This is a genomic window from Burkholderia sp. SIMBA_062 (assembly GCF_046534765.1).
Taxonomy (GTDB): Bacteria; Pseudomonadota; Gammaproteobacteria; order Burkholderiales; family Burkholderiaceae; genus Burkholderia; species Burkholderia ambifaria.
On record NZ_JAWRYD010000026.1, the window covers coordinates 1 to 55197 of the forward strand.

55 protein-coding genes and 4 pseudogenes (1 of these 59 only partly in view) are annotated in these 55197 nt (G+C 69.0%); 39 read left to right on the forward strand and 20 right to left on the reverse strand.

Annotated elements, in window-relative coordinates:
* The 7 genes and pseudogenes from glyA to SB786_RS25090 all read left to right on the forward strand — a co-directional run.
* Positions 1-213 (forward strand): annotated as a pseudogene (gene glyA / locus SB786_RS25060) (serine hydroxymethyltransferase); the annotation flags it as partial.
* A gap of 6 nt (positions 214-219) precedes the next feature.
* Positions 220-699, forward strand: a complete 480-nt coding sequence (nrdR, locus tag SB786_RS25065; protein ID WP_006760615.1) for a transcriptional regulator NrdR — start codon at positions 220-222, stop codon at positions 697-699.
* A gap of 153 nt (positions 700-852) precedes the next feature.
* The gene (locus SB786_RS25070) at positions 853-1413 is read left to right on the forward strand and encodes a GspH/FimT family pseudopilin (RefSeq protein ID WP_410729832.1); all 561 of its coding nucleotides are present in this window, start codon (positions 853-855) and stop codon (positions 1411-1413) included.
* Complete coding sequence (locus SB786_RS25075; protein WP_410729833.1) at positions 1410-1826, forward strand: hypothetical protein; 417 nt, start codon at positions 1410-1412, stop codon at positions 1824-1826. The genes SB786_RS25070 and SB786_RS25075 overlap by 4 nt, the downstream gene beginning before the upstream one ends.
* Positions 1810-2649 carry a PilW family protein gene (locus SB786_RS25080; RefSeq protein WP_410729834.1) on the forward strand — a complete coding sequence of 280 codons (840 nt, stop codon included), beginning with the start codon at positions 1810-1812 and terminating at the stop codon, positions 2647-2649. The genes SB786_RS25075 and SB786_RS25080 overlap by 17 nt, the downstream gene beginning before the upstream one ends.
* A 106-nt stretch (positions 2650-2755) precedes the next feature.
* Positions 2756-3304 (forward strand): hypothetical protein, encoded by a 549-nt coding sequence (locus tag SB786_RS25085; protein WP_410729835.1) that lies wholly within the window; start codon positions 2756-2758, stop codon positions 3302-3304.
* Positions 3301-3756: a type IV pilin protein gene (locus SB786_RS25090; protein WP_410729836.1), complete on the forward strand. Its 456-nt coding sequence runs from the start codon at positions 3301-3303 to the stop codon at positions 3754-3756. The genes SB786_RS25085 and SB786_RS25090 overlap by 4 nt, the downstream gene beginning before the upstream one ends.
* Before the next feature lie 73 nt (positions 3757-3829).
* Here the strand turns inward: SB786_RS25090 and SB786_RS25095 are convergent, their stop codons facing one another.
* The 4 genes from SB786_RS25095 to SB786_RS25110 all read right to left on the reverse strand — a co-directional run bounded on the left by SB786_RS25095 (position 3830) and on the right by SB786_RS25110 (position 5431).
* The gene (locus tag SB786_RS25095; RefSeq protein WP_410729837.1) at positions 3830-4273 is read right to left on the reverse strand and encodes a DUF3318 domain-containing protein; all 444 of its coding nucleotides are present in this window, start codon (positions 4271-4273) and stop codon (positions 3830-3832) included.
* Positions 4274-4316: 43 nt separating this feature from the next.
* Complete coding sequence (locus SB786_RS25100) at positions 4317-4706, reverse strand: phage holin family protein (protein ID WP_410729838.1); 390 nt, start codon at positions 4704-4706, stop codon at positions 4317-4319.
* Positions 4707-4830: 124 nt separating this feature from the next.
* Positions 4831-5133 carry a YqjD family protein gene (locus SB786_RS25105; protein ID WP_006760623.1) on the reverse strand — a complete coding sequence of 101 codons (303 nt, stop codon included), beginning with the start codon at positions 5131-5133 and terminating at the stop codon, positions 4831-4833.
* 19 nt (positions 5134-5152) lie between these two features.
* On the reverse strand, positions 5153-5431 hold the full coding sequence (locus SB786_RS25110) for a hypothetical protein (protein ID WP_410729839.1): 279 nt from the start codon (positions 5429-5431) through the stop codon (positions 5153-5155).
* A gap of 19 nt (positions 5432-5450) precedes the next feature.
* Between SB786_RS25110 and SB786_RS25115 the strand changes: the two genes are divergently transcribed.
* Entirely contained in the window at positions 5451-6089 is a 639-nt protein-coding gene (locus SB786_RS25115) for a peroxiredoxin (protein WP_410729840.1), read from the forward strand.
* 134 nt (positions 6090-6223) lie between these two features.
* Here the strand turns inward: SB786_RS25115 and SB786_RS25120 are convergent, their stop codons facing one another.
* Positions 6224-7411, reverse strand: a complete 1188-nt coding sequence (locus SB786_RS25120) for an acyl-CoA dehydrogenase (protein WP_410729841.1) — start codon at positions 7409-7411, stop codon at positions 6224-6226.
* Between the two features lie 211 nt (positions 7412-7622).
* On the opposite strand from SB786_RS25120, the gene SB786_RS25125 reads away from it, so the two are divergent.
* Together SB786_RS25125 and SB786_RS25130 are read left to right on the forward strand one after the other, a co-directional pair.
* Positions 7623-8414: an IclR family transcriptional regulator gene (locus SB786_RS25125; RefSeq protein ID WP_410729842.1), complete on the forward strand. Its 792-nt coding sequence runs from the start codon at positions 7623-7625 to the stop codon at positions 8412-8414.
* A 12-nt stretch (positions 8415-8426) separates the two neighbouring features.
* A pseudogene (locus tag SB786_RS25130) lies at positions 8427-8519 on the forward strand (IclR family transcriptional regulator); the annotation flags it as partial.
* Positions 8520-8741: 222 nt separating this feature from the next.
* Here the strand turns inward: SB786_RS25130 and SB786_RS25135 are convergent.
* Positions 8742-9545 carry an EAL domain-containing protein gene (locus tag SB786_RS25135; RefSeq protein WP_006760627.1) on the reverse strand — a complete coding sequence of 268 codons (804 nt, stop codon included), beginning with the start codon at positions 9543-9545 and terminating at the stop codon, positions 8742-8744.
* Between the two features lie 385 nt (positions 9546-9930).
* Here SB786_RS25135 and SB786_RS25140 point away from each other — a divergent pair, with 385 nt between their 5' ends.
* From SB786_RS25140 to fahA, 5 genes are read left to right on the forward strand one after another with little or no spacing between them, the layout of a single operon-like run.
* The gene (locus SB786_RS25140; RefSeq protein ID WP_410729843.1) at positions 9931-11607 is read left to right on the forward strand and encodes an FAD-dependent oxidoreductase; all 1677 of its coding nucleotides are present in this window, start codon (positions 9931-9933) and stop codon (positions 11605-11607) included.
* A gap of 46 nt (positions 11608-11653) precedes the next feature.
* Positions 11654-11884, forward strand: coding sequence for a DUF2783 domain-containing protein (locus tag SB786_RS25145; protein ID WP_006760629.1), 231 nt, complete (start codon positions 11654-11656; stop codon positions 11882-11884).
* Complete coding sequence (locus SB786_RS25150; RefSeq protein ID WP_410729845.1) at positions 11881-13242, forward strand: MFS transporter; 1362 nt, start codon at positions 11881-11883, stop codon at positions 13240-13242. The genes SB786_RS25145 and SB786_RS25150 overlap by 4 nt, the downstream gene beginning before the upstream one ends.
* A gap of 15 nt (positions 13243-13257) precedes the next feature.
* Positions 13258-14592 carry a homogentisate 1,2-dioxygenase gene (gene hmgA / locus SB786_RS25155; protein ID WP_410729846.1) on the forward strand — a complete coding sequence of 445 codons (1335 nt, stop codon included), beginning with the start codon at positions 13258-13260 and terminating at the stop codon, positions 14590-14592.
* Positions 14589-15893, forward strand: a complete 1305-nt coding sequence (gene fahA / locus SB786_RS25160) for a fumarylacetoacetase (RefSeq protein WP_410729847.1) — start codon at positions 14589-14591, stop codon at positions 15891-15893. Before hmgA ends, fahA begins: the two co-directional genes overlap by 4 nt.
* A 150-nt stretch (positions 15894-16043) precedes the next feature.
* On the opposite strand, the gene SB786_RS25165 is transcribed toward fahA, so the two are convergent.
* The 4 genes and pseudogenes from SB786_RS25165 to SB786_RS25180 all read right to left on the reverse strand — a co-directional run bounded on the left by SB786_RS25165 (position 16044) and on the right by SB786_RS25180 (position 20382).
* The gene (locus SB786_RS25165) at positions 16044-17204 is read right to left on the reverse strand and encodes an MFS transporter (RefSeq protein ID WP_410729848.1); all 1161 of its coding nucleotides are present in this window, start codon (positions 17202-17204) and stop codon (positions 16044-16046) included.
* 219 nt (positions 17205-17423) lie between these two features.
* On the reverse strand, positions 17424-18185 hold the full coding sequence (gene bluB / locus SB786_RS25170; protein ID WP_410729850.1) for a 5,6-dimethylbenzimidazole synthase: 762 nt from the start codon (positions 18183-18185) through the stop codon (positions 17424-17426).
* Between the two features lie 182 nt (positions 18186-18367).
* On the reverse strand, positions 18368-19366 hold the full coding sequence (locus tag SB786_RS25175; protein WP_410729851.1) for a 2-hydroxyacid dehydrogenase: 999 nt from the start codon (positions 19364-19366) through the stop codon (positions 18368-18370).
* A gap of 30 nt (positions 19367-19396) precedes the next feature.
* Positions 19397-20382: pseudogene (locus SB786_RS25180) on the reverse strand (LysR family transcriptional regulator).
* A 752-nt stretch (positions 20383-21134) separates the two neighbouring features.
* Between SB786_RS25180 and SB786_RS25185 the strand changes: the two are divergent.
* The gene (locus tag SB786_RS25185) at positions 21135-22346 is read left to right on the forward strand and encodes a pyridoxal-phosphate-dependent aminotransferase family protein (RefSeq protein ID WP_006759408.1); all 1212 of its coding nucleotides are present in this window, start codon (positions 21135-21137) and stop codon (positions 22344-22346) included.
* Between the two features lie 60 nt (positions 22347-22406).
* On the opposite strand, the gene SB786_RS25190 is transcribed toward SB786_RS25185, so the two are convergent.
* On the reverse strand, positions 22407-23342 hold the full coding sequence (locus SB786_RS25190; RefSeq protein ID WP_011656094.1) for a helix-turn-helix domain-containing protein: 936 nt from the start codon (positions 23340-23342) through the stop codon (positions 22407-22409).
* Between the two features lie 133 nt (positions 23343-23475).
* On the opposite strand from SB786_RS25190, the gene SB786_RS25195 reads away from it, so the two are divergent.
* Positions 23476-24372, forward strand: a complete 897-nt coding sequence (locus SB786_RS25195) for a DMT family transporter (protein WP_410729852.1) — start codon at positions 23476-23478, stop codon at positions 24370-24372.
* Positions 24373-24698: 326 nt separating this feature from the next.
* On the opposite strand, the gene SB786_RS25200 is transcribed toward SB786_RS25195, so the two are convergent.
* The gene (locus tag SB786_RS25200; RefSeq protein ID WP_410729853.1) at positions 24699-25913 is read right to left on the reverse strand and encodes an MFS transporter; all 1215 of its coding nucleotides are present in this window, start codon (positions 25911-25913) and stop codon (positions 24699-24701) included.
* A 347-nt stretch (positions 25914-26260) separates the two neighbouring features.
* Between SB786_RS25200 and xdhA the strand changes: the two genes are divergently transcribed.
* The 4 genes from xdhA to SB786_RS25220 all read left to right on the forward strand — a co-directional run bounded on the left by xdhA (position 26261) and on the right by SB786_RS25220 (position 31489).
* Entirely contained in the window at positions 26261-27862 is a 1602-nt protein-coding gene (gene xdhA / locus SB786_RS25205; protein ID WP_410729854.1) for a xanthine dehydrogenase small subunit, read from the forward strand.
* 18 nt (positions 27863-27880) lie between these two features.
* Entirely contained in the window at positions 27881-30244 is a 2364-nt protein-coding gene (xdhB, locus tag SB786_RS25210; protein ID WP_410729855.1) for a xanthine dehydrogenase molybdopterin binding subunit, read from the forward strand.
* A gap of 84 nt (positions 30245-30328) precedes the next feature.
* On the forward strand, positions 30329-30991 hold the full coding sequence (gene xdhC, locus SB786_RS25215) for a xanthine dehydrogenase accessory protein XdhC (protein ID WP_410729856.1): 663 nt from the start codon (positions 30329-30331) through the stop codon (positions 30989-30991).
* A gap of 96 nt (positions 30992-31087) precedes the next feature.
* Positions 31088-31489, forward strand: coding sequence for a polyketide cyclase (locus SB786_RS25220; protein WP_410729857.1), 402 nt, complete (start codon positions 31088-31090; stop codon positions 31487-31489).
* A gap of 107 nt (positions 31490-31596) precedes the next feature.
* Here SB786_RS25220 and SB786_RS25225 read toward each other — a convergent pair whose 3' ends face one another.
* The 3 genes from SB786_RS25225 to SB786_RS25235 form a co-directional block, all read right to left on the reverse strand.
* Positions 31597-32544 carry a LysR family transcriptional regulator gene (locus tag SB786_RS25225; protein ID WP_410729858.1) on the reverse strand — a complete coding sequence of 316 codons (948 nt, stop codon included), beginning with the start codon at positions 32542-32544 and terminating at the stop codon, positions 31597-31599.
* Positions 32545-32612: 68 nt separating this feature from the next.
* Positions 32613-33251 (reverse strand): 2-hydroxychromene-2-carboxylate isomerase, encoded by a 639-nt coding sequence (locus tag SB786_RS25230; RefSeq protein ID WP_006759399.1) that lies wholly within the window; start codon positions 33249-33251, stop codon positions 32613-32615.
* Between the two features lie 91 nt (positions 33252-33342).
* Positions 33343-34806 carry a TAXI family TRAP transporter solute-binding subunit gene (locus tag SB786_RS25235; RefSeq protein ID WP_410729860.1) on the reverse strand — a complete coding sequence of 488 codons (1464 nt, stop codon included), beginning with the start codon at positions 34804-34806 and terminating at the stop codon, positions 33343-33345.
* 462 nt (positions 34807-35268) lie between these two features.
* On the opposite strand from SB786_RS25235, the gene SB786_RS25240 reads away from it, so the two are divergent.
* The 3 genes and pseudogenes from SB786_RS25240 to SB786_RS25250 form a co-directional block, all read left to right on the forward strand.
* Positions 35269-35634 carry a BON domain-containing protein gene (locus tag SB786_RS25240; RefSeq protein ID WP_006759602.1) on the forward strand — a complete coding sequence of 122 codons (366 nt, stop codon included), beginning with the start codon at positions 35269-35271 and terminating at the stop codon, positions 35632-35634.
* Positions 35635-35882: 248 nt separating this feature from the next.
* Entirely contained in the window at positions 35883-37970 is a 2088-nt protein-coding gene (locus SB786_RS25245; protein ID WP_410729861.1) for a D-(-)-3-hydroxybutyrate oligomer hydrolase, read from the forward strand.
* A 46-nt stretch (positions 37971-38016) separates the two neighbouring features.
* Positions 38017-38276 (forward strand): annotated as a pseudogene (locus SB786_RS25250) (peptidase S1); the annotation flags it as partial.
* A gap of 180 nt (positions 38277-38456) precedes the next feature.
* On the opposite strand, the gene SB786_RS25255 reads toward SB786_RS25250, so the two are convergent.
* The 4 genes from SB786_RS25255 to SB786_RS25270 form a co-directional block, all read right to left on the reverse strand.
* Positions 38457-39245 carry a sulfite exporter TauE/SafE family protein gene (locus SB786_RS25255; RefSeq protein WP_410729863.1) on the reverse strand — a complete coding sequence of 263 codons (789 nt, stop codon included), beginning with the start codon at positions 39243-39245 and terminating at the stop codon, positions 38457-38459.
* Positions 39246-39693: 448 nt separating this feature from the next.
* Complete coding sequence (locus SB786_RS25260; RefSeq protein ID WP_410729865.1) at positions 39694-40428, reverse strand: DsbA family oxidoreductase; 735 nt, start codon at positions 40426-40428, stop codon at positions 39694-39696.
* 101 nt (positions 40429-40529) lie between these two features.
* Positions 40530-41324, reverse strand: a complete 795-nt coding sequence (locus SB786_RS25265) for a transcriptional regulator (RefSeq protein WP_006759597.1) — start codon at positions 41322-41324, stop codon at positions 40530-40532.
* Positions 41321-42283, reverse strand: coding sequence for an ornithine cyclodeaminase family protein (locus SB786_RS25270; protein WP_410729866.1), 963 nt, complete (start codon positions 42281-42283; stop codon positions 41321-41323). The genes SB786_RS25265 and SB786_RS25270 overlap by 4 nt, the downstream gene beginning before the upstream one ends.
* 369 nt (positions 42284-42652) lie before the next feature.
* Here SB786_RS25270 and SB786_RS25275 point away from each other — a divergent pair, with 369 nt between their 5' ends.
* From SB786_RS25275 to groL, 10 genes are all read left to right on the forward strand, one after another.
* Positions 42653-43432: an ABC transporter substrate-binding protein gene (locus SB786_RS25275; RefSeq protein ID WP_410729868.1), complete on the forward strand. Its 780-nt coding sequence runs from the start codon at positions 42653-42655 to the stop codon at positions 43430-43432.
* 67 nt (positions 43433-43499) lie between these two features.
* Positions 43500-44744 (forward strand): NAD(P)/FAD-dependent oxidoreductase, encoded by a 1245-nt coding sequence (locus tag SB786_RS25280; protein ID WP_410729870.1) that lies wholly within the window; start codon positions 43500-43502, stop codon positions 44742-44744.
* A 270-nt stretch (positions 44745-45014) separates the two neighbouring features.
* A complete protein-coding gene (locus tag SB786_RS25285) occupies positions 45015-45374 on the forward strand; it encodes a hypothetical protein (RefSeq protein ID WP_410729872.1) in 360 nt (119 codons plus the stop codon).
* Between the two features lie 50 nt (positions 45375-45424).
* On the forward strand, positions 45425-45940 hold the full coding sequence (locus SB786_RS25290) for a sigma-70 family RNA polymerase sigma factor (protein ID WP_410729874.1): 516 nt from the start codon (positions 45425-45427) through the stop codon (positions 45938-45940).
* On the forward strand, positions 45940-46722 hold the full coding sequence (locus SB786_RS25295) for an anti-sigma factor family protein (RefSeq protein ID WP_410729876.1): 783 nt from the start codon (positions 45940-45942) through the stop codon (positions 46720-46722). The genes SB786_RS25290 and SB786_RS25295 overlap by 1 nt, the downstream gene beginning before the upstream one ends.
* 28 nt (positions 46723-46750) lie before the next feature.
* Positions 46751-47173, forward strand: coding sequence for a quinol oxidase (locus SB786_RS25300; protein WP_410729877.1), 423 nt, complete (start codon positions 46751-46753; stop codon positions 47171-47173).
* Entirely contained in the window at positions 47170-47802 is a 633-nt protein-coding gene (locus tag SB786_RS25305) for a LolA family protein (RefSeq protein WP_410729878.1), read from the forward strand. The genes SB786_RS25300 and SB786_RS25305 overlap by 4 nt, the downstream gene beginning before the upstream one ends.
* A gap of 37 nt (positions 47803-47839) precedes the next feature.
* A complete protein-coding gene (locus tag SB786_RS25310; protein ID WP_006759588.1) occupies positions 47840-48349 on the forward strand; it encodes an SRPBCC family protein in 510 nt (169 codons plus the stop codon).
* Positions 48350-48721: 372 nt separating this feature from the next.
* Positions 48722-49015: a co-chaperone GroES gene (groES, locus tag SB786_RS25315; protein WP_004186661.1), complete on the forward strand. Its 294-nt coding sequence runs from the start codon at positions 48722-48724 to the stop codon at positions 49013-49015.
* Between the two features lie 46 nt (positions 49016-49061).
* Positions 49062-50702, forward strand: a complete 1641-nt coding sequence (gene groL, locus SB786_RS25320) for a chaperonin GroEL (RefSeq protein ID WP_410729881.1) — start codon at positions 49062-49064, stop codon at positions 50700-50702.
* 173 nt (positions 50703-50875) lie between these two features.
* Here groL and SB786_RS25325 read toward each other — a convergent pair whose 3' ends face one another.
* Positions 50876-51742 carry a hydroxymethylpyrimidine/phosphomethylpyrimidine kinase gene (locus SB786_RS25325; protein WP_011656116.1) on the reverse strand — a complete coding sequence of 289 codons (867 nt, stop codon included), beginning with the start codon at positions 51740-51742 and terminating at the stop codon, positions 50876-50878.
* 255 nt (positions 51743-51997) lie between these two features.
* Here SB786_RS25325 and SB786_RS25330 point away from each other — a divergent pair, with 255 nt between their 5' ends.
* From SB786_RS25330 to pyrR, 5 genes are all read left to right on the forward strand, one after another.
* Complete coding sequence (locus tag SB786_RS25330; RefSeq protein ID WP_004186709.1) at positions 51998-52168, forward strand: rubredoxin; 171 nt, start codon at positions 51998-52000, stop codon at positions 52166-52168.
* 105 nt (positions 52169-52273) lie between these two features.
* Positions 52274-53587, forward strand: coding sequence for a hypothetical protein (locus SB786_RS25335; protein ID WP_410729882.1), 1314 nt, complete (start codon positions 52274-52276; stop codon positions 53585-53587).
* Positions 53588-53769: 182 nt separating this feature from the next.
* Positions 53770-54348 carry a YqgE/AlgH family protein gene (locus SB786_RS25340; protein ID WP_044846295.1) on the forward strand — a complete coding sequence of 193 codons (579 nt, stop codon included), beginning with the start codon at positions 53770-53772 and terminating at the stop codon, positions 54346-54348.
* Positions 54345-54794, forward strand: a complete 450-nt coding sequence (gene ruvX, locus SB786_RS25345) for a Holliday junction resolvase RuvX (RefSeq protein ID WP_006751105.1) — start codon at positions 54345-54347, stop codon at positions 54792-54794. Before SB786_RS25340 ends, ruvX begins: the two co-directional genes overlap by 4 nt.
* A protein-coding gene (pyrR, locus tag SB786_RS25350) for a bifunctional pyr operon transcriptional regulator/uracil phosphoribosyltransferase PyrR (protein WP_410729884.1) crosses the window boundary here: on the forward strand, positions 54781-55197 show its 5' portion. Its footprint extends 99 nt past the window's final position; only the first 417 of its 516 coding nucleotides appear in the window; it begins with the start codon at positions 54781-54783; its stop codon lies off the right edge, out of view. Before ruvX ends, pyrR begins: the two co-directional genes overlap by 14 nt.

Genomic DNA, 55197 nt, shown 5'->3' on the forward strand with positions numbered 1-55197 from the left:
GCGATCCCGAACGATCCGGAAAAGCCGTTCGTGACGAGCGGCATCCGCCTGGGTTCGCCGGCGATGACGACGCGCGGCTTCGGCCCGGCGGAAGCCGAGCAGGTCGGCAACCTGATCGCGGACGTGCTTGAAGCGCCGGAAGATGCGGCGACGATCGAGCGCGTGCGCGGGCAAGTGGCCGAGCTGACCAAGCGTTTCCCGGTCTATCGCTGATCCCGCATGCGCTGCCCGTTCTGCCGGCATGAAGACACGCAGGTCGTCGACTCGCGCGTGTCCGAAGATGGCGCCGCCATTCGCCGGCGCCGTCGCTGCTCGGCTTGCGACAAGCGCTTCACGACGTACGAGCGGGTCGAGCTGAACCTGCCGGCCGTCGTGAAGAAGGACGGCAGCCGCACGGAATTCGATCGTCGCAAGATCGTCGCCAGCATGCAACTCGCGCTGCGCAAGCGGCCGGTTGCGGCTGACGCGATCGACGCGGCGGTCGCCCGCATCGAATATCAACTGCTCGCCACCGGCGAGCGGGAAGTGCGTAGCGAGAAGCTCGGCGAACTCGTGATGAACGAGTTGCGCGGTCTCGATACGATCGCCTATGTCCGTTTCGCATCGGTTTACCGCCGGTTCGAGGACGTTTCCGAATTTGCCGACGTGATCGAAGAGTTCCGTCGCGCGTCCCCCTCCAAGCCTCCGCGTAAGCGCTGACGCGCTGCGTCCGTTCATCGTCTTCTCCGTGGGTTCGATTCGTGCCGATTGTGTCGGCCGCGATCGCATGTCGCCAGTCGTCCGTTCGGCCAATGGCGCGCGTTCGCTCGCGTCGCTACAGTCGTCGCATCACGTTGACGGAGGGCGATGGCGATGGAACTGCACCGGCAGGTCGTCGAAAAAGGCATGCGCTGCTGCGGCGGCTTCACGCTCGTCGAGCTGATGGTCGCGATCGCGCTGGCGGCGTCGATCGGACTTTTCGCAGCACCCGCATTCAATCAATGGCACATGCGCGAACGCGTGGATGCGCGCTCGCGCGCGCTGCTCGGTGCGTTGTCGTTCGCACGCACCGAGGCGACGCGTCTCGGCGTGCGCGTCACGCTGTGCAGGGCCGGGCGCGACGGCGACTGCATGCGTTCCGGCGAGCGGTGCGACCCGGCGGAATGGTCGTGCGGCTGGATCGTCAGCGGGCAGTTCGACGGACAGTCGCGCGTGCTGCGGCGTTATCCGCGCGATGCCGACATCGCCGTCGCGGGCATCGCGCACGATCTGGCGTTCGCGCCGCCGGCGGGCCAGGTGATCGGCGGGATCAGGCGTTTCGAATTGCGTCCGCAGCGCATGCTGTCCGGGGACGACGCACGCGTGTCGCGTTGCATCCGGATCGCGGCGGGCGGCCGGGCGCGCGTCGCCGCCGGGCGTTGCGGCGCGGCATGAAGCGCGTGCGCTGGTCGATGCGCGGCACGTCGCTGCTCGAAGCGGTGCTGGCCGTCGCGCTGCTCGCAGCCGTGATGCTGGCCGTGGCCGGCAGCCAGCTTGCGATGACGCGCGCGCAGCGGGCGACGATCTGGCGTGAACGCGCGCTGTGGCTGGCCGATGCACGCATCGAGCGCCGACACGCAGCGGCAGGCGCCGACGACGGCATCGCGGCGCTCGCGGCCGCATCGTTGCCGGGCGGTGCGATGACGCTTGACCATGGGCCGGGCGGTGTCCGGTTCGTGATTGTCGGCTGGCGCGGTGCGGGCGCGGCGGTGTCGACGCGATGCGAAGGCGCGGGGGTAACGGTGAAGCCGCCGTCGTGCGTGCGGATTCCGTTTCGGGAGGTCGAGGTCGATGCCGTTGAACGCTGATCGCCGCAGCCGCGCGCATACGCTGCTCGAAGTGCTGATCGCGATGATCGTCGGTCTGCTCGTGCTTGCCGCGGCCGGTGCGCTGTATCACGCGCAGCGCGTCGCGCAGCGGCGGGCGGAAGACGGGTTCCGGATGCGCGATGCGGCCGCGACCGCACTGATGCTGATCGGCCAGCAGATCCAGATGGCCGGGTTTCGGCCGCTCGATGTCGACGGAGCGTCATCGTTGCCGCCAGTGTTCGGCTGTTCCGCGGGCCGTGTGCGAGGCGATGGCGCGCAGGTGCGCTGCGAAGCCGTGCGCGCGGCGTCGGATGCGGTGCTGATCCGGTATGTCGGCGATGCCGTGTCGACGTGGCCGACCAGCAGCGCACAGGTGTCGGATTGTCTCGGGCAGGGTATCGGCGCCCCGGGTGAGCGGCCGCTCGTGGAAAACCGTTTCGACGCGCATGTCAGCCCGTCGACGGGCGAACCCGAACTGTACTGCGAGGGAAGCGGGCGTCCAGGCACACCGCAACCCGTCGTGTCCGGGATCGACCAACTGCGCGTGCGTTACCTGCGTCGCGACGGTGCGCAGTTCGTCGACGCGCACGCGATGGGCGCTGACGGCTGGCGCGATGTCGTCGCCGTGCATGTGTGCGTGAGGGCGCGTGGCGAGCCGACGCACGAGCCCGCGCGTCATGTCGATTGCGACGGCCGTACGGCCGCTGCGCCGGAGGGTCGCGCGCATCTGGTGCTGCATCGAATCGTCGCGTTGCGAAATTCCGCGGTCGCATTCGCCGATCCTGTCCGTGACGCGGCGCCGGACCATGAGGCGTTGCGATGATTCACGCAAACGGGTTCATCGGCAACCTTGCGATGCGAATCGTGGCCGGACGTGCGAGAAGGCGCGCCGGGGCGCCCTGCGGTACGCACCGCGCGGCGGAGGCATCATGTTGAGCGGCGGCGCGACGCGCGCACGCGCTCTGTCCGCCACTCGAAGCTGGCGTCGCGACGCGGGCCTTGCGCTGCCTGCCGTGATCGCGGTCGGTGCGGCGGTCGCCGCGCTGACCGGCACGTGGTTCGAATCCGCACTGACGGAATCGCGCCGCACGCGGGCGTTGTCGGACCGGCTGATTGCATTCCACGCGGCCGATGCGGCACTGGCGGCCTGCACCGCGCGATTGCTGCGCGGCGGGGCGCCGTACCTGGACGAACCCGCATCATCGGTCGAGCCCGAGGGATGGCGACGCACGCCTGCACTGGGCGCCGCCGAAGCGTTCGCCCCGTTCGCGTCCTGGCCGATGGCGGCGCAGCCGCCGCGTTGCCTGATCGAAGCCTGGCGAGGCGTCGGTCCGCAACGCAGTCGTGCCTACCTCGTCACCGCGCGCGGCGTCGGCGGCCATGCGTCGAGCGTGGTCTGGCTGCAGAGCCAGGTCGCGCTGCGCGACGGACGCATCGTTGCGCAGCGCTGGCGTCGCGTCGCGGCGGTGCATCGATGAAAGGCCCTGCGCGGATGCGCCGAGCGGCGGCGTTCACGTTGCTCGAACTGATGATCGTGCTCGCGATCGTCGCTGTGCTGGCCGGGTGGGGTATTCCGTCGTATCGCGAGCATGTCGCGCGCATGCATCGCGCGTCGGCGGTTGCCGCGCTGTACCGTGCGGCTCAATATCTCGAAATGCTCGACGGCCCGCCGCCGCAGAGCTTGCCGGACGCCTATGCGCACGCGCCGCCGGACGGGCCGGCGGTCTATCGCGTCGCGCTGCGGCGATCGGTCGGCGACGATGCAGCGGTCGTCTATGAGCTCATTGCGAGTCCGCTCGATGCGGGCCCGATGCGCGACGACGCATGCGGTGCATTCACGCTGCGTTCGGACGGGACGAAAGGCAATGCGGGATCGAATGACGGCAGCGAGGCCGATGCGCGGGAGCGCACATGCTGGGGCGTGCGTTGATCACGCTGCAACGGACGGAAGGCGCGCGGAAAACGCGCGACGGCGCGACGCCGTGCGCGCTTGTCGTTACGTCTCAGTCATCGTTGACGGTAGTTCCGCGCTCGTCGCGCGACTGTTTCCAGATCCGGTAGACCTCCCACGCGGCGAAGCCGACGGTGCCCCACTTCAACGCGGGGCCCGCGCTCGCGCGCAGCAGCGAGCGGACGGGTTTCGCCAGCACGAGCGATGCGAGCGAACTCAGCATCGGATACTGGTTCACGAGTTGGCCGAGGCTCGCGTTCAGGTGCTTGGCGGACTGGCTGAACGTGCCGCCCGACAGGCCGGGAATGAACACCTTGAGCCACCTGAAGCGCGTGACGGCGTGGCGCACTTCGGCTGCGGCCTCGGCAAGCTCGAGCCGCTCGACCTCGGAGCGCAGGATCAGCAATTCCTTGCGGAGCGCGCGATGCTGCGACGCGCTCCAGTGCGATCGCGACGAATGGGGGCGGGGGGAATTGCCCGTGACGTTCTGGCTCATGGCGCGTCGGCGAAGTAGGTGAGAGGGGCGAACACGACTGCGTTCACGGCTTGCCGCGGAAAATTTCGCGGTCTTTCTCGAGCTCGGCGAGCGTGGACTCGAACACGGTCGGCGCTTCGCGCAGGCCAGAGCGCGCCTTCAGCCCACACACGAGGGCGGCGATCGCGTACAGCGCGGTAATGCCCGCGAGCGACTGCCAGCGATAGGTGTCCCAGAACGCGATCGCGACGAGCACGGTCAGGCTGATCAGCGCCATCGTTGCGAGCATCATCGCCGCGAGCCCGAGGAACAGCACGCCCATCAGGCGTTCCTTCTCCTCGGCGAGTTCGATGCCGACCAGTTCGAGGCGCGTTTGCAGCAGGCCGATCGCTGAGCCGACGAGGCGGCGCAGCGGTCCGTGGCCGGACGGCTGCGAGTGAGTGTCTGTCGTCATGGATGAGGCGCTTGCGCGCGCAGTAAGCGGCTAGGTCAAAGCCTGCCGGTGGCGAACCACCGGCAGGCTTCGGCACCCATGCGCCGCACCGTGCGGCACATGGGTCGGAACAGCGCTGAGCGCGTTACTTGCGGTTGATCAGCAGACCGATCAACACGCCGACACCCGCGGCGACGCCGATCGACGTCCACGGATGCTCATGCACGTAATCGTCGGTCGCGCGCGCAGCCTTCTTGCCTTTCTCGACCACCACGACCTGAACGTCGGCTGCCTTTTCCCTGGCCTGCTTCAGACGCGACATGGCTTTCTCGCGCAGCTCGGCTGCACGATCGCCCGTGCTGCTCGCTGCTTGCTTGAGCAGATCCTCGGCGTCCGAGAGAACGGTTTTGATATCCGACATCAGTTTCTCCTTGTTGATTTCCGACATTGCAACTCCCTTCATGCTGTCATGCTGCAGGTTCACATCGTAACGAAACCCCTGCCTGCTGGCGAGCCGGGAACACACACGGCGGCGGTGCAATACCGCATGTTAAACGACTTGTAATTTTAAACAGAGCCGCAAACCGTGCAAAAAGTTCTGTTGCCGCCGTCAGGCCTGCTTCGCCGCAGGGTAAAAATGACAAAAAAGTATGAATATCAAACGGAATAATCGTTCGCACGGCCCATTGCTTCCCGTAAGCTGATGGACTGTCCCGCGCCGTCCAGCGCGCGGTTTCAACCAGCATCGTTCGAGGAGGGAGCATCATGAGTCTGCGTCTTGGTGACATCGCACCGGATTTCGAGCAGGAATCGAGCCTGGGCCCGATCAAGTTTCACGAGTGGCTGGGCAACAGCTGGGGCGTCCTGTTCTCGCACCCGGCCGACTACACGCCGGTGTGCACGACTGAGCTCGGGTTGACCTCGAAGCTGAAGGGCGAATTCGAGAAACGCAACGTGAAGGTGATCGCGCTGTCGGTCGACAACGCCGAATCGCACAAAGGCTGGATCAACGACATCAACGAAACGCAGTCGACGGTCGTCGGTTTCCCGATCATCGCCGACGCGGACCGCAAGGTCTCGCAACTGTACGACATGATCCACCCGAACGCGAACGAGACGCTGACGGTGCGCTCGCTGTTCGTGATCGACCCGAACAAGAAGGTGCGGCTCACCATTACCTATCCGGCCAGCACCGGGCGCAACTTCGACGAAGTGCTTCGCGTGATCGACTCGCTGCAACTGACCGATAATTACAAAGTCGCGACGCCCGGCAACTGGAAGGACGGCGATGACGTCGTGATCGTGCCGTCGCTGCAGGATCCGGAAGAACTGAAGAAACGCTTCCCGAAGGGCTTCAACGCAGTGCGTCCGTACCTGCGCCTCACGCCGCAGCCGAACAAGTAAGCATCGGCTGACGCATCGATGGCGCGTAACGAACGGGCGCACCGATGACAACGGCCCGCCCGGCATCGCTGCTGGGCGGGCCGTGTCGTTTCAGCGCATGCGGCGCGCGGGCGCGGCGGGTTATGCGCGATTGATCAGAAGAAAGCCTGGATGCCCGTTTGCGCGCGGCCGAGGATCAGCGCGTGGATGTCGTGCGTGCCTTCGTACGTGTTGACCACTTCGAGGTTCACGAGGTGGCGCGCGACGCCGAATTCGTCCGAGATGCCGTTGCCGCCGAGCATGTCGCGCGCGAGCCGCGCGATGTCGAGCGACTTCCCGCACGAGTTGCGCTTCATGATCGACGTGATCTCGACGGCCGCCGTGCCTTCGTCCTTCATCCGGCCGAGACGCAGCACGCCCTGCAGGCCGAGCGTGATTTCAGTCTGCATGTCGGCGAGCTTCTTCTGGATCAGCTGGTTCGCGGCGAGCGGCCGGCCGAACTGCTGGCGGTCGAGCACGTACTGGCGCGCGGTGTGCCAGCAGGATTCGGCCGCGCCGAGCGCGCCCCAGGCGATCCCGTAGCGTGCCGAGTTCAGGCACGTGAACGGGCCGCGCAGGCCGCTCACGTTCGGCAGCAGGTTCTCTTCGGGCACGAACACTTCGTCGAGGACGATCTCGCCGGTGATCGACGCGCGCAGCCCGACCTTGCCGTGGATCGCCGGTGCCGACAGGCCCTTCCAGCCTTTCTCGAGGATGAAGCCGCGGATGGCGTCCTTGCCGTTTTCTTCCAGCTTCGCCCACACGACGAACACGTCGGCGATCGGGGAGTTGGTGATCCACATCTTCGCGCCGGACAGCGAATAGCCGCCGGGCACCTTCTTCGCGCGCGTGACCATGCCGCCCGGGTCGGAGCCGTGATTCGGCTCGGTCAGCCCGAAGCAGCCGATCCATTCGCCGGTCGCGAGCTTCGGCAGGTATTTCTGCTTCTGCGCGTCCGAGCCGAATTCGAAGATCGGCACCATCACGAGCGACGACTGCACGGACATCATCGAGCGGTAGCCGGAGTCGACGCGCTCGACTTCGCGCGCGATCAGGCCGTAGCTGACGTAATTGAGGCCCGGGCCGCCGTATTCCTCCGGAATCGTCGGGCCGAGCAGGCCGATTTCACCCATTTCGCGGAAGATCCCGGCGTCGGTGCGTTCGTGGCGGAACGCCTCGGTGACGCGCGGGGCGAGCTTGTCCTGCGCGTAGGCGTGCGCGGCATCGCGCACCATCCGCTCTTCTTCGGTCAGTTGCTGGTCGAGCAGCAGCGGATCGTCCCAATGAAAAGTTGCAGCGCTCATCGTGTCATCTCCTGTCGGGGCGCTTCGCCGCTTGCTCTGCCCGATGCTTCGCGATTGGGCAGAGTTGGCACATTCAGCGCTTGCCTGATTCCATGCTTTGCGGTCGTCCCGGGTTGGCGCTTCGCCGCCTTGCCCGATATCTAAAGTTTGCTTGACTCTAGTTCCGCTGTGCGGAACAATGTTTTGCAAAACCAACCCAGTGTAGCACCAGATGACGCTTTCAACCATCGACGAAACCATGATCGACGACCGCAAGTTCGTCGTTGCGCTCGCGCGCGGGCTCGACCTGTTGCGCGCGTTCCGGCCCGGCGAGACGATGCTCGGCAATCGCGACTTCGCGGAGCGCACCGGGCTGCCGAAGGCGACGGTGAACCGGCTCGCCTACACGCTGACCGTGCTCGGCTACCTGCGCTACGACGAAACGCTCGGAAAGTATGCGCTCGACGCCGGCGTGCTGTCGCTCGGCTACGCGCTGCTGTCGGGCTCCGGGACGATCGATCTCGCGCGGCCGCACATGCAGGCGCTCGCGCGCGAAATCGGCGCGGCCGTGTCGCTCGGCTGCCGCGACGGGCTCGACATGATCTACCTGGAGACGATCCGCAGCGAAACCGCGCTGACGCTCGGGCTCGCGCCCGGCTCGCGGCTGTCGATGCTGACGAGCTCGATGGGACGCGCGTACCTCGCCGTGCAGCCGGATGACGTGCGCCGCGCGCTTTATGCGGACCTGCACCGGGCGGCCGGCGGCGCGGCCGATGCGGATGCGCTCGTCGCGGCCGCGCAGCGTGCGGTGGCCGAGTTCTCCGAGGGTGGATGCTGCTATTCGTTTCGCGCGTGGCACATGGACGTGAACGCGGCGGCCGTGCCGTTTCGCGAGCCGCGCGAGGGGCGCTGGCTGATCCTGAGCTGCAGCGGGCCCGCATCGTCGATGGACGAGCATGTGTTCCGTACGCAGGTCGGGCCGAAGCTGAGGGCGCTCGCGCAGCGGCTCGGGCAGACGGTCTGAGACGGGCGCCGCGGGCCGGCATCGTCGATGGACGAGCATGTGTTCCGCACGCAGGTCGGGCCGAAGCTGAAGGCGCTCGCGCAGCGGCTCGGGCAGACGGTCTGAGAGGGGCGCCGCGAGCCCACGCAGCGCGGGTTCTGCGGAACGGGGAAGCGCGCAGCCGCCGGTTGCACCGCGTGTGAGCATCCGCGAGCGAGCGCGTCCGACCATTCCGTCTGAATGGACGCAAAACCGTGAGGCAGCGAGCGACGTTGCTCGCTCCCCCCGATTCCCGAGCAATACGGCATCGGGACCCGCCATCCGGCTTGGCCCCGTCGCCCGCCCGGTTCAGGCCGTGACGACCTTCGCGAACACCGGCCCCTGCATGAACCGCACGTCGTGCTGGCGCAGCAGTTCGCACTGCGTCTCGTCGACGACGCCGTCGAAAATCAGCGGAATGCGCACACGCTGCGCATACGCGACCAGCGCCTTCACCATCCCGTCGCGCAGCGCGATGCCCGCATCCATCTTGATGTAGTCGGGCCGCGCCATCTCCGATTCGACCGCGAGGATCCGCCCCGGGTCGGGCAGCTTGTCCGCGACCTTGAAGCCGTGATGCTGGTAGCTGCGCGTCAGGTAGCCGAGGAAGGTCTTGTGCGCGACCGCGACCGCCGGCAGCTCGATCACGATCCGCTCGGTCGGCAGCCCGAACCGCTGCAGCACCGTCGAGAAATGCTTGCCGTGGTCGTACTTCACGCTCTTGAGCAGCCGCTCGTGCACGCGCAGGAACAGCAGCCCGTGACGTTGCGCGCCGAAGAAATTGATCGCGTGCAGCGCGCGCGACAGCCGGTCGATCGCGACGAGCGCCTGATCGTCGACGGCCGAGTCGACCGGGTCGTGCGGGGCGCCCGTGACCAGCGTGACGGCCTGGAAGCCGAGCTCGTCGCCGTAGCGCTCGATCGCATCCGTGAACGACGTCGACTGCGGTGCGCCCGGCATCGTCACGTCGTAGATGGGTTCGTAGGCGCTCGCGAGCGTGCGCTCCGGCAGATTCGCGCACGCGGTGCCGCCCTCGGCGAGCGCAAGGTGTTCCCGCAGATACGGCAGCTGCCCGGCACGGACGACCAGTTCGGGAATGTTGGGCGGAATCATCGGCGTAGGAAGGAAAAATGGCGGCCGAACGGGCCGCCTCGTGTCTTGATATTAGCAGTGCGCGCCCGGCTCGGCTTGGCGTTTCGCTCATATGGTTATCCCGTCCCGGGGACGATGCCTAGGGTTTACGTTGATTTCACTATTCGTAATTGGTTTTACTATTCGTAAATCCAACGATTTGTCGCCGATCAAGAAAAGCGGCGTTCGGGCGCCCGCAACGGCGCCGTTTCCCGAATCGAATCAACAGGCAGCAAGGAGCGAGACGTGGCGGTTGACAGCAAGAGGGCGGAGCAGCACGGGCCGCGGCAGCGGCGGGCAAAGGGCACGGACATGGGCGGCACGACGCGGCACGCGCGAGCGTGCGCACGGCAGGGTTGAGGAGCGGATGGCGACCATGAGCATCGATTACCAGACGCTGAAGTTCGAGTACCGGCCGCGCGCGGCGCGGGCCGCCGGCGATGACGCGGTCATCCACCCGGTGATCGTCGTCGGCGCGGGCCCGGTGGGCCTGTCGGCCGCGATCGACCTGGCGCAGCAAGGCGTGCCGGTCGTGCTGCTCGACGACGACGACACGTTGTCGACGGGCTCGCGCGCAATCTGCTTCGCGAAGCGCACGCTCGAGATCTTCGACCGGCTCGGCTGCGGCGAGCGCTTCGTCGAGAAGGGGGTGAGCTGGCACGTCGGCAAGGTGTTCCTGCAGGACGAGCAGCTCTACACCTTCGACCTGCTGCCCGAGGAAGGGCATGCGCGCCCCGCGTTCATCAACCTGCAGCAGTACTACGTCGAAGGCTATCTGGCCGAGCGCGCGTTCGAACTGCCGAACCTGGAGATTCGCTGGAAGCACAAGGTGACGGGCGTCGCGCAGTCGGCGGAGCACGCGGCGCTGACCGTCGAGACGCCGGAAGGCATCGAGACGCTGCACGCGCGCTACGTGATCGCGGCCGACGGCTCGCGCAGCCCGATGCGCGCGGCGATGGGCCTCGAGAGCCGCGGCCGCACGTTCAAGGACCGCTTCCTGATCGCCGACGTGAAGATGAAGGCGGAATTCCCGACCGAGCGCTGGTTCTGGTTCGATCCGCCGTTTCACCGCAACCAGTCGGTGCTGCTGCACCGCCAGCCCGACAACGTGTGGCGCATCGACTTCCAGCTCGGCTGGGACGCCGATCCGGTCGCGGAGAAGCAGCCGGAGCGCGTGATTCCGCGCGTGCGTGCGCTGCTCGGGGCGGACGTCGAGTTCGAGCTCGAATGGGTGAGCGTCTATACGTTCCGCTGTCAGCGGATGGATACGTTCCGGCACGGCCGCGTGCTGTTCGCGGGCGATTCCGCGCACGGCGTGTCGCCGTTCGGCGCGCGCGGCGCGAACAGCGGCGTGCAGGACGCGGACAACCTCGCGTGGAAGCTGAAGCTCGTGCTCGACGGCCGCGCGGACGATCGCCTGCTCGACACCTATGCGAGCGAGCGCGAGTTCGCGGCCGACGAGAACATCCGCAATTCGACGCGCTCGACCGACTTCATCACGCCGAAGAGCGCGGTGTCGCGCGTGTTCCGTGACGCGACGCTGAAGCTCGCACGCGACTGCGAATTCGCGCGCAAGCTCGTGAACAGCGGCCGCCTGTCGGTGCCGGCCGCGCTGGCCGATTCGCCGCTGAACACGCCGGACCGCAACGGCGACGCGTTCGCGTGCGCGATGCGCCCGGGTGCCGCGGCGGCCGATGCGCCGGTGCGCACGCAGGGGGCTTCGGGCTGGCTGCTGCAGCATTTGGGCGATGGCTTCGCGGGCGTGCTGTTCGGGCTGCCGGCAGACGCGGCCGCGCTCGTGCAGGCGCTCGGCGGCCTCGCACTGCCGGTGCGGCCGGTGCTGGTCGTGCCGGCCGGGCATGCACAACCGGTGGCCGGGGTCGACGTCGTGGAGGACGTCGACGGCTTCGTCGCGCAACGCTACGACGCGCAACCCGGCACGTTCTACCTGCTGCGCCCCGACCAGCACGTGTGCGCACGGATGCGTACGCTCGAGCGCCAGGCGATCGCCGACGCACTGGCGCGCGCAACCTGCGCACGCTGAACCCCGTATCGACACCACAACGACACCAAAATCGGAGACACCCGTCATGCCCCGACTCGACACCCGCCCGCGCCTGGCCGATCCGGACGCGTTCTACGAAGCGCTGATCGACATGCATCGCGACCTGTCGGACGCCGACAGCCAGCTCGTCAACGCGAAGCTGATCCTGCTGCTCGCGAACCACATCGGCGACGCCGACGTGCTGCGCGAAGCGATGGCGCTCGCGCGCCAGGGCGTGACGCCCGCCGTGCATCCGGCCGCCGAGGTCGCGCAATGAGCGCGGCGCCGGCCGACGCGCGCGTGCTCGAAGTCGAGCGCGTGATCGACGAGACCCATCGCCCGCGCTTTCACTGGATGCTGCTCGCGCTGTGCGGGCTGTGCCTCGTGATCGACGGCTTCGATGCGCAGGCGATGGGGTATGTGGCGCCCAGCGTGATCGCCGAATGGGGCGTGCCGAAGCAGGCGCTCGGTCCGGTGTTCAGCGCGAGCCTGTTCGGGATGCTGCTCGGCGCGCTCGGGCTGTCGGTGCTGGCCGACCGGATCGGGCGGCGCCCGGTGCTGATCGGCTCGACGCTGTTCTTTGCCGTGACGATGCTCGCGACGCCGTTCGCGGGCTCGATTCCGATGCTGATGGCGCTGCGCTTCGTCACGGGCCTCGGCCTCGGCTGCATCATGCCGAACGCGATGGCGCTGGTCGGCGAATTCAGCCCGGCGGCGCATCGCGTGAAGCGGATGATGATGGTGTCGTGCGGCTTCACGCTCGGCGCCGCGATCGGCGGCTTCATCAGCGCCGCGCTGATTCCGGCGCTCGGCTGGCGCGCGGTGTTCTTCGTCGGCGGCGCGGTGCCGCTCGTGCTGACGATCGCGATGCTCGCGCGGCTGCCCGAGTCGCTGCAGTTCCTGGTGCTGAAAGGGCACGACGCGCACGCACGCGACTGGCTCGCGCGCTTCGCGCCGCAGGCCGGTATCGACGCGAGCACGCGTCTGGTCGTGCGCGAGCGCGCGGCGAGCGGCGCGCCGGTCGCCGAGCTGTTCCGGCATGGCCGCCTGCCGGTCACGCTGCTGCTGTGGGCCATCAGCTTCATGAACCTGATCGACCTGTACTTCCTGTCGAACTGGCTGCCGGCCGTGATGCGCGACGCGGGCTATTCGCCGGGCACGGCGGTGATCGTCGGCACGGTGCTGCAGACGGGCGGCGTGATCGGCACGCTGTCGCTCGGCTGGTTCATCGAACGCTACGGCTTCGTGCGCGTGCTGTTCGCGTGCTTCGCGTGCGCGGCCGTCTCGGTCGGCCTGATCGGCTCGGTCGCGCATGCGCTGCCGTGGCTGCTGATCGTCGTGTTCGCGGGCGGATTCTGCGTGGTCGGCGGGCAGCCGGCCGTGAACGCGCTCGCGGGCCAGTATTACCCGACGTCGCTGCGCTCGACCGGCATCGGCTGGAGCCTCGGCATCGGCCGGATCGGCTCGGTGCTCGGGCCGCTCGTCGGCGGACAACTGATTGCGCTCAACTGGACGCACGGTGCGCTGTTCCACGCGGCCGCGGTGCCCGTGCTGTGCTCGGCGCTGTTCGTGCTGGGACTGGCCGGCGTAACGCGGCGCGGCGGTGCGCAGGCGCCGAACGCCGCCCTGAATTGATGGAGAAAGGAAACGATGACGCTTGACCTGTCTACACCGGCGAGAGCCGGCTACCTGAGCGGATTCGCGAACGAATTCGCGACCGAAGCGCTGCCCGGCGCGCTGCCGCACGGCCGCAATTCGCCGCAGCGCGCGCCGTACGGCTTGTATGCGGAGCAGCTGTCGGGCACCGCGTTTACCGCGCCGCGCGGCCACAACCGCCGCTCGTGGCTGTACCGGATCCGGCCGGCGGCCGTGCACCGGCCGTTCGAGCCGTTCACGGGCCCGCAGCGGCTCGTGTCGGAATTCGGCGACTCGGTCGACGTGCCGCCGACGCCACCGAACCAGCTGCGCTGGGATCCGCTGCCGATGCCGGTCGAGCCGACCGATTTCGTCGACGGGCTCGTGACGATGGCCGGCAATGGCTCGGCGGCCGCGATGAACGGCTGCGCGATACACCTGTATGCGGCGAACCGCTCGATGCAGGACCGTTTCTTCTACAGCGCCGACGGCGAGCTGCTGATCGTGCCGCAGCAGGGGCGGCTCTTCATCGCGACCGAATTCGGCCGGCTCGACGTCGAGCCGTTCGAGATCGCGGTGATCCCGCGCGGCGTGCGTTTTTCCGTCGCGCTGCCGGACGGTGACGCGCGCGGTTACATCTGCGAGAACTTCGGCGCGCTGCTGCGCCTGCCGGACCTCGGCCCGATCGGCTCGAACGGGCTCGCGAACCCGCGCGATTTCCTGACGCCGCAGGCCGCGTACGAGGATCGCGAGGGCGCGTTCGAGCTGGTCGCGAAGCTGAACGGGCGCCTGTGGCGCGCGGATATCGGCCATTCGCCGTTCGACGTCGTCGCCTGGCATGGCAACTACGCGCCGTACAAATACGACCTGCGCCTGTTCAACACGATCGGCTCGATCAGCTTCGACCATCCGGATCCGTCGATCTTCCTCGTGCTGCAGTCGCAGAGCGACACGCCGGGCGTCGACGCGATCGACTTCGTGATCTTCCCGCCACGCTGGCTCGCGGCCGAGGATACGTTCCGGCCGCCGTGGTTCCATCGCAATGTCGCGAGCGAGTTCATGGGGCTCGTGCACGGCGCGTACGACGCGAAGGCCGAGGGCTTCGTGCCGGGCGGCGCGAGCCTGCACAACTGCATGTCGGGGCACGGGCCCGACGCGGATACGTTCGAGAAGGCGTCGGCGGGCGACACGACGAAGCCGCACAAGGTCGACGCGACGATGGCGTTCATGTTCGAAACCCGCACGCTGATCCGTCCGACGCGCTACGCGCTCGACACCGCGCAGCTGCAGGCTGACTACTTCGAATGCTGGCAAGGCATCAGGAAACACTTCAATCCGGAGCAACAATGAGCGATACCCAAGACTGGCGCGCGACACTCGATCCGGCTCGCAAGAGCTGGGTCGAGTCGGCGAACGATCCCGCCTGCGATTTCCCGATCCAGAACCTGCCGTTCGGGATCTTCAGCGATGCGAAGCAGGCGGCGCGCCGCGCGGGCGTCGCGCTCGGCGACCAGATCGTCGATCTCGCCGCGCTCGCGCGGGCGGGCCTCGTGACGCTGCCGGCCGGCGCCGACGTGTTCGCCGCGCCGACGCTCAACCCGTTCATCGCACTCGGCCGCGATGCGTGGCGCAGCGTGCGCGTGCAGCTGTCGCAGCTGTTCTCGCGCGACGACGCGCGGCTGCGCGATGACGCGGCACTGCGCGCGCAGGTGCTCGTCGCGCAGCGCGACGCGACGCTGCATCTGCCGGTCGACATTCCCGGCTACACCGATTTCTACTCGTCGAAGGAGCATGCGACCAACGTCGGCTCGATGTTCCGCGATCCGAAGAACGCGCTGATGCCGAACTGGTCGGAGATGCCGATCGGTTACAACGGCCGTGCGTCGTCGGTGGTCGTGAGCGGCACGCCGGTGCGGCGCCCGAGCGGGCAACTGAAGCTGCCGGATGCGGAGCGCCCGGTGTTCGGCGCGTGCCGCAGGCTCGACCTCGAACTCGAGACGGGCTTCATCGTCGGCCGCGGCAACGCGCTCGGCGAACCGATCGCGTGCGAGGACGCCGAAGCGCACATCTTCGGGATGGTGCTGCTGAACGACTGGAGCGCGCGCGACATCCAGCAGTGGGAATACGTGCCGCTCGGCCCGTTCAATTCGAAGGGCTTCGCGACGACGATCTCGCCGTGGATCGTCACGCTCGATGCGCTCGAACCATTCCGCGTCGCGCAGCCCGAGCAGTCGCCGCAGCCGCTCGCGTACCTGCGCCACGCGGGCAAGCATGCGTTCGACATCGCGCTCGAAGTGACGCTGCGCGCGCAAGGGGCGGCCGAAGCGACGTCGATCTGCCGCACCAACTTCAAGCACATGTACTGGACGATGGCGCAGCAGCTCGCGCATCACACGGTCGCGGGCTGCAACACGCGCGTCGGCGACCTGATGGGTTCGGGGACGATCAGCGGGCCGACGAAGGATTCGTTCGGCAGCCTGCTCGAACTGACGTGGAACGGCAAGGAGCCGCTCGCGCTGAACGGCGGCGGCAGCCGCACGTTCCTTGAGGACGGCGACGAGCTCACGATCGCGGGCTGGTGCCAGGGCGACGGTTATCGCGTCGGCTTCGGCGCATGTGCGGGCAAGATTCTGCCCGCGCGGAGCGCGTGACACGTCCCGTGTGATCCGCAAGGACAGGGCGGCCCGCATCGCGCGGGCCGTTTGCGTTGTGCGAGCGGGTGGCGGTGCATATGCGCTCGCACGTACCGGTGTGGACGCTGCGTGACAGCGACAGCGACAGCGACAGCGTCCGTGCCGGCGTCAGACCGCGCGCTGCAACGCGGCGCGTCGTTCCCACAGCGCGGCCGCGACGAACGCGGCGACGCACGCGACCAGCACGCCAACCAGCGCGTTGCTGCCCAGTTGCTCCATCAATGCGCCCGCAACCAGCGGGCCGCCGAAGCTCGCGGCGCTCCACGACGCCGACACGAGCGAGCTCGCGGTGACGAGCGCCGCGCCGCGAAAGCGTTCGCCGCACGCGACGACCGACAGCGTGTAGATGCTGCCGGCCGCCGCGCCGAGCACGAACAGCAGCGGCCAGCACAGCCACGGATTCGCGATCACGAACGGCAGCAGCGGCAGGCCCGCGAGCACGATCCAGCCGGCGCCGAGGTGCACGCGTTCGCGGCCGAGCTTGTCCGCGAGCCAGCCGATCGGGAATTGCATCGCGGTGTCGCCGAACAGCATGATCGACGCGAGCAGCACGGCGGTCGCGCTCGCGACGCCGTGATCCATCGCGTAGAGCGGCAGCAGCGACAGCGCGAGCGTATCGAACAGCGCGAAGAAGCCGGTGCCGATGATCAGCGCGGGCATGCGCGGCAGCACGGCGAGCCAGCTGTCGTGCGCGGCGTGATGCGCATCGTCGCCGGCGAGCGGCGCGCGCCGGATCGTCGCGAGCGTCGGCAGCGCGAGCAGGAACAGCGCGCCGCACAGCGCGAAGCGGATGCTCGTCGCGCCGGCGATCTGGCTGACGAGCACGGGGCCCGCCATCTGGAACAGCGTGAAGTTGGTCGCGTAGATCGCGACCACGCGGCCGCGCGTCGAATCGTCGGCGAGCTGGTTGACCCATGCTTCGCCGATCGTGAACAGCAGCATCAGCGCGGCGCCGCACAGCACCCGCAGCACGCCCCACAGGATCAGGTTCGACGTGAACTGCATCAGCACGGTGGCCGCGGCGAGCAGCACGACCGACACGACGATGGCGCGGCGCGCGCCGATGCGCCGCGCGAGCGCGGTGACGAACGGGACGATCGCGAGGCCGCCGAGCGCCTGCGCGGCCGTCAGCATGCCGACGACGTTGGTGCCGTGTCCGGCTTCGGTCAGCGCGAGTGCGGTAAGCGGCAGCGTGGCGCCGGTGCCGAGGCCGACCACCGCGACGCTCAGGATCAGTGCGAGGAAATCACGATTGAGAATGGCTTTCATCGGCCGCGATGCTACACCGCGGCCCTTGAAAGGTCCATGAAGGCCGTCAGGATCGGTTGCGGTTGCGTGCGCAACGAACGCCGTGGCGCGAGGCCGGGCCGCCGCGCGTCATGCGTGTCCGGCCGGATTCGGCGGTGGGTTCGACAGCGGCGGCGGCATGGCTGAATATCGGGCCGGAGCAACGCCGGTGTCGCGGCGTTCCACGCGTCGTGCGCTCGGTCAGCGGCAGCGAGGCGCCGCGGTGGGTGTCGAGTCGGAGAGGTGGTCCGCGGCGGAAACCGCGGGCGACGGCGAAGATCCGGCGCTCGTGCCGGAGTTTGCCTCACGATCGGCGGCCTGCGTGGCCGGCGCGTCCCAGCCGTTTTCGAACAGGCACGCGTCGATCGGCATCCGCGCGGCCCAGCGCTCTTCTTCCAGCATCGGCTTCGCATAGAACGCATCGACATGCCCGATGCACAGCACGGCGATCGGTTTCGCGCCGGCCGGCATCCCGAGCAGCGTGCGCAGCGCGTCGACGTCGAACAGCGACACCCAGCCCATCCCGAGCCCTTCGGCGCGCGCGGCGAGCCACATGTTCTGGATCGCGCACGCGGCGGACGCCAAGTCCATCTCCGGCAGCGTGCGGCGGCCGAACACGTGGCGCTCGCGATCGTCGGTGAGCGCGACGACCAGCAATTCGCCGCATTCGCGCACGCCTTCGACCTTCAGCCGCATGAATTCGTCCTGCCGCTCGCCGAGCGCGTCGGCGGTCGCGCGGCGCTCGGCCTCGACCAATGCGTGGATCGCGCTGCGCAATGTGGGATCGGTGATGCGGATGAAGCGCCACGGCTGCATGAAACCGACGCTCGGCGCATGGTGCGCCGCGCGCAGCAGGCGCGCGAGCACGGCCGGATCGACGGGCGCCGGCGTGAAGTGGCGCATGTCGCGCCGTTCGAAGATGGCGCGGTAGACGGCGGCGATGTCGGAATCGTCGAAACGCATGAGCGGGAGCGAAAGCGGAGGAACGTCGGCGCAACGATAGCAGACCGCGCGCGGGAATCGTTACTTCATTCGAAACAACACGTGGAATTGTTGATGAAAAAGGTGGGGTTCGCTGCAATGATCAGAAGCAAACGATTGCGGTATCGGCGGGGGCCGCCAAACGCCAGGATTTTGTCGATTTCTCAGCGATTCGCCGTCACGACGTTCGCGGGCGCGCCCGCGTGCCATGCCTCGATGTTCAGCAGCGTCGTGTGCGCGATCTCGGCGAGCGCCTCGCGCGTGAAGAACGCCTGATGCGACGTGACGATCACGTTCGGGAACGTCAGCAGGCGCGCGAGCACGTCGTCCTGCAGCGGCAGGTCGGAGTGATCCTCGAAGAAGAGGCCGCTTTCCTCCTCGTACACGTCGAGCCCGAGATGGCCCAACTGGCCGCTCTTGAGCGCGTCGACCAGCGCCTGCGCGTCGACGAGGCCGCCGCGGCCGGTATTGATCAGCATCGCGCCGTGCTTCATCCGCGCGAGCGTCTTCGCGTTGATCAGGTGGTGGGTCGACGGCAGCAGCGGGCAGTGCAGGCTGACGATGTCGGCATGGTGCAGCAACTCGTCGAGCTCGACGTAGCGCGCGCCGAACGCGATCAGCTCGTCGTCGTACGGCGGCATCGAGTGCGCGAGCACGTGCATCCCGAAACCCATCATGATCTTCGCGAACACGCGGCCGATCAGGCCGGTGCCGATCACGCCGACGGTCTTGCCGTGCAGGTCGAAGCCGAGCAGGCCGTTCAGCGAGAAGTCGCCTTCGCGCGTGCGCGCGACCGCGCGCGGCAGCCTGCGGTTGAGCGCGAGGATCAGCGCGACCGCGTGTTCGGCCACCGCATGCGGCGAATAGGCCGGCACCCGCACGACCGCGATGCCGAGCCGCTCGGCGGCGGCCAGGTCGACGTGGTTGAACCCGGCCGAGCGCAGCGCGATCAGGCGCGTGCCGCCGTCGGCGAGCCGTTCGAGCACGGCCGCATCGACGGTGTCGTTGACGAACGGACACACGACTTCATAGCCGTGCGCGAGGATCGCGGTTTCCGCGTCGAGGTGCGACGGCTGGAAGTGCAGCCGATAGCCGAACTGCCGGTTGGCGGCGGTAAACGATTCGTCGTCGTACTGCCGGCTGCTGAACAGGATCACGCGCACGCTGCACCTCCAATGGCTGTCGCGTGCAGTTTACTGCAGGCCCGTCTGCCGGCCCGTGACGATATCGACGCGATCGGGCGTGCGCAGGAAGCTGTAGCCGCTCGGCTCGCGAGCCGCCTGCACGCCGAAATGCTCGAGCGCGTGCTCGATGAAGCTGCGCGTGCGGGCCGGCACGTACTGCCGGTTCGGGTAGACGAGCGACAGCTGCGCGTCCGGATCGTCGATCCGGTAGGTGGGCAACAGCCGCACGAGCGTGCCGGTGGCGAGCGCGTCGGCGACGCACGGCTCGGGCAGCACCACGATGCCGGACCCGGCGACGGCCGCCGCGTGCACGAGCGCCAGCTGATTGACCGTACAGGTCGGGCGCAGCGTGATCGAATGCGTTGCGCCGTCGTGGCCGACCAGCCGCCACGCGGGCGCATGCTGGTGCGGCGCGAGTGCGACCCAGTCGTGCCCGGCAGGTCGTCGGGTGCGCGCGGCTCGCCGCGCCGTTCGAGATACGCGGGCGCCGCGCAGGCGACGAACGGGGCCGCCGGGAGTGCGTGACCGATCAGCGTCGGGTTGCCGTCGAGCCGGTTGCCGCTCACGATGCCGACGTCGTAGCCCGACTCGAGCACGTCGAGCGGCCCTTCGGCGACGGTGAGCTGCACCCGCAGCTCGGGGTAGCGGTGCCGGAAGCCGCTGACGAGCGGCGTCAGCGTGAGTGGCGACAGCAGGCCCGACGCGACGACCCGCAGCGTGCCGGCCGGCTCGCGCACCGCATGCGCGACGGATGCCTCGAGATGATCGAATTCCTCGAGCAGCGCGCGGCAGCCGTCGAGGTAGCGCAGGCCGGCCTCGGTCAGCGACAGGTTGCGCGTGGTGCGGTGGATCAACCGCGTGTTCAGGTGAGACTCGAGCATCGCTATCGAACGCGTAACGAGCGCATTGGACACGCCTAGATGGTGCGCCGCGCGGCGGAAGCTCTGCTGCTCGGCGACGCAGACGAACACACGCATGGTCTGAATCTGGTTCATGGCTCGCGAATTTCTGGCCCGGTTGATTGATATCGGTTGTGATTTTTTCGTTGCACGACCTGGAAAACCGGCGCGCGACACCCGGTTCTCGTTCGTATCGAAAAAATCGGTTTTCCATTCTGCAGACGATTGTTCATTACGGAAGCGTTATCCGTCAACCTGCGAAAAAGGGCGGGTTGCGTAAAATCGCAATCACGGGTATCGCTTTAACGAATCGGGGTCATGCGGGTGCGCCCGGGATATCTTGGGGCGTATTGAAGGGTGTCGCCTACGATTTGAATATTTATGATGTAAATCAATGTGTTGTGCGCGAACCTTGGCGGCCTGATCCGGTATTGGGTGAAATCGCACACCAATAGATGCTGCGATAATGGATGTTTTCGCGCCGATCGCGGTTTTCGTGGATCGATTCCACCTGCCCGATTTTTGTCGTGATGGCCGGTATTCCGGTGATACGTGCCCCGTGCTGAACGCGGGAATCCGTCACTCGTCTCCAATATTGCCGGAGAAAATCGGGGGATCGAACCCCCGATGGAACCGTTTCACATGTGCGCGGCAATGCCAGGCCAATACGAAACCCGGTCGTCCGACGGTGCGCGGCCGGTGGCCCGGTCCGGCGACCGGGCCACCGGCACGCTGTCCGGCCGCGGGTGCCTCTTGCGCGCGGCCGCGGAACGCGGAATGATCGATCAGTTCGCCATGCCGTGCGGCGGGCGACGTCCGTGCGTTTTCTTCCTTCCTCTTTTGCTGCCATGTCCATCGATTATTCGCCGATTCCCTGTCCTGTCGTCGTGCCGCTCGACGCGATCCTGCCCGAAGAACCGCTGCTGATGATGGGGGCCGGCCCGGTCCCGATCCCGGCCGCCGTCGCGAAGGCGAACACGATCGTGATCAACCACCTCGGCGCGACGATGGCGAAGATCATCGAGCAGGTGAAGGAGATGGCGCGCTACGTGTTCCAGACCCGCACGAAATGGGTGCTCGGCGTCGCCGGCCCCGGCTCGGCCGCGATGGAAATGGCGATCTCGAACCTCGCGTGGCGCGGCACGCGCGTGCTGTCGATCCGCAACGGCTTCTTCAGCGCGCGGATGGCCGAGATGGCGACGCGCGTCGGCGCCGACGTCGCGACGCTCGAAGTGGCCGACCGCGCGGTCGCGAGCCTCGACGAGATCGCGGACGCCATCGCGCGCGAGCGGCCCGAGATCGTCACGATCGTGCAGGGCGAGACGTCGAACACCGTATGGAACCGCGAACTGCGCGAGATCGCGGCACTCGCGAAGGCGGCCGGCGCGCTGGTCGTCGTCGACGCGGTGTGCACGCTGTCGACGATGCCGCTCGAAATGGACGCGTGGGGCATCGACGCGGTGATCACGGGCGGCCAGAAGGGGCTGTCGTCGATCCCCGGCGTGTCGCTGATCGCGTTCTCCGACGCCGCGTGGAACCGGATGAAGCAGCGTCCGGAACCGAACGCGCACTGGTGCCTCGACATGGCGCTCGCGGAGAACTTCTGGCACAACGCGGGCTATCACTACACGGCGCCGGTGTCGGGCGTGCTCGCGCTGCACGAGGCGCTGCGCCTCGTTTGCGCGGAGACGCTCGAAAGCCGCTTCGCGCGCCACCTGCGCTGCTCGCTCGCGCTGCAGGCGGGCGTCGAGGCGATGGGGCTTACGCTCTATGCGCCGAAGGCGTGCCGCCTCAATTCGGTGGTCGGGATCGAGACGCCCGAGGGGCTCACGCCCGGGATGGTGTGCGGCCATATCTCGAAGCAGTACCAGGTCGAGATCTCGGGCTCGTTCGGGCTGCCGATCGTGCGGATCGGGCAGATGGGCGAACAGTGCCGCGAACACAACCTGTTCCGCACGCTGCATGCGTTCGGCCGCACGATGGACGATCTGAAGGTGCCGGTCGACCTGCCGGCCGGCGTGGCCGCGCTCGAGCAGGAACTGTCGCGGCGGGGCGCGTAAGCGGGAGGCGAGGGCGCTCGATGCGCGCGGCGGCGCCGGCCGTCGAAAGGCGCGCGGGCCTCAGCCGCCCTGCATCGCGCGCCGGTACGCGTTCGGCGTCGTGCCGTGCGCGTCGCGAAAACGATGGCTGAAGTGGCCGGCGTTCGCGTAGCCGCATTCGGCCGCGACCTGCGCGAGCGGCAACGCCGTCGTGCGCAGCAGCAGGCGCGCCCGCGCGAGCCGCTGCTCGGCCACCCATGCGTGCGGCGCACGGCCGAACGACAGCCGGAACATCCGCGAGAAGTGGTATTCGGACAGCGCGGCGACGTTCGCCAGTTCGCCGAGCGTCAGCGGCTGCGACAGATAGCTGTCGATATAGTCGCGCACGCGGCGGCGCACGGCCGGCGCGAGCCCGCCGCGGAACGGCACGTCGGTGCGCGTCGTGCTCTGGCCGCGCAGCAGCAGGCTCAGCACGTCGTGCGCGGCCTCGTTCGCGCGCAGCCGCCCGTCGGCATCGTCCCAGCGCTCCAGCGCGAGCGAACGGAACTGCGCCGCGACGCGCGCATCCTCGAAATAGGTGCGGTCGGCGAGCTTCAGCTCGCGCGGCTCGCGATCGAGCTCGCGGATCGCGCGCTGCGTGAAGTGCTCGGGCAGGAAGTACAGGTGGATGAAGTGCATCTCGCCGCGCACCCACCAGCGCGATTCATGGTCGCCCGGCAGCGCGCACAGCAGGCTCGGCGCGCCGTAGCGCGGCACGCGTTCGCGCTCCGTCCGGTAACCGCCGTCGAGATAGCACGACAACGTGTGGTGGCCGGGCTGTTCGTAGATCGTCTCGCTTTCGTCGGTGATGCGCGTCCATTCGGCGATCGCGAGATGGTCGCCGAGCCACGTGAAGCGCTCGAGCGTCGCATTCGCCTCGGCAAGCGTGCGGCACACCGACTGCAGGCCGAACGGCATCGCGCCGCCGGCAGGGGCGGTCGAATGGTCGACGGGTGGGGCGTACAGGGGCGAACTCATGATGCGCCGAGTATAAGCGGGCGCGACGCGCGCCGTGCGGCGCCGCCCAAAAGACCGCAATTCCGGACAATCCGCACGGGCGGGGCGGCGGCATAGTCGGAGCCCGTTCCACTCGTTTCGCGTCGTTGCCGCCATGAACCTGTCGCTTTATTTCGTCACCGTGCTGATCTGGGGCACCACCTGGATCGCGATCAAGTGGCAGCTCGGCGCCGTGCCGCCGCCCGTGTCGATCGCGTGGCGCTTCTGGCTCGCCGCCGCCGTGCTGTTCGCGCTGCTGCGCGTGATGCGCCGGCCGGTGCGTCCGCCGCGCGAAGCGTGGCGCTACCTCGTCGCTCAGGGCGTCGCGCTGTTCTGCGTCAATTTCCTGTGCTTCTACTATTCGGAGCAGGTCGTGCCGAGCGGCCTCGTCGCCGTGATCTTCTCGACCGCGCCGCTGCTGAATTCGATCAACGGCCGGCTGTTCATGGGCCGCCCGCTGCGGCCGTCCGCGATCGCCGGCGCGCTGCTCGGGCTGACCGGCATGGCATGCCTGTTCTGGCAACAGATGGCCGGCCACCTCGACGATCGCGCGACCTGGACGGGCCTCGCGATCGCGTTCGCGGGCACGATGTGCTTCTCGGCCGGCAACCTGCTGTCGAGCCGGATGCAGTCGATGGGTCTGCACCCGCTCGCGACCAACGGCTGGGCGATGCTGATCGGCGCGGCGATCCTCACGGTCGGCAGCGCGGCGGCCGGGCTGCCGTTCACGATCGACCCGAGCCCGCGCTATCTCGGCGCGCTCGTCTATCTGGCCGTGCCGGGCTCGGTGATCGGGTTCACCGCGTACCTGACCCTCGTCGGGCGGATCGGGCCGGAGCGCGCCGCATACTGCACGGTGCTGTTTCCGATCGTCGCGCTGGCCGTGTCGACGGTCTTCGAGGGCTATCAGTGGTCGCCGCTCGCGGTGATCGGGCTGCTGCTCGTGCTGGCCGGCAATCTGGTCGCGTTCGACCTGACGCGCCGGTTGTTTCCGAGGACGGCGCGAGCCTGAGCGTATGACCGAGGCGGCGGCTGATCGGGTTGGCGCGGTCGACTCGGTTTTGCTTCGGGGCTGCGCTCAATCCGCCGGTTGTGTCAGGAGGTGATGAGGGGCACGCAGGCGCATGCGGGCGAAGGCGCGGGTGCGATTCTCGATATCGACACGGCCGGGGGCGCAGCGCCCTCGGCGCGGCGACCATGCCTGGCCCCAGTCGTGCCGAACCGAATCGCTCGGTGAGGGGCGCCCCCGCGTGCCGGCGTCATCCCCAAGCCATCCGCGTATGGCGGGACTTCAATGTGTTGCCGCGCTGGCCGGCATGGCCGGGGCCGCGACACGGCTCACGCCGCCGCGCCGCTCCCCGCAACACGCGCCTGCCGCTGATACAGCACCATCGACAGCGCGACACCCGCCGCCGCGGCCACGGCCGCGAACAGGAACACCTGCGGATAGCCGAACGCACCGGCCACATAACCGGCGAGCGGGCCGGTAATGCCGAGCGACAGGTCGAGGAACACCGAGTACGCGGACAGCGCCGCGCCGCGGCTCGCGGGCGGCACGAGCGAGACGGCCTCGACGCCGAGCGCCGGGAAGATCAGCGCGAAGCCGAAGCCGGTCAGCGCGGCGCCAGCGAGTGCGACGTGCGGTACGGGCGCGAGCCACAGCAGCACGAGGCCCGAGCATTCGAACGCGAACGACACGATCGCCACGCGGAAGCCGCCGTAGGTCTTGATCGTGTTCGCGAACAGCAGGCGCGCGCCGATGAACAGCGTGCCGAACACGGTCAGCGACAGCGCGGCGTTCGGCCAGTGGCGCGCCGCGTAGTACAGCGTGACGAAGGTCGCGATCGAGCCGAAACCGGCCGAGCCGAGCGCGAGGCCGAGGCCGTGCGGCAGCACGCGGGTGAACACGCTCGCATACGACATCCGCTCGCCATGCACGAGCGGCACGGCATCGATCAGGCGTGCGAGGTAGAAGCCGATCGCGGCGAGCGCGATCACGAGCACGCCGATCAGCGCCGGGTTCAGCGTATGCGCGATCGCCACGCCGACCGGCGCGCCGAGTGCGAGCGCGCCGTAGGTCGCGATGCCGTTCCACGAGATCACCTTCGCGTTGTGCGCGACGCCGACCCGGCCGATGCCCCACAGGATCGCCCCCGTGCCGCACAGGCTTTCGCCGACACCCAGCACGAGCCGGCTCGCGACCAGCAGCACGAGGCTCGCCACCGGCCAATGGGCCAGCAGCAGCGCGACCAGGAGCAGCACGCCCGACACGCCGCAGCCGATCAGCCCGCGCAGCACCGTCTGCTTCGGCCCGAGCGTATCGGCGAAGCGCCCCGCGAGCGGGCGCGAGGCGAGCGTCGCGAAATACTGGACGCTGATTGCACCGCCCGCGACGATCGCGGAAAAGCCCAGATCGTCATGGACGAAGCCCGGCAGCACGGCGAGCGGCAGGCCGATGGTCAGGTAGCAGATGAACGTGAAGCAGACGACGGACACGATTTGCAGCGTGACGGCGAACCCGCTGCGCGGCGGTGTGGCGGAATCGGTTGACATGGGGTCGGAACGAATGAGCGAAGCGGAGCGGAAGTTGGCGTAAAACGGAATCGGGATTTTCCCATGGAACCGGTTTTCCCGCAGGTACCGCTTAGTTCAGCGCGCCCCGTTTCGTCGCGGACGGAGCGCCGACGGATCGGCGTGGGCCGACCCGAAACCCAAGCGGGGCAACGCGCGAGCGGGGCCGCCGGGCGGCTCCGTCGCTCATATCGCGGCAGTTATATGGGCCGCATGCGTGATCGGCTATGGGTTGGGAAATTTGATGGTGATAGCGTGCAAACTGTCAGAGAAACGTCGGTCGAGCGCCCCGCGCAGGCCGCCTTGCCCCCTTGAAGAACGACAGAGACATGAGTGAGCCGATCCGCTTCTACCATCGTCACGCGGTCCGCGAAGTCAGCGGCGCGGACGTCACCCGCACCGTGCTGCAATACCTGCGCGAGGATGCGCACTGCACCGGCACCAAGGAAGGCTGCGCGGAAGGCGACTGCGGCGCGTGCACGGTCGTCGTCGGCGAGCTGACCGACGCGGGCACGGTCGCGTTCAAGGCGGTCAACGCCTGCATCCAGTTCCTGCCGACGCTCGACGGCCGCGCGTTGCTGACGGTTGAAGACCTGCGCCAGCCGGACGGTTCGCTGCACCCGGTGCAGCAGGCGATGGTCGATTGCCACGGGTCGCAATGCGGGTTCTGCACGCCCGGCTTCGTGATGTCGATGTGGGCGCTGTACGAGAAGCACGGCCACGAAGCTTGCGGCAGCGCGTGCGCGAAGGCGAAGGACGTGCCGACGCGCACCGAGATCGCCGATGCGTTGACGGGCAACCTGTGCCGCTGCACCGGCTATCGCCCGATCGTCGACGCGACCGTGCGGATGTTCGACGCGGCCGGCGAAGGTGCGACCGGCGAAGGCGCGGCCGGCGAAGGTGCATCGCAGCCCGTGGCGCCGGTCGACACCGCCGCGCTCGCCCGCACGCTCGCGTCGCTCAAGCGTGACGACACGTTCGACTACACGACGAGCGACGGCGCGCGCTTCGCGGCGCCGCGCACGCTCGACGCGCTGGCCGCGCTGAAGATCGAGCGGCCCGACGCGCGCATTCTCGCCGGCAGCACCGACATCGGCCTGTGGGTCACCAAGCAGATGCGCCGGCTTGACGACCTGATCTACGTCGGCCAGATCGCCGAACTGCAGCGCGTCGCGCACGGCGACGACTGGATCGAGATCGGCGCGGGCGTGACGCTCGAGAACGCGTATGCGGCACTCGCCGGCACGTATCCGGAGCTGACCGAAATGTGGAAGCGCTTCGCGTCGCTGCCGATCCGCAACGCGGGGACGATGGGCGGCAACGTCGCGAACGGCTCGCCGATCGGCGACTCGATGCCGGGCCTGATCGCGCTCGGCGCGCGCGTCGTGCTGCGCGGCGGCGACACGGTGCGCGAACTGCCGCTCGAGGCGCTCTACACCGGCTATCAGCAAAAGGACATGGCGCCGCACGAATTCGTCGTCGGCCTGAAGGTGCCGACCCGCACCGGCGCGCGCGCGAAGCTGCAGTTCCGCACCTACAAGGTGTCGAAGCGATTCGACTCCGACATCTCGGCCGTCTGCGCGGCGTTCGCGTTCGTCGCGGACGGCGACACGATCCGCGAGCCGCGCGTCGCGTTCGGCGGGATGGCCGCGACGCCGAAGCGCGCGACCCACACGGAAGCCGTGCTCGACGGCGCGCAGTGGCACGAAGCCACCGCGCAGGCCGCGATGCAGGCGCTCGAGCGCGACTACCAGCCGCTCTCCGACATGCGCGCGACGAGCACGTATCGCCTCGATACCGCGAAGAACCTGATGGTCCGATTCTGGCTGGAGACGCGCCCGCACGACCCGCTGCCGCCGCAAGCCGTGAATGTGCGTGAAGTGGCCGCCGAAGCCGGCGCCGACGCCGATGCCGACGCGGCGCGCGTCTGAAGACGGAGAACACCGAACATGAACCAGCAAGCAGAACCGTTCCTGAACACCCTCGACCAGCAAGCCGACGCCGCCCAGGTGCACGTGTCGCGCCCGCACGAATCCGCCCACCTGCACGTGAGCGGGCGCGCGACCTACACCGACGACATCCCGATCGTCGCGGGCACGCTGCACGCGGCGCTCGGGTTGTCGGCCAAGCCGCACGCGAAGATCGTGTCGATGAACTTCGACGCGGTGCGCGCGACGCCGGGCGTGGTCGCCGTGTTCACGGCCGACGACATCCCGGGCGTCAACGACTGCGGCCCGATCATCCACGACGACCCGGTGCTCGCGAAAGGCATCGTGCAGTTCGTCGGCCAGCCGATGTTCATCGTCGTCGCGACGTCGCATGACATCGCGCGGCTCGCCGCGCGCCGCGCGCAGGTCGACTACGACGAGCTGCCCGCGATCCTGACCGCGCAGGAAGCGCGCCAGGCCGAAACCTACGTGATCCCGCCGCTGAAGCTCGCGCGCGGCGACGCGGCCGCGCGCCTGGCCGCCGCGCCGCATCGCGAGTCGGGCGAGATGCGGCTCGGCGGCCAGGAGCAGTTCTATCTGGAAGGACAGATCGCCTACGCGGTGCCGAAGGACGACGACGGGATGCACGTGTACTGCTCGACGCAGCACCCGAGCGAAATGCAGCACCTCGTCGCGCACGTGCTCGGCGTCGCATCGCACAACGTCCTGGTCGAATGTCGCCGGATGGGCGGCGGCTTCGGCGGCAAGGAATCGCAGTCGGGCCTGTTCGCATGCTGCGCGGCGCTCGCCGCATGGAAGCTGCTGTGCCCGGTGAAGCTGCGTCCGGACCGCGACGACGACATGCTGATCACCGGCAAGCGGCACGACTTCCATTACCGCTTCGACGTCGGCTACGACGACGACGGCCGCCTCGACGGCGTCGCGCTCGAGATGACGTCGCGCTGCGGCTTCTCGGCCGACTTGTCGGGCCCGGTGATGACGCGCGCGGTGTGCCACTTCGACAACGCGTACTGGCTCGGCGACGTCGACATCGCCGGCTACTGCGGCAAGACCAATACGCAGTCGAACACCGCGTTCCGCGGCTTCGGCGGCCCGCAGGGCGCGTTCGCGATCGAGTACATCCTCGACGACATCGCGCGCGCGCTGGGCCGCGATCCGCTCGACGTCCGCTACGCGAACCTGTACGGCAAGACCGAGCGCAACGTGACGCCTTACGGGCAGACGGTCGAGGACAACGTGCTGCAGGAACTGCTCGGCGAACTCGAGGCGACGAGCGACTACCGCGCGCGGCGCGCGGGCGTGCGCGCATTCAACGCCCGCAACACGGTGCTGAAGAAGGGCATCGCGCTCACGCCGGTGAAGTTCGGCATCGCGTTCAACGTCACGCACTTCAACCAGGCCGGCGCGCTGGTGCACATCTATACCGACGGCTCGGTGCTCGTGAATCACGGCGGCACGGAGATGGGGCAGGGGCTCAACACGAAGGTCGCGCAGGTCGTCGCGCACGAGCTCGGCATCCGCTTCGGCAGGATCCGCGTGACGGCGACCGACACGAGCAAGGTCGCGAACACGTCCGCGACGGCCGCATCGACAGGCTCCGACCTGAACGGCAAGGCCGCGCAGGATGCGGCGCGCCAGTTGCGCGAGCGGCTCGCGGTGTTCGCGGCGAAGCAGTTCGGCGACGGCAAGGTCGATGCGGCCGACGTGAGGTTCGGCAACGACTTCGTGTGGGTCGGCGGCGCGAGCGTGCCGTTCGGCGAGGTGATCGCGAAGGCCTATCTCGCGCGCGTGCAGCTGTGGTCCGACGGCTTCTATGCGACGCCGAAGCTGTACTGGGATCAGTCGAAGCTGCAGGGCCGGCCGTTCTACTACTACTCGTACGGCGCGGCCGTGTCGGAAGTCGTGATCGATACGCTGACGGGCGAGATGCGCACGCTGCGCGTCGATGCGCTGCACGACGTCGGCGCGTCGCTGAACCCGGCGCTCGACATCGGCCAGGTCGAAGGCGCGTTCATCCAGGGGATGGGCTGGCTCACGACCGAGGAGCTGTGGTGGAACGCGGGCGGCAAGCTGATGACGCACGCGCCGTCCACGTACAAGATCCCGACGGTCAACGACACGCCGCCCGAGTTCAACGTGCGGCTGTTCGAGAACCGCAACGTGGAGGACAGCATCCATCGTTCGAAGGCCGTCGGCGAGCCGCCGCTGCTGCTGCCGTTCTCGGTGTTCTTCGCGGTGCGCGACGCCATTGCCGCGGTCGGCGACTACCGGGTGAATCCGCCGCTCGACGGGCCGGCCACCGGCGAGTCGATCCTGCGTGCGGTGCACGCGGTGCGTGCGGCGAGCGCCGCGCGGGCAGGCTGAGATGGAGCGACGCCCATGGCCACTGCGTTCGCTGCTCCCCAAGGGGGCGGTCAGTCTCCTTGGGGCGGCCCGGCGGAGGCTGACATGAACGGGCCCGCTCCGTCGCCGCATGCCGCGTCGCAGGCGCCCGTCGCCGGGTGCGACGGCGCGTGCGGCGCGTCACCCGCGCAGACGTTCGCGCAACGCACCGGCCGGCGCAACCGCGCGAGCGCCGCGCCGCCGCCGATGCACGTCGTGCTGTTCGGCGCGGGGCACGTCGGCCACGCGCTCGTCACGCTGCTCGGCGCGTTGCCGTGCGTCGTGCAGTGGGTCGACACGCGCGACGAACTGTTCCCGGACGAATGTCCGCCGAACGTGCAGCCGGAGCCGACCGACACGCCGGAGGCCGTCGTCGACGCGGCGCCGCCCGGCGCGTACTTCCTCGTGATGACGCACAACCACGCGCTCGACTTCTCGCTCGCCGCGCAGATCATGCGGCGGCGCGACTTCGCGTACTTCGGGATGATCGGTTCGCGCACCAAGCGCGTGAAGTTCGAGCGCCGGCTCGCCGCGCGCGGCGTCGATCCGGCGCGGCTCACGGAGATGGTGTGTCCGATCGGCGTCGCGGGCATCGTCGACAAGGCCCCCGGCGCGATCGCGGTGGCCGTTTGCGCGGAACTGCTGCAGGCACGCTCGGGGACGCCGGTGGCCGATGTGAAGGCGGCCGCGGCCGGCCGCGTGCGTGACGACGCGAGCTGCACGCGGTAACGACGCGGGCCGCTGCATCCGACACGCGTCCGGGCGTTTTTGCCTACACTGCACGGATCGCGCGGCATCGGGCCGCGCGTCTTCCGTGCGAGTTCCATGTCCGATCGTCAGGTCTATCTCGACGCGCTCGATGCGAGCCTCGTCGCCATCGAGCGCTGGCTGTCCGGCGCCGATACCGCGCCCGCGGCGCTCGATGCGCTGCTCGCGACTTTCTCCGCCGATTTCACGATGATCATGACCGACGGTCGCGTGTTCGACCATGACGGCATGCGTGCGCTGTTCGCGACGCTGGGCGGCGCGAAGCCGGGGCTGCGCATCACGCTGTCGGATATCCGCGTGCTCGCGGCCGACGCGTCGCATGCGGTGCTCACCTATCTCGAGGCGCAGCAGGCGGCGTCGGGCGAACTGCCCGCGCGTCGCGCGACCGCCATGTTCGAACGCGACACGGCAGGCATCGTGCGCTGGACCCATCTGCAGGAAACCTTCTGCACGGCCTGAGATCGCCGCGCGCGATTGACTGCGCGTGCTTGCCCTGACGGAACAGTCGCCGCGGCGCATGTGCTTCGGCCGCGCCGCATGATCTCGCGCGGGCCGTCCCGCGCGGGTCAGCGCTTGCGGCCGCGCGCGGCCGTCAGCCCGTCGGACACGCTCTGCATCAGCGCGCACAGCCACGCGATGTCGGTCGGCCGATCGGGCTGCGGGTGCGTGAGCAGGTAGCTCTTGATGCGCGGGAACGGCACAGGCGGCGTGACGACGACGAGCGGCAGCAACTGCGCATAGTGCGTCGCGAAGCGGCGCGTCGTCGTGAAGATCAGGTCCGACTGCAGCAGCACTTGCGGCACGATCCCGAAGTACGGCAGCGTCGTCACGATCCGCCGCGTGAGGCGCGCGCGGGCGAGGCCGATCTCGATCGCGTTGCGCTTGTCGCCGGTGTACGGCGTCGGCGCGACGTGCGCGGCCGACGCGTACGCTTCGCGCGTAAGCGGCTCGCGTGCGAGCGGATGCGCGTCGCGCATCAGGCACACGATCGTGTCGGAGAACAGGTCCTGGCGCGCGAAGTGCGGGTCGGGCTTCGGCCAGTTGCCGATCACGAGGTCGAGCGCGCCCGCTTCGAGCGCCTCCGCGTGGTCGAGCGTGGGATTCAGCGAGTCGATTTCCAGGCGCGCATGCGGCGCCGCGTCGCGAAAGCGCTCGATCAGCGTCGGCATGAAGAAATCGTTCAGGTAGTCGGGCGCGGCGACGCGAAACGTGCGCCGCGCGGAAGACGGGTCGAAGTCGCCGTGCGGCGTCGCGATGAAGTCGACCTCGCGCAGCGCGCGCGACGCCGCACCGAGCAGCGACGCGCCATATTCGGTCGGCACCATCCCCGACTTGCCGCGCACGAGAATCGGGTCGTTCAGCGTGTCGCGCAGCTTGCGCAGCGCGGTGCTGATCGCGGGCTGGGTCTGGTTCAGCCGCAGCGCGGCCTGCGTGACGCTGCGCTCGAGCAGCAGCGTGCGCAATACGCGCACGAGCCAGATATCGAGCGAGGCGGTGCGGTCGTCGTCTTCCATCGGGGCGGGCTGATTCGGGGAAGCGTAACCTTACCGCAGCCGCGCGTGGCCGTGCGTGATACCGGCCATCACGCGCGGCCCTTCGGCAGCGTGCTGATCCGCTTGACCTCGCGCGACTCGAGCCAGTTCGGCGTGCGCGCGCAGTACAGCACCATCGGCAGCGCGTCCTCGCCCCAGAACAGCTGCCGATTCATCCAGAAGGTCGGGACGCCGAACACGCCGAGCGCGATCGCGTCGTCGGTGTTGCGGCGCAACTGCGCGCTCGTTTCCTCGAATTCGATCAGCTCGTCGCCGTGGCTCACGCCGACGCGTTCGCACAGCGCGGCGAAGCCGTCCGGCGTCGACGGATCGTTGCCGTCGTGCCAGATGAAGCGGAACATTTCCAGCACGGTCGCGATATCGGCGCGCAGCGCGAGCGCGAGGCGCAGCACCTTGTCGGAATCGAACGGATGGGCGGGCGGCATCTTGAAGCGGATGCCGAGCTGTTCGGCGCGAAACAGCGCGTGGCGGTACGTGAACACGCGCTTGGCCGGTACCTCGGCGCTCGGGCGTTGTCCCCAGTGGCGCTGCAGGTCCAGCAGCGACACGGCGACGGGTTCGAACGGCACGTCCGGCCATTTGTCGAGCTGTTCGAGCAGCAGGTAGGAGAACGGCGACACGAAGTCGTAGAACCAGGCGGGTTGGGCAGTATCGGGGCCGGTTGTCATGGCGATCTCCAGAGGGTGGGGCGTGCGCGCCTGGCGGCGGCCTTCATGTTGCGCGGTGGCGCGGATGCAGCAATGATCGCGGATCGGCCGCTCACGCGGAACCGGGAGTCGCCCGAGGGGGCGCGCCGGCCGGCGGCGACGCCTCCCCGGTTCCCGCCGTCGCGGGGGGGCCGGCGCCGGGCGTGCCAGACGTGCCCGACGTACGCGACGCGGCGTCGTGCTCGTGCGCGGTGAGGCGCTCGCGCACGAAGCCGATGTGCTCGCGCAGCACGTAGAACTGCCCCGCGTACGCGAGCGGCATCTTCATCCGGTTCACGGCTTCCTCGATGTCGTCGAGCTCGTCGAGCAGCTGGACGCGCTCCTCGGCCGTGTGCTCGCCGAGCGCGCGGCGCTCGAGCGCGATCAGCGCGCCGTACCAGCGGTAGATGCGCGAACGCACGCGCCAGCCGTACAGCGACGGCACCAGCCGCAGCCCCGGAATCAGCACGACGATCAGCGGCACCAGCACGACGAGCATCCGGTCGACCAGACTCGCGACCCAAAACGGCAGCCGCCGGTACAGGAAGGTCTTGCCCGACTTGTAGTAGCGCGCCGCGTCGTCCGACAGCGGGAAGCCGCGCGTGACGGCGGACGGGAATTCGCCCGCGTGCTGCAGGATCGTCGCGTGGCCGTGCACCTCGCGCGCGGCCTCGATCAGCAGGTCGGACAGCGCGGGGTGCAGCGTGTCGCGCGCGACCAGCTCGATCGTTGGCGCGACCGTGTGGATGTCGGCGGGCGGCAGGTTGCGGCCGAGATCGTAGACGCCCATCGGCAGCGTGATCGCGGTCAGGTACGGAAAGCGCCGCGCGTACGCCTCGGCTTGCGTGAACGAGTACACGTGCACGCCCGGCGCGCGGAACAGCTTCGCCATCACCGGGATCTGGGTCGAGTCGCCGGACAGGAAAGCAGCGTCGATCTTGCCGTCGAGCAGCGCGGTCGCGGCGTCCTCGCCGGCGGTCGGCAGCAGCTCGGTCGAGCCGCCCGGCACGATGCCGTTCATCTTCAGCAGCGCCAGGCTCAATTCGCGGGCGCCGCTGCCCTCCGCGCCGAGCGCGAGCCGCTTGCCGTTGAAGTCGGACAGGCGGGCGACGACCGGGCCGCGGTACATGATCGCGAGCGGCACGTAGCCGATGCTGCCGAGCGAGACCAGGTGCTCGTCGCGCTCCTTCGGGCCGATGCCGCTCTGCACGAAGCCGACGTCGACCGGCGCGTTCGGGTTCGACAGCCGCTCGAGGTTCTGCGCCGATCCTTCGGACGACTCGACGTCGAGCGTGACGCCGTTCTTCGCGAGGATCGCCTTGTATTTCTGCGCGGCGTTCCAGTAGGTGCTGCCGGGCGGCCCGGACGAAATCACGAGCGTGGACGGCGGCGCCGGCTGGATCAGCTTGACCGCGAGCCAGACCGCCGTGGCCGCGAGCAGCACGGTGGGGCCGATCGACAGCGCGAGGTCGCGCCACGACACCGCGACGAAGCGGGCGAGGATGCGGCGGGGCGGGCGAGGGCTGGCTGGCTTCATGGCGGCGGCGGATGACACGGGCGTGACGCATCGATGACGGCGGGCTCGGACGCTGCACGATGCATGTTCTGGCGGCGATGGTACCCGGTTTCCCCCGACGTGCGCGAATCCGCCGCCGTGTCGCGCGGGCTTGGCCGGCCGGCCCCGACGGCCGGCGGCGCGCGGCGGCGCTTGCCCGCGCGTCAAAAGCTTTGCGCTTCGGCGGGCGCTGGATTACATTGTGCGACGCAGCCGCGCCCGATTCGCGCGCGACCCGGCACGCAATGAGACCGGGCGCGTCCGGCCGGCGGCTGCCCGGCCCGGCCGGCCCGCATTCGCGCGCGCCAGCTGCCGGCCCGTGTCGCCTCTCTCGCATCGCCGTGGAAATCATCGGCCGTCCCGCCCGTTCGCGCGCGGGCCGGCTGCCATTGGGGGTATCCGGCCGTACTGTGCACGGCCGTTCAGGAGTTACAAGGAGATAGCATGAAGTCGATCGTGTTGAGAGCGTTGGGTGTTGCGGCCGTGGCGGCCTGTCTGACGGGCAGCGTATACGCGCAGTCCAGCGATACGGCGGCCACCGAAGCGCCGGCCGCGGCAGCGAGCTCGCCGAAGGCGGCGGCCAAGACCGCGAAGAAGGCGAACCGCAAGCTCGGCTACGCGGTGCGCAAGGCAATCACGAAGGCAGGCGGCATCGACGTGGCGAACCTCGTCGTGCGCTCGAAGGGCGGCGCGATCACGCTGGAGGGCACGGTGCCCGACCAGGCACAGATCGACAAGGCGGAAGAGGCAGCGAAGGGCGTGAGCGGCGTGACGTCGGTCTCGAACAAGCTGACGGTTCAGCAGCAATAAAACGGGGCGGGCGGCGCGACAACGCCGCCCGCGCCCGCTTTCAGGCGGTCCCCGGCATGCCGGGGGCCGTTCGCGCCGCAGCGTGCCCCAGCCTGTCGCTGCGCGCCAGGCCTCCGGGGAGCATCTCCCCAGCGGACTGCCTTCGGGGCGGAATATCAGGGGCGGCCCGGTGTTTTCCCGACAGGCCGCGAGCCGCGCACGACGCAGCGGCGCGACGATAGCGATATCGATACTGAGAGGGGGCGACAATGACGACGCACGGGTGGGGCACTCGGATTCTTCTCTGCGCGGCGCTGGCCGCGCTCACATTGCTCGGCGCCTGCAACGACGCCGATTCGGGCGAGCGCAACCGGTTGCCCGGTTTCGTGTCCGGCAGCGTGCGCACGACCGCCTATGACGGCACGAGCGACGACCTGCTGACGGCCGGCCTCGGCAAGACGGGCCTCGCCTCCACGGCGCCCGCGTTCGCGAATCCGTCCCGGCCGACGAGCGCCGAGCTGCGCCGGCTCGCGATCTGGTCCAACTATCGCGCGCTCGTCGACATGAGCGCGAACGGCGGCTACGGCCGCTTCTGGGGGCCGAACGTCGACCTCGACGGCAACGCCACGCTCGGCGAAGGCAAGATCCCCGGCACCGAATATCTCGCGTACTCCGACGACGGCAGCGGCCGCAAGAACGTGACGCTGCTCGTGCAGGTGCCCGCCAGCTTCGATCCCGCGCAGCCGTGCATCGTCACCGCGACGTCGTCGGGTTCGCGTGGCGTGTACGGCGCGATTTCGGCGGCCGGCGAGTGGGGCCTGAAACGCGGCTGCGCGGTCGCATACAACGACAAGGGCGGCGGCAACGGCGCGCACGAGCTTGGCTCCGACACGATCACGCTGATCGACGGCACGCTCGCGAACGCGGTGCTCGCCGGCAATGCCAGCCTCTTCACCGCGAACGTGACGAGCGGCGACCTGGCCGCGTTCAACAGCCGCTTCCCGAACCGCTACGCGTTCAAGCACGCGCATTCGCAGCAGAATCCCGAGCAGGACTGGGGGCACGCGACGCTGCAGGCGGTCGAATTCGCGTACTGGGCGCTCAACGAGCAGTTCGGGCCGGTGCTCGACAGCTCGCATCACGGCGTGCGCTACCACCCGGGCGACATCACGACGATCGCCGCGTCCGTCAGCAACGGCGGCGGCGCGGCGCTCGCGGCGGCCGAGCAGGACACGCGCCGCTGGATCACCGCGGTCGTGGTCGGCGAGCCGCAGATCAACGTGCGGATGGCGCCCAACGCGGTCGTGCGCGAGGGCGGCCAGCCGGCGCCGTCGTTCGGCCGGCCGCTCGCCGACTACGCGACGCTCGCGAACTTGCTGCAGCCGTGCGCGGCCGCGTCGGCGTCGCTCGCGGGCGAGCCGTACCTGAGCGGGCTGCCGGCCGCCACCACGCAGTCGATCCGCACGCAGCGCTGCGCGACGCTCGCCGCGGCGGGGCTCGTGTCGGGCGCCGATACGCAGAGCCAGGCCGCCGACGCGCTCGCGCAACTGCATGCGGCCGGCTATCTCGCCGATTCCGACCTGCTGCAGGCGTCGATGTGGGATTCGCAGGCGATTCCGGCGATCGCGGTCACCTATGCGAACGCGTACACGCGCTCGCGCGTGACCGACAATCTGTGCAATTTCAGCTTCGCGACCACCAGCGCGCCGACCGGCACGGTCGCGTCGCCCGCCGCGTCGCCGATGCCGGCCATCTTCGGCGTCGGCAACGGCGTGCCGCCGACGGGCGGCATCGACCTCGTGTTCAACACGGGCGCGGGCGTCGATCACCGGCTCGCGACCCCCGACGCGAGCTTCGCGGGCGCGCTGTGCCTGCGCCAGCTGTGGACCAACGGGATGCTCGACATGCCGGCGAACGTCGACGCCGTGCGCGTGAACGCGAACCTGCAGGGCAAGCCGGCGATCATCGTGCAGGGCCGCAGCGACGCGCTCGTGCCGGTGAACCACGCGTCGCGCGCGTACGTCGCGCAGAACAGCATCAGCGAAGGCGGCCGCAGCCAGCTCGTGTTCTACGAGGTGACGAACGGGCAGCACTTCGACGCGTTCCTGCCCGTCGCGGGCTTCGATACGCGCTTCGTGCCGGTCCACTACTACAACCTGCAGGCGCTGAACCTGATGTGGCGCCATCTGAAGAACGGCGCCGCGCTGCCGCCGTCGCAGGTGATCCGCACGGTGCCGCGCGGCGGCACGCCGGGCGCCGCACCCGCGCTGACGAGCGCGAACCTGCCGCCGATCGCGACGTCGCCCGGCGCGAACGCGATCACGGCCGGCGCCGGCGCGATCGACGTGCCGCTCTGACGGCATGCGCAGTGCCGCGTTGATGAAGCCGGGCTGTCGTCCACACTTCGGCCACACCGACCCGACCGGCGCGAACCACGGCGGCGGCAATACGCTGCCGCCGGCGATCTGGCGGCGATGACCAATAACTGCCCGTCGGGCCACATGATCGACCTGAATGACGCGCCGCGGACCGCGCTGAAGGGCGACCTCGGCAACTTCTACGACGGCATCCTCGCGAACCGTACCGCGCTGCAGCGCGTGCTGAAGCTGCCGGCGCGGACGCAGCAGCTCAAGCAGCAGCAATTGAAGCAGCAGGGGCAGTAAGCGTCGCGTAGCGGCCCGCGCGGCCCGGTCTTGCGCCGGGCGGCGCGGGTTCGCGTGGCGCCGGATGGACGACAGCCCGATCGGCGCAGGCCGGTCGGGCTGTTTTTTTGCGGAGAGGGTGCCGGCGCGCGAGGCGCCGCAAGCCGCGCGTCCCGCGCGCGGGAACCGCCGGCCGCGTCGTTACGCGAGCACGAGCCGCACGCCGACCGCGACGAGCGTCGCGGCGAGCAGATTGCGCAGCAGCCGCTCGGGCGCGCGCGCGGACAGCACGCTGCCGAGCACGATGCCGGGCAGCGAGCCGAGCAGCAGCGACAGCAGCATCGACCAGTCGACCGAGCCGAGCAGCCAGTGGCCCATGCCTGCGACGAGCGTGAGCGGCACCGCGTGCGCGATGTCGGACCCGACGATGCGGGTGGTCGCGAGCGCCGGGTACAGCAGCAGCAGCACGGTGACGCCGATCGCGCCGGCGCCGACCGACGTCATCGACACGAGCACGCCGAGCACGGCGCCCGTCAGCACGGTCGACCACAGCGTGCGCGCGGGGCTCGGCACGAGCGGGTTGCGCGCGGCGAGCGCGGTGAGTTGCGGGCGGAAGATCAGCGCGAGCGACGTGAGCAGCAGCGCGATGCCGAGCACCAACTGGATCATCCGCGCGGTGCCGGGCGAATTCACGCCGTGCGTGTGCAGCACCCACAGCGTGACGGCCGCGGCCGGGACGCTGCCGGCCGCGAGCCGGCCGGTGATGCGCCAATCGATCGACCCCTTCAGCCCGTGGACGAGCGTGCCGGTCGCCTTGGTCGCGGCCGCGTACAGCAGGTCGGTGCCGACCGCCGTCGCGGGGTGGACGCCGAACAGCAGCACGAGGATCGGCGTCATCAGCGAACCGCCGCCGACGCCCGTCAGGCCGACGAGGACGCCGACGAACAGGCCGGACAGGGAGTACAGCAGATCGATATGGGGGAGCGACATCGGAAGCAGGCGGTTATGCGGCGTTCGGCGGCGGCGCGCGGCTGCGGCGCGCGCATCAAAGTCCGCCATTGTCGCAAAAGTGGCGCGTTGGTGTACGACTACGTTAAAAATCGGCCGGGAAGGGCCGCCGGGCGGCCCGTTCGCGGTGGGTGAAACGACCGTTTGACCGAGCGCCGGGCCGGACTGGGCGGTGCGAAGGGGGCGGCGGGCGGCGCGGCCGATGCGTGGCTATCGGGCGAGACGGGCGTGATGGGCGTGATGGAGGAGGCAAGGCGGGGCGGCGCGCGCCCCGGCTCGGGCCCGCCGGCCGTCAGTGTTCTGATAGTGCTTTGAAAAGGCTGAATTGCAGACGTCATTTGCCGGCGCTTCCTGCCGGTTTGTGGCAGGAGCGACGCGTAGCGGCCGCGCGTGTCGCGTGTCGCGCAGCGCGGCGCCGGCCCGCCGGCGCTCAACCGCGCGGCGGCAGTTCGCAGCCGTCGGGGCCGCACGCGGCCGCGTCGTCGCCGGCGAATTCGGCGATCGCGCCGTCGCGCCACGCCTGCTCGAGCGCCTGCGCGAACACGTCGGCCGGCTGCGCGCCCGACACCGCGTAGCGGCCGCCGAACACGAACAGCGGTACGCCGCGTCCGCCGATCTGCGCGGCCCGCGCGATGTCGGCTTCGACTTCGTCGCGGTATGCATCGCTGCGCAGCACGGCTTCGACGGCCGGGCGCTCGAGCCCCGCTTCGACCGCGAAGTCGATCAGCGCCGCGTGGTCGAACAGCGAGCCGTGCTCGCAGAAATACGCGCGGTACAGGCGTTCGGTCAGCGCATGGGCGCGGCCGGTCGCTTCCGCGAGCTTCACGAGCCGGTGAGCGTCGAGCGTATCGCAGACGGACGTGCCGGGCAGGTCGTAGTCGAGCCCGACGCTCGCGGCCGCGTCGGTCACCTGGCGCAGCATCTGGTCGACCTGCGCGGGCGACATCCGGTACTTGCCCGCGAGCATCGCCTCGACCGGCTCGACCGGCTGGCCCGGCATCAGCCGGTACGCGCGCAGCACGACGTCGACGTGCTCGGCGTGCGCGAACGCGGCGAGCGCCTCGTCGAAGCGGCGCTTGCCGATCCAGCACCACGGGCAGATCAGGTCGGACCAGATCTCGACGGTCAGGGTCGGGCGGGCAGTCGGGGCAGGAGTGGTCGTCATGGGCGGAGCGGCGGTAGCGGCGGCAAATAAATGTAACCGCGACTATATCACTTTATATTGCGACGCTTCGTCATTGGGCTGGCCCGGGCGGAATGGGTCGCTTACGCGTCGCCCTGCGTTTCCTTCAGATGCTTCAGGTGCTTGTAGACGGTCGCGCGCCCCATCCCGAGCACGTTCGCGACGTAGTTCGCGGCGCTCTTGCCGCGGAACGCGCCTTCCGCATGCAGCGCCTCGACGAGTTCGCGCCGGTGCTCGCGGGTGAGGCCGTTCAGGCCGACCTGCCGTTCGCGCAGCCAGCCGTGCAGGAACGTGTTGATGCGCTCCTGCCAGTCGTCGCGGAACAGTTCGTCGGGCTGCGCGACGATGCCCGCGCCCTTGATGAACACGTCGAGCGTCGCGCGGACGTCGTCGAACACCGCGATGTTGAAGTTGATGCACATCATCCCGGCCGGGCGGCCTTCGTCGTCGAACAGCACGTTGCTCACGCAGCGCATCCGCCGGCCGTCCCAGTTCAGCTTCTCGTACGGGCCGATCACGCGCTCGCGCGCCGAATGATCGATTTCCTCGAGCGCCGAATCGTCGCCGACCTCGCGCTTCGACAGGTTGTTCGCGAGGTACAGCACGGTCTGGTCGTGCAGGTCGTGGATCACGACTTCCGCGTACGGGAAGAACAGCGCCGCGATGCCATCGGCGATCGGTGCATAGCGGGTGAGCAGCAGGTCTTTGACGGGGGATTGCTTCTTGCGCATCGGAATCGCCATCTCGGGTGAGCGGGGGCCGGGCGGCGCGTCGGCGCGGCGCGCCGGCGTACCGTCGACCGGCATGTCCGTGCGCCCGCGCGCTGCCGCCGCGGCGGTTGCGCCATTGTATCGGCCCCGCGTGCGCGTGCTGCTCATGCGCGCGTCAGATGCGTGTACAGCGCGTGCGCGATCGCGATGTCCTCGAGGCCGAGGCCGATCGAGCGGAAGAACGTGTGACGCGTGCGTGACGGCGCCGCGCAGGTGCCGGCGACGAGCGCGGGCAGGTCGCCGACGATCCGCTCGGGCGTCCAGCCGTGCGTGGCCGCCGCGATCTGCATCTCGCCCGCGCTTGCGGGCGTCGTGTCGCGGTAGTCGCAATACACGTCCATGTCGGGCAGCCACGCGGGCGGGATCTCGTGCGCGCGCGCGACGTTGGTGCTGATCGACGTGACGAGCGCGGGGCGCGTGAGCACGCCGTCCGCGAGCACCGGCGTGCCCGACGACGTGCACAGCATCACGACGTCGGCGTCGCGCACGCATGCCTCCACGCTGGCGGCCGGGCGGGCGCGCGGATCGATCTGCGCGAGTGTCGCCTGCAGCGCCGGGTCGCCGGCGAGCGCGGGCGAATGAACGCTGATCGATGCCCAGTCGCGCAGTGCCGCGGCGTGGCGCAGATGCGCGAGGCCCGCCGCGCCCGTGCCGATCACGGCGAGCCGGCGCGCGTCGCGCGGCGCGAGGCAGTCGAGCGCGAGCGCCGTCGTGCCGGCCGTGCGCTCGACCGTCAGCAGCCCCGCGTCGCACCACATCAGCGGCTGGCCGGTACGCATCGACATCAGCGCGGTCCACGCGGTCACGATCGGTTTGCCGCCCGTCACGACGTACGGCGACAGCTTCGCGCCGAACACCTGCTCGTCGGCGAGCGCGCCGAGATACGTGATGAAATCGCCGGCCTGTTCGGGGAACAGCGTGAGGGTTTGCGGCGGCTGCACCGCGCGAGCCGACGCGAGCGACGCGAACATGCGGCGCAGCGTGCCGAGCACGTCGAGCGACGGCAGCGCCGCGCGCACCGCGGCTTCGTCGACGGTGAGCGGCAGGGTCGGGGCGGGTTGCGTCATGGGACTTCTCCGGTCGGGGCTGGACAGGACAGTCTCGATAGAGCGCGTCCGGCCGTGTCGGTAATGGATTAAAAGTCTAATATAGACAAAAGAAGTGGGGTGAGTTTTTCTTTCCGGGACGCGTGCGCAACGAAAAACATAGATGAATCAAAGGGGTTTCGCGCAAGCGACTGGGTTTCGGCTGACGGCGGCAGCACCGCGATTATCGTATCCTCTATAGTCTATAGTAGACTAAGAGTCTATATTTTGCGTGCGGAACAGCGTGTCGTCACATGGCGGCCGGCTGCATCGCCTGCCGATCCGGCGCCCGGCAACGGCGTCGCGCGACCGGTCTTCATCGCCTCAATCCGGAATCGAAGGACATCCGTCATGAACTGGAAGCTTTCCCTCTGCGCCGTCGCGGCGCTCGCGTGCGCGGGCGTCACGGCCCACGCGGAACAAACCACGCTGCGCTTCGGGATCGAAGCCGCCTACCCGCCGTTCGAGAGCAAGTCGCCGGCCGGCCAACTGCAGGGCTTCGACGTCGACATCGGCAACGCGGTGTGCGCGAAGCTGAATATGAAGTGCGTGTGGGTCGAGAATGCGTTCGACGGGTTGATCCCGGCGCTGCAGGCGCGCAAGTTCGACGCGATCAATTCGGCGATGAACATCACCGCGAAGCGCAAGCAGAGCATCGACTTCACGCCGGCGATCTACGTCGTGCCGATCGTGATGGTCGCGCACCGCGGCTCGCCGCTGCGGCCCGATGCCGCGAGCCTGCGCGGCAAGCACGTCGGCGTGCTGCAGGGCTCGTCGCAGGAGGATTTCCTGAAGGCGCACTGGGCGAATGCGGGCGTGGCGGTCGTGTCCTATGCGGATCAGGACCAGATCTATGCCGATCTCGTCGCCGGGCGTCTCGACGCGGCCGTGCAGGAAGCGCAGACCGCGCAGGACGGCTTCCTCGACAAGCCGGCCGGCCGCGACTACCAGATCGTCGGCGAGCCGCTGAAAGGTCCCGCGACGCTCGGCGAAGGCACCGGCTTCGGGATGCGCAAGGGCGACAAGGCGCTGCAGACGAAGATCGTCGGCGCGCTCGACGTACTGAAGAAGGACGGCACGCTGAGCGCGCTGTCGCGGAAGTACTTCAAGCGCGACATCGTCGCGAAGTAAGCCTGGCCGCGTGCCGGCCGCCGTGCCGGCGCGCGTCGCACCGAATCTCGACGCAGTACGGGGAAGCATGGATTTCGACGTCATCGTTCTGGGGGCCGGCATCGTCGGCGTGTCGTCGGCGCTGCATCTGCAGGATCGCGGGCTGCGTGTCGCGCTCGTCGACCGGCGCGCGCCCGGCGAGGAAACGAGCCACGGCAATGCCGGGCTGATCGAGCGCTCGTCGGTCGTGCCGTACGCGTTCCCGCGCCGGCTCGGCACGCTGCTGCGCTACGCGCGCAACCGCTCGGTCGATCTCTATTGGGACTACAAGGCGCTGCCCGCCTACGCGGGCTGGCTGGCGCGCTTCTGGCGCGAATCGTCGCCGCAGCGGCTGGCGGCTGCCGCGCGCGACATGCTGCCGCTCGTCGCGGCGAGCGTCGTCGAGCACGACGCGCTGCTCGCGCGCACCGACGCGCAGTCGCTCGTGCATGACGGCGGATGGATCGAGGCGTTCCGGTCGCCCGCGCGGTTCGATGCGGAAACGCACGCGCAGCAGCGGGTGGCCGACGCGCACGGGTTGCGGATGAGCGTGCTCGACGCGCGTGCGCTGCGCGAGCGCGAGCCCGGCATCGGCGACGCATTCTGCGGCGCGTTCCACTGGCAGGATCCGAAGAGCGTGTCGAGCCCCGGCGGCCTCACGAAGGCGTACGCGCGGCTGTTCGAGCGCGACGGTGGCACGTTCGCGCGCGGCGACGCGACGACCCTCGCGCAGGTGCGCGACGGCTGGCAGGTCGATACCGAACACGGGCCGATATCGGCACGGTCGGCCGTGGTCGCGCTCGGGCCGTGGTCCGATCATGTGTTCGCGCCGCTCGGCTACCGGATCCCGCTGCGCGCGAAGCGCGGCTACCACATGCATTACCGGCCGACCCGCGCGCCGCTGAGTGTGCCGGTGTGCGATACCGAGGAGGGTTTCGTGGTCGCGCCGATGGAAGGCGGCCGGCTGCGGCTCACGACCGGCGTCGAGATCGCGTTGCGCGATGCGCCGCCGACCGGCGTGCAGCTCGCGCGTGCCGAGCCGCTCGCGCGCGACGCGTTCGGCATCGGCGAGCGGCTCGATCCGGCGCCGTGGCTCGGGATGCGGCCGTGCACGCCCGACATGCGGCCGGTGATCGGGCCTGCGCCGCGCCATCGTCATCTGTGGTTCGCGTTCGGTCATTGCCACCACGGACTCACCCTCGGCCCCGCGAGCGGACGGCTGCTCGCCGAAATGATCACCGGTGCGCCGACCTATATCGATCCCCATCCGTACCGGCCCGCGCGTTTCGGCTGAGCGAGTCGCCGGGTGACGGCCGCCGCGGGTGCGGCCGTCGCAGTGCACAACCCGGCATGACGGCAAGGTCATGCCGCGTTTTCCTTTGGATTCCCGATGGGCTGGTCGGACGAATGACCCGCCATCGGCGGGCCGCATGGAATAACCGCCCGCGGCCGTCCGTTTATATACCGAGTCGCGGCGCAATCGGGCAGCGGGATAATGGTCACGTCGAAGTCGACGTCCCGCTCGGCGGCGCCGTGCCGCCATGCCATGCCAAGGAGAACGGGAATGAAAACGATGCTGTTCGCCATCGCGCTGACGGCCGCGATCGCGCGGCCCGCGGCCGCCGAGCCGCCGCAGGCCGGCAACGGGAAACTGGTCGACGAAGATCACATGACGCTGTACGTGTTCGATCACGACGCGCCGGGCAAGAGCACGTGCAACGGCAGCTGCGCGGCCAACTGGCCGCCGGCGCTCGCCGACGGATACGACAAGGCGTCGGGTGCGCTGAGCCTCGTCACGCGCGACGACGGCAAGAAGCAATGGGCGTACAACGGTCGCCCGCTGTATCGCTGGAAAATGGACCACAAGGCGGGTGACGCGGGCGGCGACGGAATCGGCGGCATGTGGCATGTCGCGCGTCCCTGAAAACGGACGGGCGGACCGACTGACGGCGCGGCGACGCGCGAGGCATCCGGATGAGCTACGAATCGGACCTGCTGGTGTGGCTGCCGCATCTCACGCGCTATGCGCGTGCGCTGACGGGCGACCGGGCCTGGGCGGACGATCTCGTGCAGGACACGCTCGAGCGCGCGCTGAACCGGCCGCCCGTTGACGGCGGCAACCTGCGCGCGTGGCTGCTCACGCTGCTGCGCCACCGCTTCATCGACCAGTTGCGCGCGCGGCACGAGATCGCGGTCGACGACGCCACCGCGCCGTGGCAGACGATGGCCGCGCCCGCCGACGAGATCAGCGGCCTGATGCTGCGCGACGTGCAGCGCGCGCTGTACCGGCTGCCGGTCGAACAGCGCGAGGTGCTGCTGCTCGTCGCGCTGGAGGAATTGAGCTATCGCGACGCCGCACAGGTGCTCGGCGTGCCGGTGGGGACGGTGATGTCGCGGCTGTCGCGGGCGCGTGAACAGATGCGTACGTTGCTGTCCGGCGAGCCGCCGGCGCACGGCACGGCCGCGTTACGGGTGATCGGGAAGACATGATGGACGACGATCCGCGCAAACCTTCGAACGATCGGGACGACGCTGCATCGGCCCAGCTGCTGTCGGCGCTGCTCGACGGCGAGCTGTCCGGGCAAGAGCGCCGCGAGGTGCTCGAGCGGCTGCAGTCCGATCCACGGGAAGCCGACCGGTTCGCGCATTACGGCGCGCAGCGCGACGCGTTGCGCGCGCTGTTCCCGCTGCCGGGCGCCGCGTCGGCATTGTTCGTGCAGCGGCGCGCGTCGCGCCGGCGCGTGGTTGCCTATGCGTTCGCGGGGCTGGCGGCCGGGCTGGTGCTCGGCATCGCGCTGCACGCGGGCTGGACGGCGTTCGGCGTCGAACCGGCGTTCGCCGCGCGCGCGGACGTCGCGTATGCCGTGTACGCGGCCGATCGTGAACACCCGGTCGAAATCGACGCCCGCGACCCGGCGCGCCTGGCCGGATGGCTATCCGCGCGTCTCGGCCGGCCCGTGCGTGCGCCGTCGCTCGGCGAATACGGCTACGTGCTGCTGGGCGGCCGCTTGCTGCCGGGCGACGCGGGGCCGGCCGCGCAGCTGATGTACCAGCGCGCGGACGGCGCGCGCGTGACGTTGTACATGACCGCCTACGATGCGCGGCGCCTCGCGCCGCAGGCGATGTCGGCGGACGGACGCTACACGTATTTCTGGTCGGATCGCGGCATGGGCTACGCGCTGTCCGGCCGCGGCGACGAACGGCGCCTGCGCGAGCTCGCGATCGACGCGTGCGGCGCGCTCGGCGGGCCGACCGACGCATGGAAGGGGTGACGCGCGCGGCCTCGGCAAGGAGCACGAGATGAACGCGAAGACGGCGATGATGGTGGCGGTGGTGGCGGTGCTCGCGGCTGGCGCCGGGCTCGCGCGGGCGGAAGGCGACGCCCCGGTGCGCGTGCCGGTCGACGCCGACGGCGTGCAGCGGGTGACGATCGTCGGCGGCAGCTATTTCTTTCGGCCGAACCACGTGATCGTCCGCGCGCACGTGCCGGTCGAACTGACCGTATCGGCCGAACCGGGCCGCGTGCCGCACAGTTTCGAAATCGACGCGCCACAGGCCGGCATCGCGGTGCACACCGAACTGGCCACGACCCCGCGCACGTTCCGCTTCACGCCGACGCAGCCCGGTCGCTTCGCCTACTATTGCACCCATCGGCTGCTGTTCTTGCGCAGCCATCGCGAACGCGGCATGGAGGGCGTGCTCGACGTCGAGGCGGCGCCATGATCGCCGCATTGCTGGCCGCGAGCCTGATAGGAGCGAGCATGACAGCCGACCCGGTGACCGTTGCGCAGGCACATTTCGACCAGGTCCGCTCGTACCGCGCGACGATCCGCTCGTCGGCGCGAAGCGGCGAGCGCACCGAATTCCACTATGCGTACCTGAAACCCGGTTTCGTCCGGATGGACTTCGTGTCGCCCCATCGTGGCGCGGTGCTCGCGTACGATCCCGGCGACGGCAAGGTCCGGCTGCGCCCGTTCGGCGAGCATGCGCCGCCCGCGCTGAGACTGTCGCCGTCCAATCCGCTCGTGCGAGACCGCAGCGGCCATCGCGTCGACCGCTCGGACGTCGGCGAGCTGCTGCGCAACGTGCATGCGCTGCAGCAGGGCGGCGCGACGGTGACGGAAGGCGAGGAGAGCATCGGCGGGCGGACCACGCTGCGCGTGTCGGTGACGGGCGGGCCCGCGCACGTGGTCGACGGCGTGCATCGCTACCGGCTGTGGCTGGACACCGAGGACGGTTTTCCGCTGAAGGTCGTCAGCTTCGCGGATGGTGACGGCGATCCGCTCGAAACGGTGACGCTCGACGACGTCGAGATCGACGTCGCGTTTCCCGCCCGCTTTTTCGCGCCCTGATTTCCGATCCCTGATCCCGACTCGTGCCGGAGGCTGCATGGCGGAATACCGGTTTTCGACGACGTGGCGCGTGGACGCGCCGCTCGCGGCGGTCTGGGACGCGATCTACCAGGTCGACCGCTGGCCCGACTGGTGGAAGAGCGTGGTACGGACCGTCGAGATCGAGCGCGGCGACGCGCGCGGCGTCGGCGCGCTGCAGCGATACACGTGGAAAGGCGCGCTGCCGTACCGGCTGACCTTCGACATGCGCGTGCTGCGCGTCGAGCGGCCGCATGTGCTCGAAGGCCGTGCGAGCGGCGCGATCGAAGGCGACGGCTGCTGGTCGTTCGCCGGCGACGGCACGCGCACCGTCGTGCGCTACGATTGGCACATCCGCACGCGCGAGCGCTGGATGAACTGGCTGGAGCCGCTTGCCCGGCCGCTGTTCCGATGGAATCACGACGTCGTGATGCGCGAAGGCGCGAAAGGGCTCGCGCGCCTGCTCGGCGCGACGGTCCAGACCGACGGCCGGACGTTCCAGCCGGTCGCGGGCTGTCCCGACATGTGACGATCCGGCACCGAATAGGCGCGCCCGGCGGCGCCCGAGCGGGTCTTTTCATGCGATGCCGGACGACCGTGGGAACTCCGTGCTTACCCCGTGTCAAAGCGGTGCGCGGGTCGGGAAATCCCGCATCTGTCTGCTGCCGGAGCGCAGTATTGACGCCTACTTGATTGTTTCCAAAGGATTTTTCAATTCCATCCCCGTTTTTCCGTCGTTTCGGCCCCCGCGAAAAAACCTCCGGTTTCCCTTCTTGAAATTGTCAAAACCCGTCCATATAATTAGCACTCGCTGCACGAGAGTGCTAACAATTCTCTGCCGGGCGACCCGCCGGGCAGATTCCCTAAGCGTTCTTCAATCTCAGTCAAGAGAGGAGTGAATATGAACCTTCGTCCTTTGCACGATCGCGTGATCGTCAAGCGCCTGGATCAGGAAACCAAGACCGCCTCGGGCATCGTGATCCCCGATGCAGCAGCTGAAAAGCCGGATCAAGGCGAAGTCCTGGCCATCGGCCCGGGCAAGCGCGACGACAAGGGCGCACCGATCGCACTCGACGTGAAGGTCGGCGATCGCGTCCTGTTCGGCAAGTACGCTGGTCAGACCGTCAAGGTCGACGGCCAGGAACTGCTGGTCATGCGCGAAGAAGACATCATGGCCGTGGTCAACGCGAAGTAAGCGTCCACTGACGGTACATATTCCCAAGAATTCAAGGAGTTAGAAGATGGCAGCTAAAGACGTCGTATTCGGCGATTCCGCCCGTTCGAAGATGGTCGAAGGCGTGAACATTCTCGCCAACGCGGTCAAGGTCACGCTGGGTCCGAAGGGCCGCAACGTGGTGCTCGAGCGCAGCTTCGGCGGCCCGACGGTCACCAAGGACGGTGTGTCGGTCGCGAAGGAAATCGAGCTGAAGGACAAGCTCCAGAACATGGGCGCGCAAATGGTCAAGGAAGTCGCTTCCAAGACCAGCGACAACGCAGGCGACGGCACGACGACGGCAACCGTTCTCGCGCAATCGATCGTTCGCGAAGGCATGAAGTACGTCGCATCGGGCATGAACCCGATGGACCTGAAGCGCGGCATCGACAAGGCAGTCGGAGCGGCTGTCGAAGAGCTGAAGAAGATCAGCAAGCCGTGCACGACGAACAAGGAAATCGCGCAGGTCGGCTCGATCTCGGCGAACAGCGACACGTCGATCGGCGATCGCATCGCTGAAGCGATGGACAAGGTCGGCAAGGAAGGCGTGATCACCGTCGAAGACGGCAAGTCGCTCGCCGACGAACTCGACGTCGTCGAAGGCATGCAGTTCGACCGCGGCTACCTGTCGCCGTACTTCATCAACAACCCGGAAAAGCAAGTCGCCGTCCTCGACAACCCGTTCGTGCTGCTGCACGACAAGAAGGTGTCGAACATCCGCGATCTGCTGCCGGTGCTCGAGCAAGTCGCGAAGGCTGGCCGTCCGCTGCTGATCATCGCTGAAGACATCGAAGGCGAAGCGCTCGCAACGCTGGTCGTCAACAACATCCGCGGCATCCTGAAGACCGTCGCGGTCAAGGCACCGGGCTTCGGCGATCGTCGCAAGGCGATGCTGGAAGACATCGCGATCCTGACCGGCGGCCAGGTGATCGCGGAAGAAACCGGCCTGACGCTCGAGAAGGCAACGCTGGCAGAACTGGGCCAGGCGAAGCGCATCGAAGTGGGCAAGGAAAACACGACGATCATCGACGGCGCAGGCGAAGCCGCGAGCATCGAAGCACGCGTGAAGCAAGTGCGCGCGCAAATCGAAGAAGCGACGTCGGACTACGACCGTGAAAAGCTGCAAGAGCGCGTGGCCAAGCTGGCCGGCGGCGTGGCAGTGATCAAGGTCGGCGCTGCGACCGAAGTCGAAATGAAGGAAAAGAAGGCACGTGTCGAAGACGCACTGCACGCAACGCGCGCGGCTGTGGAAGAAGGCATCGTGGCAGGCGGCGGCGTTGCGCTGATCCGCGCTCGCACGGCAATCGCAAGCCTGACCGGCGCGAACGCCGACCAGAACGCCGGCATCAAGATCGTGCTGCGCGCGATGGAAGAGCCGCTGCGTCAGATCGTCACGAACGGCGGCGAAGAAGCCAGCGTCGTGGTGGCGGCAGTTGCTGCAGGCCAGGGCAACTACGGCTACAACGCAGCAACGGGCGAGTACGTCGACATGGTCGAAGCCGGCGTCGTCGACCCGACCAAGGTCACGCGCACCGCACTGCAGAACGCAGCTTCGGTTGCTGGCCTGCTGCTGACGACGGACGCAGCTGTCGCAGAACTGCCGAAGGAAGATGCACCGATGCCGGGCGGCATGCCGGGCGGCATGGGCGGCATGGGCATGGACATGTAATCGACTTCGGTCGATGGTGTCCGGAGCGCGCAGCGATGCGCGTTCCAGCCAAAAGAAAAGACCCGCAGCGATGCGGGTCTTTTTTTATGCGCGAACGAAAGGGGGCGGACCTGCCGCCCCGAGGCGGTGGTGAGTGGGGCGCGACGGCGGCGCAGGGCCCCGCCATGCGGGCGTCAATGGCGGTGCGACGTCCTCGGCACCGGATCGGCCTTCACGGCCGGCGGCGTGTCCGCATCGTCGTTGCTGCGGGCCCAGAAGAACCGGTCGGGCAGGTACGCGCCCATGCCGGGCCGGAACGCGTCGCGTACGGCCTGGTACAGGTATTCCTGCGCTTCGCGCACCGCTTCGGGCGGCTCCTGGCCGTTCGCGAGCAGTGCCGCGATCGCCGCGCCGAGCGTGTCGGTGATGCCCATCAGCCGGTGCGGCGAACGATCCCACATGTCTTCGCGGAGCTGGCCTTCCTCGCCGTACAGCGTGTTGACGAGCCGGTGCGAGCCTGTTTCCGATGACAGGATGTACTCGCAGCCCTGCGACAGCAGGTGCGATACGGCCGCATCGAGATTCGGCGCCTCGGCGTCGCCGTCCGGTTGCGCGAGTGCGAGCAGCGTCGCGTGATCGGCGACCAGCAGCGTCGTCTGCGGCGCGAGCAGGTCGGCGATCGATTCGCGCAGGTCGTCGGCGGCGAGCACGTGCTCGTCGTCGAGCGTGAAGTCCGGTGCGAGCACGAGCGGCACGCCGTCGTAGTCGGCGACCACTTCGGCGATCGCGCTCACGACTTCCGCGCGCGTTGCCGCGCCGATCTTGAACGCGGCGATCGGCATGTCCTCGAGCAGCATGCGCGCCTGGGCGGCGACGACATCCGGATCGAGGCCGGTGACCTCGTCGCAGGCGGCCGAGTCGCGCACGGTATAGCCCGTCAGGACGGACACGCCGTGACAGCCCATGCTCGCCAGAGTCATCAGATCGGCTTGGATGCCGGAGCCGCCGGTGGGATCGGACAGGCCAAAGGTGAGGACGATCGGAGGGGCGTTGCTGGACATGTAAAAAAAGGGCAAGAAAAAACGGGGAAGCGACGGAATTGCGGACGGCGAGGCGAAGTGGGCGGTTTGGCCCGGTGTTGCCCCGGCAGGCCGCACTTTGCAGGCATTATGCGGCGGAAATCCGGCCCGCACGACGGATTTTTTAGCCCAACGCAACGTAGTCGCTGTACTCCAGTGCGATTGCTAGGCAGTCCGGCCCCGACACGGTACCATCATGGCTCCCGAATTTACCGACTTTTCCCGACGCGGCTTAAGATGGAATACAAGAGCTGGATGTGCCTGATTTGTGGCTGGATTTATGACGAAGAAGCCGGACTGCCCGAAGAGGGCATCGCCCCGGGCACGCGCTGGGAAGACGTCCCCATCAACTGGACGTGCCCCGAATGCGGTGCCCGCAAGGAAGACTTCGAGATGGTCCAGATCTGATCGGACCGTCGGCCCACGGACACACCGCTCGCGGCCTCGCGGTTGCCCGGCGCTTGCGCGCCCCGGCCGGCGCGAGCGACTTGACGATGACAGGCGCGCGTGTCCATGACGTCCGATCCGGCGAACGTTCCCCACCCTGACGCACTGCCCAACCCGCGTGGCGGGGCCGTGCGCGCGGCCGACGCGTGGCTCGCGGCGGCCGCCGACGCATTCGAGCGTCGCGACGACGCGGCCGCGCCGCTGTCGGCCGCCGCCGCCGTGCTGGCGGAGGCCGGCTGGCTGCCGGCTGCCCGTTTCGCGGGGCAACTCGCCGCTGCGGCGCCGCTTGTTGCCGCCGAACCGGCTTCCGCTGGCGGGCGCATCGCGTTGCGCGATTTCCGCGCGGCGGTTGGACGCCACAATCTGCGCGAACTGGCCTGCTCGCCGCTCCTGTTCGACCATTTCCGTGCGCTGCGTGCCCAAGGCGCGGCCGACCTGCACGCGAGCGTGCCGCTCGACGTGCTGGCCCTCGTCGGCCGCGCGATGCCGCCGGCGACGCTGCGGGTGATGCCCGACGCGTTCGCGAGCCGGGCGCGGGCCCGCTACGAGCAGGCGCTGCTCGGCGTGCTACGCACGCCGAACGGTTCGCCGAACGGCACGCCCGACGCGGCGCTCGACGAACTCGATACGACCTTGGCCGCACTGGCCGCCGACGGCCCGTACGACTTCTGGCGGCTCGCCGCCGCGTGCCTGCGCGCACTGCGCGCCAGCAACGCGCCCGAACTGAAACGTTTCCTCGCCCGGACCAACCTGCTGCTCGGCGAGCACGCGCAGGGCAGGCGTCATGCGCCGCCCGCGCTCGTGCGCGAGACGGTCGCGGTGCTATGGCGCGATTTCGCGCTGTTCGGCGCGGCCGCCGAGGATGTCGCGCTCGTCGACGTGCTGCACGACTATGGACTGACCGTCGACTGGCACGTCGCCGGCACGCCCGCGTCCGAGGCGCTGTGGGAAGCCGGCGCCGCGCAGGCCGAGCATGATGCGGTCGCGGTGGCGCCCACCCGCATGCTCGGTGTCGTGACCGTCAACGCGCATGCGTACGAGGATTTCCTGCAGACCGCCGATGCGTCGATGGCCGAACTCGCGCTCGATCCGGCCGCGGCCGATGCGGGGGCCGCATGGCGCGCCTCCGCGGCCGCGTATCGGGTCGGTACGGCCGCGTGCGCGCTCGGGCTCGGCCACGCGGCGCTGCTTGCCGATACGCTCGGACTGGCGTGGCGCCGTGCCGCGCACGGCATGCCGCTCGCCGGCGACGGGCTCGGTGCGCACGGCCGCGCGTCCGACATGCTGCGCGCCGCGCTGCTGAAGATCGCCGCGGGGGTGGCGCCGCCGGACCTGACCGCGGCGTCCGGCGCGCTCGGCGAGGCGCTCGGCCGGACCTGACGCGCAACGGGGCGCGTACACGTCGGCAGCCCTTGTCGCGCGGGCCCGCAACACGCTGCCGACAGCGCCCGCGCGCGTGTTAGAGTGCCGTGTGATCCGCGTGCGTCGTTGCCAGCGTCGCGCGGCGTTGCTTGTTGATCGCGGCCCGGTCAGGTCGCGGCGTCTTTGCTAAAATTCAAACCATGTCAAAGCCTTCCGATCGCATCAATCTCACCAACCAGTTCCTGATCGCCATGCCGAACATGGCCGATCCGACGTTTTCAGGAACGGTGGTCTATCTTTGCGATCACAGCGAGCGCGGAGCGCTCGGCCTCGTCATCAATCGTCCCACCGACATCGACCTCGAATCGCTGTTCAGCCGCATCGACCTGAAGCTCGACATCGAGCCGCTGCTGCACATTCCCGTGTACTTCGGCGGCCCGGTGCAGACCGAGCGCGGCTTCGTGCTGCACGAGCCGGTCGAGGGCGCGAACTACAACTCGTCCATGTCGGTCGAGGGCGGGCTCGAGATGACGACGTCGAAGGACGTGCTCGAGGCGGTCGCGACGGGCACCGGCCCGAAGCGCTTCCTGCTGACGCTCGGCCATGCAGGCTGGGGCGCCGGGCAGCTCGAGGAAGAAATTTCCCGCAACGGCTGGCTGACGGTCGCCGCCGATCCGCGCATCGTGTTCGACACGCCGGCCGAGGAGCGTTTCGAAGCCGCGCTCGGCCTGCTCGGCGTCAGCTCGTCGATGCTGTCCGGCGAAGCAGGGCACGCATGAGTGGCGCGAGCGCGCGCGATGCGACGCTGCTGGCGTTCGACTACGGCGAGAAGCGGATCGGGGTCGCAATCGGCAATGCGCTGACGCGCTCGGCCCGCGCGCTCGTCGTGATTCCCAACCTTAATCGCGAACACCGCTTCAAGGCGGTCGGCGACCTGCTGGCCGAATGGCGGCCGGACGCGCTCGTCGTCGGCCTGCCGATGCATCCGGACGGCACGCCGCACGAGATGACGCAGCAGGCGAAGCGCTTCGGCAACCAGCTGAACGGTCGCTTCGGGCTGCCCGTCACGTGGGTCGACGAACGCTATTCGTCGGTCGAGGCCGAGGCCGGGCTGCGCGAGCGCAACGTGCGCGGGCGCGCCCGCGCCGAGATGCTCGATGCCGAGGCTGCGCGCGTGATCCTTCAACAGTATCTCGATCAATTGTCCGACCATGAGCACCATTGACGCCGACGCGCTCTACCGCGCCCTGCTCGACCAGATTCGCGACGCATACGGCACGGCCTTCGCCGAGCCCGGCGGCCCGCGGCTCGCCGGCATCTACAGCGGCGGCGCGTGGCTCGCCGAGCGCCTCGCGCGCGATCTCGGCGCGCCGGCGTTCGGCGTCGTGAACGTCGCGCTGCATCGCGACGACTACGCGAAGAAGGGGCTGCACAGCCAGGCCAGCCCGACGTCGCTGCCGTTCGAGGTCGGCGGCGCGCGCATCGTGCTCGTCGACGACGTGCTGTACACCGGCCGCACCGTGCGCGCCGCGCTCAACGAACTGTTCGACTACGGCCGTCCGGCCGCGGTCGAACTCGCGGTGCTCGCCGATCGCGGTGGCCGTGAGCTGCCGGTCGCCGCGCGCTTC

Bases quoted from the DNA above. Each gene is read 5' to 3' on its own strand.
- SB786_RS25080 (WP_410729834.1), top strand. From the start codon at position 1,810: ATGCCGTTGAACGCTGATCGCCGCAGCCGCGCGCATACGCTGCTCGAA.
- SB786_RS25280 (WP_410729870.1), top strand. From the start codon at position 43,500: ATGGATTTCGACGTCATCGTTCTGGGGGCCGGCATCGTCGGCGTGTCG.
- nrdR (WP_006760615.1), top strand. From the start codon at position 220: ATGCGCTGCCCGTTCTGCCGGCATGAAGACACGCAGGTCGTCGACTCG.
- hmgA (WP_410729846.1), top strand. From the start codon at position 13,258: ATGACGCTTGACCTGTCTACACCGGCGAGAGCCGGCTACCTGAGCGGA.
- SB786_RS25125 (WP_410729842.1), top strand. From the start codon at position 7,623: ATGACGCTTTCAACCATCGACGAAACCATGATCGACGACCGCAAGTTC.
- SB786_RS25230 (WP_006759399.1), bottom strand. From the start codon at position 33,251: ATGACAACCGGCCCCGATACTGCCCAACCCGCCTGGTTCTACGACTTC.
- xdhA (WP_410729854.1), top strand. From the start codon at position 26,261: ATGAGTGAGCCGATCCGCTTCTACCATCGTCACGCGGTCCGCGAAGTC.
- xdhB (WP_410729855.1), top strand. From the start codon at position 27,881: ATGAACCAGCAAGCAGAACCGTTCCTGAACACCCTCGACCAGCAAGCC.
- SB786_RS25190 (WP_011656094.1), bottom strand. From the start codon at position 23,342: ATGAGTTCGCCCCTGTACGCCCCACCCGTCGACCATTCGACCGCCCCT.
- SB786_RS25240 (WP_006759602.1), top strand. From the start codon at position 35,269: ATGAAGTCGATCGTGTTGAGAGCGTTGGGTGTTGCGGCCGTGGCGGCC.
- SB786_RS25310 (WP_006759588.1), top strand. From the start codon at position 47,840: ATGGCGGAATACCGGTTTTCGACGACGTGGCGCGTGGACGCGCCGCTC.
- SB786_RS25185 (WP_006759408.1), top strand. From the start codon at position 21,135: ATGTCCATCGATTATTCGCCGATTCCCTGTCCTGTCGTCGTGCCGCTC.
- SB786_RS25145 (WP_006760629.1), top strand. From the start codon at position 11,654: ATGCCCCGACTCGACACCCGCCCGCGCCTGGCCGATCCGGACGCGTTC.
- SB786_RS25300 (WP_410729877.1), top strand. From the start codon at position 46,751: ATGAACGCGAAGACGGCGATGATGGTGGCGGTGGTGGCGGTGCTCGCG.
- SB786_RS25255 (WP_410729863.1), bottom strand. From the start codon at position 39,245: ATGTCGCTCCCCCATATCGATCTGCTGTACTCCCTGTCCGGCCTGTTC.
- SB786_RS25085 (WP_410729835.1), top strand. From the start codon at position 2,756: ATGTTGAGCGGCGGCGCGACGCGCGCACGCGCTCTGTCCGCCACTCGA.
- SB786_RS25270 (WP_410729866.1), bottom strand. From the start codon at position 42,283: ATGACGCAACCCGCCCCGACCCTGCCGCTCACCGTCGACGAAGCCGCG.
- SB786_RS25105 (WP_006760623.1), bottom strand. From the start codon at position 5,133: ATGTCGGAAATCAACAAGGAGAAACTGATGTCGGATATCAAAACCGTT.
- bluB (WP_410729850.1), bottom strand. From the start codon at position 18,185: ATGCGTTTCGACGATTCCGACATCGCCGCCGTCTACCGCGCCATCTTC.
- SB786_RS25200 (WP_410729853.1), bottom strand. From the start codon at position 25,913: ATGTCAACCGATTCCGCCACACCGCCGCGCAGCGGGTTCGCCGTCACG.
- groL (WP_410729881.1), top strand. From the start codon at position 49,062: ATGGCAGCTAAAGACGTCGTATTCGGCGATTCCGCCCGTTCGAAGATG.
- SB786_RS25330 (WP_004186709.1), top strand. From the start codon at position 51,998: ATGGAATACAAGAGCTGGATGTGCCTGATTTGTGGCTGGATTTATGAC.
- SB786_RS25135 (WP_006760627.1), bottom strand. From the start codon at position 9,545: ATGATTCCGCCCAACATTCCCGAACTGGTCGTCCGTGCCGGGCAGCTG.
- SB786_RS25100 (WP_410729838.1), bottom strand. From the start codon at position 4,706: ATGACGACAGACACTCACTCGCAGCCGTCCGGCCACGGACCGCTGCGC.
- SB786_RS25095 (WP_410729837.1), bottom strand. From the start codon at position 4,273: ATGAGCCAGAACGTCACGGGCAATTCCCCCCGCCCCCATTCGTCGCGA.
- SB786_RS25150 (WP_410729845.1), top strand. From the start codon at position 11,881: ATGAGCGCGGCGCCGGCCGACGCGCGCGTGCTCGAAGTCGAGCGCGTG.
- ruvX (WP_006751105.1), top strand. From the start codon at position 54,345: ATGAGTGGCGCGAGCGCGCGCGATGCGACGCTGCTGGCGTTCGACTAC.
- SB786_RS25305 (WP_410729878.1), top strand. From the start codon at position 47,170: ATGATCGCCGCATTGCTGGCCGCGAGCCTGATAGGAGCGAGCATGACA.
- SB786_RS25285 (WP_410729872.1), top strand. From the start codon at position 45,015: ATGAAAACGATGCTGTTCGCCATCGCGCTGACGGCCGCGATCGCGCGG.
- SB786_RS25260 (WP_410729865.1), bottom strand. From the start codon at position 40,428: ATGACGACCACTCCTGCCCCGACTGCCCGCCCGACCCTGACCGTCGAG.
- SB786_RS25275 (WP_410729868.1), top strand. From the start codon at position 42,653: ATGAACTGGAAGCTTTCCCTCTGCGCCGTCGCGGCGCTCGCGTGCGCG.
- SB786_RS25265 (WP_006759597.1), bottom strand. From the start codon at position 41,324: ATGAGCAGCACGCGCACGCGGGGCCGATACAATGGCGCAACCGCCGCG.
- SB786_RS25120 (WP_410729841.1), bottom strand. From the start codon at position 7,411: ATGAGCGCTGCAACTTTTCATTGGGACGATCCGCTGCTGCTCGACCAG.
- xdhC (WP_410729856.1), top strand. From the start codon at position 30,329: ATGAACGGGCCCGCTCCGTCGCCGCATGCCGCGTCGCAGGCGCCCGTC.
- SB786_RS25075 (WP_410729833.1), top strand. From the start codon at position 1,410: ATGAAGCGCGTGCGCTGGTCGATGCGCGGCACGTCGCTGCTCGAAGCG.
- SB786_RS25340 (WP_044846295.1), top strand. From the start codon at position 53,770: ATGTCAAAGCCTTCCGATCGCATCAATCTCACCAACCAGTTCCTGATC.
- SB786_RS25225 (WP_410729858.1), bottom strand. From the start codon at position 32,544: ATGGAAGACGACGACCGCACCGCCTCGCTCGATATCTGGCTCGTGCGC.
- SB786_RS25220 (WP_410729857.1), top strand. From the start codon at position 31,088: ATGTCCGATCGTCAGGTCTATCTCGACGCGCTCGATGCGAGCCTCGTC.
- SB786_RS25090 (WP_410729836.1), top strand. From the start codon at position 3,301: ATGAAAGGCCCTGCGCGGATGCGCCGAGCGGCGGCGTTCACGTTGCTC.
- SB786_RS25295 (WP_410729876.1), top strand. From the start codon at position 45,940: ATGGACGACGATCCGCGCAAACCTTCGAACGATCGGGACGACGCTGCA.
- SB786_RS25245 (WP_410729861.1), top strand. From the start codon at position 35,883: ATGACGACGCACGGGTGGGGCACTCGGATTCTTCTCTGCGCGGCGCTG.
- groES (WP_004186661.1), top strand. From the start codon at position 48,722: ATGAACCTTCGTCCTTTGCACGATCGCGTGATCGTCAAGCGCCTGGAT.
- SB786_RS25140 (WP_410729843.1), top strand. From the start codon at position 9,931: ATGGCGACCATGAGCATCGATTACCAGACGCTGAAGTTCGAGTACCGG.
- fahA (WP_410729847.1), top strand. From the start codon at position 14,589: ATGAGCGATACCCAAGACTGGCGCGCGACACTCGATCCGGCTCGCAAG.
- SB786_RS25290 (WP_410729874.1), top strand. From the start codon at position 45,425: ATGAGCTACGAATCGGACCTGCTGGTGTGGCTGCCGCATCTCACGCGC.
- SB786_RS25110 (WP_410729839.1), bottom strand. From the start codon at position 5,431: ATGCTGGTTGAAACCGCGCGCTGGACGGCGCGGGACAGTCCATCAGCT.
- SB786_RS25115 (WP_410729840.1), top strand. From the start codon at position 5,451: ATGAGTCTGCGTCTTGGTGACATCGCACCGGATTTCGAGCAGGAATCG.
- SB786_RS25195 (WP_410729852.1), top strand. From the start codon at position 23,476: ATGAACCTGTCGCTTTATTTCGTCACCGTGCTGATCTGGGGCACCACC.
- SB786_RS25325 (WP_011656116.1), bottom strand. From the start codon at position 51,742: ATGTCCAGCAACGCCCCTCCGATCGTCCTCACCTTTGGCCTGTCCGAT.
- SB786_RS25235 (WP_410729860.1), bottom strand. From the start codon at position 34,806: ATGAAGCCAGCCAGCCCTCGCCCGCCCCGCCGCATCCTCGCCCGCTTC.
- SB786_RS25165 (WP_410729848.1), bottom strand. From the start codon at position 17,204: ATGAAAGCCATTCTCAATCGTGATTTCCTCGCACTGATCCTGAGCGTC.
- SB786_RS25335 (WP_410729882.1), top strand. From the start codon at position 52,274: ATGACGTCCGATCCGGCGAACGTTCCCCACCCTGACGCACTGCCCAAC.
- SB786_RS25070 (WP_410729832.1), top strand. From the start codon at position 853: ATGGAACTGCACCGGCAGGTCGTCGAAAAAGGCATGCGCTGCTGCGGC.